The organism is Micrococcus sp. 63XJN7_6_ISO-PGPR-S23-444 (assembly GCF_058072765.1).
Genome location: NZ_CM176516.1, coordinates 2,364,286 through 2,420,240, shown reverse-complemented (window position 1 = coordinate 2,420,240; position 55,955 = coordinate 2,364,286). Strand labels below are relative to the sequence as shown.

Sequence of the window (55,955 nt, the reverse complement as noted above, 5' to 3'; positions counted from 1 at the left end):
CCTCAGCTGACAGGACGGATGGAGTCAGTGGGTGGGGTGGAGCGCCGGCCGCGTCACTGTACTGCCGCCCGTGACATCGGCGACCACATCGAGCAGTACTGTCAACGGCGGAAGTGGATGCTCGCTGCCCCGACATGCGACCCGCGACCCGGCGTTCCCTCCCAGCCGTTTCACGTGAAACTGAACGACCGGTGATCGGGGCTCACTAGATCGAGCCAGTACCATCAGCGACGCGGCAAGTCTGAACCTCTCAAGATATAGAGGACCCTGCGCACGCCGGCCTCGGGGTGCGACCCGCTGGTGGGCGAGCTTCCATGGATGAGCGCACGGTCGATTCTTCGAACGATACGTTTCACGTGAAACGAGCTTCGGGTGAAAGCGCCGTGCCGCGAGGTCACAATCCCAGGCGATCCAGGGAGCACACGATCCGTGCCGGGAGCGAGCTGACTGAGAATGGCGCAGGAATGTGGCACTGACTTGCGGGTGAGCGAGCACGTGGCCCACCCGAACTCATGTCGTACTTGGATGACAGACTCGTCCGTGTTTCACGTGAAACGCGGATGGTGAAGCAGCGTTCAATTCGTGAGCTGCGCGGGTGTGAGGAAGCACTGACGGCGAAGCGACGAGCAGGCCGAGCTCATCCGTTCGGCGATTCGAGTGTTCACATCACACCGAGGGGAAGTCGGACGAGTGCTTCGCTGCTGGTCCGCCATTGCGCGTCCGATGAAGCACATCATCATGCGGGTAGCCAGCGATCTGAGTACCGTCCGCACGGAGGGCTGATCGGCCCGGGAATACATGAAAAACAAACTGAACAACCGTGATTCTGATACCGCCCGCTCGTCGTCGCGGGCTCGCGTTTCATGTGAAACGAGTGAACCTCGAGAGGGAACATGAGGAGGTCTTGAGGATTGCAGCGGCACCCTTCCGAAGCGCCCCCACTCGGAGTGTTCCACGTGAAACACTCACGCTCGCGGCAGGTGCTGTCCGCGCGCCCGCATCCTGCCATCCGAGCCCAATGCGGACGTCTCACCCCAGAACCGAGGCCCGAACCTCGCCGCGCCCCTTGCACGTGTCAGGCCCTCGCGCGCCCCCCGGCGGTCAGGGCCAGAGCTCCTTGAGAAGTGTCTTCCCGCCGCCCGGGACCATCGAGACCAGGCCGCTCACCTACACTGATCGCAGACCCACTCACTGCAGGAGGACCCGTTGAAGACGAGCCGTCGAGGAGGCCTGGGGCGAGGCCTCGGCGCCCTGATCCAGAGCACTGTAGAAGCCCCGGAAGAGAACGCCGAGGCCTCCTCCCCGAGGGACTCTGCGGTGCCGGTGAAGAGCGGCCCGAAGGCTGCCGCGGCAGCGGAGGCAACCACGACATCGACGCGGAGCACCGCGACGACCGAGACGCCAGGGGAGTCCAACGAGCCCGCCCCGTCGGCCTCGCAGCGGAAGACCGCGGGCCGAACGACACAGGCCGGGAAATCAACGGCTGCGACTGGCCGGAACGCCACGTCCGCCACGAAGGCAGGGCCCACCTCGTCGAAGCGTGCCTCGCGACCCGCGCAGCGTCCCGTCGACGTGTTCTTCTCCGCAGACTCCGAGGATGCACCCGCGGCGCGGCCGACCAAGGGGCGTCCGGCCATGCCGACGGTGAAGGCGCCCAGCAAGCGTGCCACCTCCGCGACGTCGTCGAGGAAGGAACCGGCGGACTCGACCGCGGACCCCGTCGCGACCGAGGGGACCGTGTCCGCGGACATCGCGGTCCTGCGGGAGATCCCGGTGGGGGACATCCACCCCAACCCGCGGCAGCCGCGTGAGGTGTTCGACGAGGACCACATGGCGGAACTGGTCACCTCGATCCGCGAGGTCGGCATCCTGCAGCCGATCGTCGTGCGCGAGGTGGACGGCCCCACCCCCTACGAGCTGATCATGGGCGAGCGCCGGTGGCGCGCCACCCAGAAGGCGGGTCTGGACACCATCCCGGCGATCGTCCGCCAGACCCCGGACCAGGACCTCCTGCGGGACGCCCTGCTGGAGAACCTGCACCGCTCCCAGCTGAACCCGCTCGAAGAGGCCGCCGCCTACCAGCAGCTCATGGAGGACTTCGCCTGCACGCAGGAGGAGCTCTCCCAGCGCATCGGCCGCTCCCGTCCGCAGATCTCCAACACGCTGCGGCTGCTCAAGCTGCCGCCCCTCGTGCAGCGTCGCGTGGCCGCCGGCACGCTCTCGGCCGGCCATGCGCGTGCGCTGCTCGGTCTCACGGACCCGTCGGACATGGAGCGTCTGGCGCAGCGGATCCAGTCGGAGGGCTTGTCCGTCCGGGCCACGGAGGAGGCTGTCGCGCAACTGCAGGGCGGGCTCCGGCCGGGCCGCACGCCGCGGCGCAGCACGGACGACGCCCGCCACGAGCGCCTGGACCACTACGCCACCGCGCTCACCAGCCGCCTGGACACCGCCGTAAAGATCACCCTCGGCGCGCGCAAGGGCCGCATCGCCATCGACTTCACCACCGTGGAGGACCTGAACCGCATCATGGACCTCATTCAGGACGGCGAGGACGGCAAGGGGAAGGGCAAGAAGTCCTGATCCGGACCTCCCGCGGACGGCGTCCACGGGCACCCGCCGCTTGTCCTGAAGATCGACGCGCGACGGCCCCGCCACCCTCTCGGGTGGCGGGGCCGTCGTGGTGAGTGGGGGAGGGGCTCAGCCGAGCAGGGCCGAGAACTCCTTCTCCAGCGCGGCCTTGGGCTTGGCGCCCACGGACTCGACGACCTTCTCGCCGTTCTGGAAGCCCACGACGAGCGGGATGGAGGTGACGCCGTAGCGCGCGGCGATGGCCGGGTTCTCGTCCACGTTGAGCTTGGCGATCACGGCCTTGCCCTCGTGCTCCACGGCCATGTCCTCCAGGACGGGCCCGAGCATGCGGCACGGGCCGCACCACTCGGCCCAGAAGTCCACGAGGACGGGCAGCTCGGACTGGAGGACCTTCTGGTCGAAGTCGGCGTCGGTGACGGTGATGGTGCTCATGGCAGCCTCCTGGGGGTTGTTCTGTGTCTGACGGGGGTGGACAGGGGTGTTATCGACATGACTCATGACGCTCGGTCAGGGGTGATGAGTCAGTGGCTCATGCCGGAACCGCGTCCGACTCCGGGCCGGCCGGCGCGGCCTCCTCCACGTCGGCCACGGTCGCGAGGTAGTGCTCCACGTCCTGGGCGGCCACGCAGCCCGAGCCGGCGGCGGTGATGGCCTGGCGGTAGGTGTGGTCCGTGACGTCGCCGGCGGCGAAGACGCCCGGCTGGGAGGTCCGCGAGGACGGATGGTCGATGCGGATCGTGCCGTGCTCCGTGAGCTCCACCTGGCCCTGCACCAGGTCCGTGCGCGGGTCCTGGCCGATGGCCACGAACAGGCCGGTCACGTCCAGCGTGGACGCCTCGCCGGTGCGGGTGTCCCGCAGGCGGAGGGTGTTGACCTTGTCGTCACCCGTCACCTCCGTGACCTCGGTGTTCCAGCGGAACTCGATCTTCTCGTTCTCCATGGCCCGGTGGGCCATCACCTTGGAGGCGCGCAGCTCGTCCTTGCGGACCAGCACGGTCACCTTGGACGCGAACTTCGTGAGGAACAGGGCCTCCTCCATGGCGGAGTCGCCGCCGCCCACGACCGCGATCTCCTGCTCGCGGAAGAAGAAGCCGTCGCACGTGGCGCACCAGCTGACGCCGTGGCCGGAGAGGCGCTCCTCGCCGGGAACGCCGAGCTTCCGGTAGGCGGAGCCGGTCGTGAGGATGACCGCGTGGGTGCGCAGCTGGGTGCCGTCGCCGAGCGTGAGCACCTTGGGGTTCGACGTCAGGTCGGCCTGCACGACGTCGTCGTAGACCACCTCCGTGTTGAACCGGCGGGCCTGGGCCTCGAGGTTCGCCATCAGCTCGGGCCCCTGCACACCCTCCGGGAAGCCCGGGAAGTTCTCCACCTCGGTGGTGTTCATCAGCTCGCCGCCCGCGGTCACCGCCCCGGCCACGAGGACGGGGGAGAGGTCGGCGCGGGCGGTGTAGATCGCCGCGGTGTATCCGGCGGGGCCGGATCCGACGATCACGACGTTGTGGACGCTCTGGTCCTGGGCGGTGGGGGCCACGGGTTCCTCCAGTGGATCGGGGTGGTGGACGCTCCTCCAGGACAACGGCGGAGCCACGGGCGGGTATTCCGCGGTGCCGGGGCCGCGGTGCGACGACGTCCGGCGACGGCGGCCGGAAGGTCCGGCGCGCCGTCGCCCGGGCGCGGGGTCAGCGGACGGCGATCTCGCCGAGGCGCAGGCCGAACGGGAGGTCCGACGTCGTGCCCTCCAGCTGGGGCAGCGAGGTGAGGCTGACGATCACGTACTCGGCCTCGGCCTCGGTGCCCTCGAACGGCACGGGGATGGAGACGGTGTCCTGGTCGAAGGTGCCGTTGCCGATCTCCTTGGCGTTCGCGCCCTCGGGGGAGTCGGCGATGTAGGCGAACCAGGCGCCACCGGTGGCCCCCGTGCTCTGCAGGGTCACCTCGTTCACCTCGGTGCGCTCCTCGAGCTGGACCACGAGGTTCATGCTCTCCACATAGCCGCCGAAGTTCGGCCGTGCGTAGGCGAAGGTGCGCCACACGGTGGTGGGGTCGCCGTCGATGAGGTTGCTCAGGTCCGCGTCGTGCTCGGCCTCGTGCTCCGGCAGGTCCGGCACCGAGCGCAGGGCCTGGACGGGCTGCGGGGCGGCCGCGGCGCTCTCGCTGGACGGGGTGGGGGAGGGGCTGGTGCTCTCCGACGGCGACGGGGTGTCCGATGCGGACTCGGACGACGCAGACTCAGACTCGGACGACGCGGCCTGCGGGGCCGGCCCGCCGCGCAGGTTCTGGGCCAGCAGCACCCCGCCCACGACGAGTGCGGCCAGCAGGCCGAGCACGAGGAGCAGGGCCAGCGGACCGCCGCCGCGCGTGCGGCCGTTGCCGTCGCCCGGGTCGGCCACCGTGGCGCCGTCGTCGCCCCCGGTGGTGGCCGGGGCAGCTTCAGCATTCGGAGCCGCGGCGGCGGCCGTCGAACCGGCAGCCGCGGCACCCGCCGCCGTTGCGGCCCCGGCCGCGGCAGCCACCGGAGCGGCCGTGCCGCGCGACTCCTCACGGACGGTGGGCGCGGACTCGGCCACGATCGCTCGGCGGGGGACGGGGCGCTGGCGCCGCACCGGGATCGCCTCGGTGTCCGGGGCGACCGGCTCCGGCGCGTCGGTCTTCTCGGCCGCCACGGGCTCGACGGGCTCGGTGGGTGGCGTAGCCCCGTCGGCATCGGCGTCGGTCGTCTGCGCGGCGGCGGCCCCCGCCGCGACAGCCGGGAGTGCGGCGGTGCCCGCCTGGGCCTCGCGCTTCTCAGCTTCGCGCTCCGCGGCCTCGCGTTCCTGGGCCGCGCGCTTCTCAGCCTCGCGCCGCTCGGCCTCCCGGGCGCGCTCCTCCTCGGCACGACGGCGGGCCTCGGCCCGGCGCTCGAGCTCGCGGCGCTCGGCCTCCTCCCGCTCCGCGGCCAGCCGGGCCTGCTCGGCCTCCCGCTCGCGCGCGGCCCGCTCCTCAGCCTCCTGCTCCGCCTGGCGACGGGCGCGCTCGGCCTCGGCGCGGCGCTCCTCCTCGGCACGCTCCTCCGCCTCCCGACGTTCGCGTTCTGCGCGCTCGGCGGCCTCCTTGCGTTCCCGCTCGGCGCGCTCGGCAGCCTCCCGCTCCGCCCGCTCGCGCTCCTCCTGCTGCTTCCGGGTGGCGGCGTCCGCCGCGGCCAGGGCCGACGCCCCGGCGGCCGCCTTCGCCGCGGTGCCGTCGGAGGGTCGGACCCGCTCGGCGAGGCGCTCGGAGAGGCGGTTCAGGAACCCGGGACGACGCTGGGCCTCGTCCTCGTCCGCGCGGAGCCGCCGGTCGAGGTCGGTGTAGTACGCCTCGTCGTCGTCGTAGGCGTGGGGGTCCTGGGTCCGCGACTCGCCGAACAGCTCGGAGCCGAGGCTGTCCGTCTGGAACGGCTCCACGTGCAGCTCCTGCGGGTACGCCAGACCCAGCAGGACGTCCGGGTCGGGGTCCCCGCCGGCGATCAGGTACGTGCGGCCCTCGGACAGGCCCAGGTCGAGCACCTGCACGTCGTCGGTGCGCTCGCCCGTGGCCAGCTCCCGCGCGGACGAGGCCACCTGTGTGGCGTTCTCACGGGAGGCCACGAGCACGGTGACGCGGCGGTTGAGCACCTGGTCCGTGCCCAGGAACACCATGTCCTGGTCCGCGGACGTCACCACGTGCTGGGTGATGCGATAGCGGCCGCCCAGGACGGCGCCGACGGCGATGGGCTGGGGCACGGGCTCTTCTCCTGACGACGGGGTCGGAATCCGATGATACGTGGCGTGGCCGTCGCGGCCAGAGATCAGCCGACGCGCAGCAGACGACCCAGCGCCGGCACGCGGGCGACGAGCGGCCGGAGGGCGTCGTCCAGCTCGGGGAACCGCATGGCCCGCAGCACCATCAGGTACACCGGACCCATCGCCACGGCCGCCACCGCGCACGTGAGCAGCGCCGTCCCGATGGAGTTCCACGCGAACCCGCCGGTGTACCCGCCCAGCAGCCACACGACGACGACGCCCGCGGCCGCCGCGGCCAGCGCGGCCAGGCCGGTCTGGACGTGGGCACGCAGCACGGATGCGAGGCCGTAGTCCCCGAACCGGCGCACGGTGAGCACATGGGTCAGGACGAACTGGTACACGTACGAGACGGACGAGGCGACCGCGACCCACAGGGCCATGGACCACAGCGGCAGCAGCATCGCGCCCGCCCACGAGAGCAGCAGCATCAGGAGCGAGCCGCTGACCTGGACCACCATCGGCACCTTGGCGTCCTCGGCGGCGTAGAACACGCGCAGCAGGTAGAAGGAGCCCGAGCGGAACGGGATGGACAGCGCCAGCGCGAGCAGGACCGAGCCCACCGCGATGCCGGCCACCATCGCCGTCTCGGCCGTCGAGCCGAAGACGCGGCCCAGGGGGCCCGCCAGGACCACCACGCCGGCGAGGCAGAACATCAGCGGCACGGTGAACGCGCGCAGACCCTGCGCCGTCGTGCGCCGCACCGCGGACATGTCCTGGCGGCCCATGGCGCGGGCCAACCGGTTGAAGAGCACGGTGGCCAGGGAGAGCACGAACACCGAATGGGGCAGCACGGCCATCAGCATCGCCATGTTGTACGCGGCCACACCGGGGATGGCCGCCTGCGCCATCTCGGCGCTCCAGGTCTCCGTGCCGGGGATGCGCAGCTCGCCGCGGTCGCGGGCCTCCGTGGCGGAGGTGACGTACCGCTGGCACAGCAGGAGCACCACGTTCGTGGCGACCATCGTGATCAGGGTGTACCCGGCGATCCGGCCGGTGTCCCGCAGGCCGATGCCCTTCCAGCCGAACCGCGGGCGCAGACCCAGGCCGAGCCCGCGCAGCGGCAGGAAGAGGATCACGGCCTGCAGCACGACGCCCAGGGTGTGGCCGCCGGCCAGCACGACCGTCTGTGCGCTCGTCCACCCGGCGAGGTCGTCCCCGGCCCGGTACGCCCCGAACATGCCCAGGTACAGCACGATCGCGCCGATCGCGACGACGTTGTTCAGCACCGGCGCCCACATGTAGGCGCCGAAGCGCCCGTTGGCGTTGAGCACCTGCCCCACCAACGCGTACATGCCGTAGAAGAACACCTGGGGCAGACACCACAGGGCGAACACGGTGGCCATCTCGAGCTTCTCCGGCGACCAGCCGCGGGTCAGGGCCGTCATGAGCGGGGCCGCCGCCAGCATGACCACCACCGTGCCGGCGAGCATCACGAGCGTGCCGAGCGTCATCAGGCGGGAGGTGTAGTCCGCGCCCCGGTCGGCGTCGCGGGCGTGCTTGATCAGCTGCGGCACGAGCACGACGTTGAACACGCCGCCCACCAGGAGCAGGTAGATCACGTTCGGCAGGGAGTTGGCGATCTCGAAGATGTCGGCCATGTCCGCGGACAGGCCGATCGCCACCGTCACCAGCGTCGCACGGACGAGGCCCAGCACGCGGGAGAGGAGCGTGCCGGAGGCCATGATCGCGGTGGACCGGCCGGCGCGGCGCTCGCCCTCGGGGGTCTCGTCCGCGGGGTCCACGGCGGCCGGATCCGTGGCGGGGGCGGGGTCCGTCGTCGTCGGCTCCTCGTCGGCGACGCCGGCGTGGGCGGGGTCCTGCGCTCGGCGCGGGGCGGGTCTGCTGCTCAAGGGTCACCCAATCGTGGTCGGAAGGCCCCGTGCCGGGGGCGGTGGATCAGGGGCGGGGGCCCCGGGCACCGCCCGGGGGGAAGTGCTGGTCGACCACCTGGCGGGCCAGGTCGACGATCCGGCGCTCGTTGGCGAAGGAGAGGCGGCGCGCGACGTCCTCAAGGCGCACCCACGCGACGTCCACGGCCTCGTGGTCCGGGTCGTTCTCCGTGGTCAGCTCGCCGCCCGTGGCGCGCAGCAGGAAGTGGTGCACGGTCTTGTGGACGCGGTGCCGGGCGACCGTGAACCAGTAGTCGATCGCGCCGAGCGGCTCGAGGATGTGGCCGGCGATCCCGGTCTCCTCCTCCACCTCGCGCACGGCCGCCTGCCGGTGGTCCTCCTCGCCCTCGGGATGGCCCTTGGGCAGGCACCACTCGAGCCGGCCACCGCGGTTGTAGCGGGCGATCACGGCCACCTCGAGGCCGCCGTCGTGCTCGCGGACGATGACGCCGCCGGCGGAGACCTCCTCCACCGTGGGCAGGGAGGCGGCAGCGGCGGAACGGGGTCCCGCGGGGGCCGGGGTGACGGGGCGCAGAGGCGGCTGCGGCCGGCGACGCCACGCCCCCAGCGCGGAGGGCAGGGGGGCGCCCCGGTGCGCGGAGGGATCGGGGCGGGTCATGCCGTCAACTCTAGCCCGGCCCGCGCGGGCCCGTGCCGGGACCGTCTGGCACCCTTGTAGGCATCATGGATCTGACCACCGCCACCCACGCGCTGCCCCCCGGCTTCCCCGCGGACGCCACCCTGCCCGCCGTCGTCGTGGAGCTGGGGCGGAGGTTCGAGGCCGCCGGCCACGAGCTCTCCCTGGTGGGCGGCCCGGTCCGCGACCTCTTCCTGGGGCGGCCGTCGCTGGACCTGGACTTCACCACGGACGCCGACCCGGACGCGTCCGAGGCCGTCGGCGCCGGCTGGGCGGACGCCACGTGGGACGTGGGGCGGCGGTTCGGGACCATCGGCTTCCGCAAGGCCGGCTGGCAGCTCGAGGTCACCACCTATCGGGCCGAGCAGTACGACCCGGCCAGCCGCAAGCCGCAGGTGGCCTTCGGCGACAGCCTCGAGGACGACCTGCTGCGCCGCGACTTCACCGTCAACGCCATGGCCCTGCGCCTGCCCGCCCTCGAGCTCGTGGACCCCTTCGGCGGCATGCAGGACCTGCACGCCGGCGTGCTGCGCACCCCCGGCACCCCCGAGGACTCCTTCTCCGACGATCCGCTGCGCATGATGCGCGCCGCCCGGTTCGCCTCCCAGCTCGGCTTCGCCGTGGCCCCCGAGGTGGAGCAGGCCATGACCGCGATGGCCGAGCGGATCACGATCATCTCCGCCGAACGCGTCCGCGAGGAGCTCGTCAAGCTCGTGTGCGGTGCGCACCCGCGCGCCGGCCTCGACCTGCTCGTGCGCACCGGCCTGGCCGACCACGTCCTGCCCGAGCTGCCCGCCCTGCAGCTCGAGTCGGACGAGCACCACCGCCACAAGGACGTCTACGCCCACTCCCTGACCGTGCTGGAGCAGGCCATGGAGCTGGAGGGCGAGTACGCGCCGTCGACCCCCGACCCCGTGCTGCGCCTGGCGGCGCTGCTGCACGACGTCGGCAAGCCGGCCACGCGTCGCTTCGAGAAGGGCGGGGCCGTCACCTTCCGGCACCACGAGACCGTGGGCGCCAAGCTCGTCCGCAAGCGGCTGCGCGCCCTGAAGTTCGACAACGACACGATCAAGGCGGTGGCCCGTCTGGTGGAGCTGCACATGCGGTTCTACGGCTACGGCGACGCCGGCTGGACCGACTCCGCCGTCCGCCGGTACGCCCACGACGCCGGCGACCTGCTGCCCCGCCTGCACGCGCTGACCCGCTCGGACGTGACCACCCGCAACCGGCGCAAGGCCGAGCGGCTGGCCCACGCGTACGACGACCTCGAGCGGCGCATCGCCGAGATCGCCGAGGCCGAGGAGCTCGCGGCTGTGCGGCCGGACCTGGACGGGCAGCAGATCATGGCGCTGCTGGGGATCCGCCCGGGCCCGGTGGTGGGCCGGGCGTACACCCACCTGCTCGAGTGGCGCCTGGACGAGGGGCCGCATGAGCCGGCCGAGGCCGAGGCGGAGCTGCGGCGCTGGTGGGCCGAGCAGCCGGAGGCCCAGCAGGACTGAGGCGGCGCGGCGGATCTTCCACCCGTCGTCGGGCCGGGACCACACTGGCCGCATGGCTGAGAAGAAGACCGAGAAGAACGGCGCCCCCATGGGCCCCGGCACCTCCAGCATCAAGGACCCCGAGGTCTACGAGGCGCTGCGCCGCGAGGGCGCGAGCGAGGAGAAGGCCGCGCGGATCGCCAACGCGTCCGCCCGAGACGGCCGGGACGAGGTCGCCGAGCGCGGCGGCGAGGCCGGCTCCTACGAGGACTGGACCAAGGACGAGCTCGCGAAGCGGGCCCGCGAACTCGACATCGAGGGCCGCTCCACCATGACCAAGGACGAGCTCATCGAGGCGCTGCGCGACCACTGACCGGCGCCCGCACCCCCGCTTCCGGGGGCGGAAATCGGTGCTTTGGGAGTGGAATACCACCGGAAACCGCCCCCAACGCGGTGGGGCGGGTGGGGGATAGCCGGAGGCTTTGGCCCATCCAGGTCGGGATGGAATGATCGACCGCTGTGAGTTCCGACCAGCGCACCGCGTCCGTGCCCCGCCATGCCCTGTCGCCCGAGGACGGCGTGCCCGCCGTCAAGGTCGGCACGCGGGTCAGTCGCGGCCCCGGCCGGGTGACCGCCCTCGACGGGCTGCGGGGGATCGCGGTGCTCGCCGTGCTCGTCTTCCACGCCTGGCCCACGTTCCTGCGCGGCGGGTTCGTGGGCGTGGACATGTTCTTCGTGCTCTCCGGCTTCCTCATCACCACCGGCCTGGTCCGTGGTGTGGACGCGGGCCGGGGCGTGGCGCTGGGCACCTTCTGGATGAAGCGCGTCCGACGACTCATCCCGGCCATGCTGATGGCGCTCGTGGGCACCACCGCGCTCGCGTGGCTGGCGGTGGACGAGTTCCCCGCGGGCCTGGGTCGCCAATGGTTCGGCGCCCTGACCTACACCAGCAACTGGGTGATGATCCTCGAGGGCGGGGACTACTTCAACCGCGCCTCGCCGCCTCTGTTCGAGCACCTGTGGTCCCTGGCGATCGAGGAGCAGTTCTACATCCTCTGGCCCCTGCTCCTCTGGGGGCTGCTCCTGCTCACCTGGCCGCCGCGCAGCACGGTGAACTCGGGGCGGGTGGCGGACCGACGCCGCATCCTGGCGGTCGCGGTCGCGGCCGTGGCCTCCGCGGGGTGGATGGCCTGGGGCTCGTGGCACGGGTTCGAGCAGGCCCGCCTCTACTTCGGCACGGACACCCACGCCTTCGGCCTGCTGTTCGGCGCGTGCGTGGCGATCGGCCTGGCCCATGTGCCCCGGCCCGAGCACGGCGGCCCCGAGCCGCGGACCTCGGCCACGCGGGTGGCTGTCGCGTGGGGCGCCGTCGCGGTGCTCGCGGCGGGCTTCGCCCTGGTCGACGGCGGCCACGCGAGCACGTACCGCGGGGTGCTGGCGGGCCTGTCCGCCGTCGTCGCGTTCATCGTCTGGCACGTGGTGCAGGGCGACCGGCGCGACTCGCTCTCTCGCGCGCTGGGCAACGGGTTCCTGCGCTGGTGGGGGCGCCGCTCCTACGCCGCGTACCTGTGGCACTGGCCGCTGCTCGTGATCATGCGCGTGATGGTGCCCGTGGACGCCCCCGGGTGGGTCGAGCCCGTGGCCGCGGGAGCGATCCTGCTGCTGACCGCCCTGCTCGCCGACCTGAGCACCCGGCTGATCGAGGAGCCCATCCTCCACGAGGGGTTCAGGGGTGCCTTCGGTCGCTGGGGCGCGGCCGCGCGGCGGGCGTTCACGGGCGGGGCCGGGCCGATCGGCCGGCTCGCGGCCGCCGCCACGGCGCTGGGGCTCGTGGCCGTCCCCGCGGCGGCCGTGGCCGCCGTGGTGCACTCGCCCGCGCAGACCCAGCTCGAGCAGGACATCGCCCAGGCGGAGGAGTCCCTCAAGGCCGCCCAGGCGGCGCAGCAGGCGGCCCGCGAGTCCCGGGCGGCGGAGCAGTCGAAGCGGGCCGAGGCGTCGGCCTCGGCCTCGCCCGGCTCGGCCGCCCCCGGGGACGCGGAGGGCTCCGCCGGTGCGACGTCCTCGCCCGGGTCGTCCGCCGAGCCGTCCGGGCTCGGGCTCGGCGACCCGGCCGTCACGCGCCCCACGTACTCCCAGGAGCAGCTCACCGCGGCCCTGCCGCCGTCCGAGCTCGGCCCGGACGTCACCCTGATCGGCGACTCCGTCTCGCTCTCGGCCGCGCCCACGCTCCTGGAGCAGCTGCCGGGGATGCTGCTGGAGGCGGAGGTGGGCTACCAGATCTGGGACGCCGCGGACGAGATCGAGAAGCTCAAGGCGGACGGCCAGCTGAGCGACGTCGTCGTGGTGGCCCTGGGCGCCAACGGCACCACCCATCGGGGTGACTGGGAGAAGATCCTGGCGGCCGTCGGCGAGGACCGGCTGCTCGTGCTCGTGGTGCCGCACGGCCCGATGGACTGGATCGCGGACGTGCAGGTGCAGATGGAGGCGCAGGCCAAGGCCCACCCGGACCGGATCGTCCTGGCGGACTGGGACGCCGCGGCGAAGCAGCACGTCACGGACTTCTCCGCCGACGGCGTGCACCCCCGCGCCGACGGCCAGGCCATATACGCCCAGCTCGTCCGGCTCACCATCGAGGACCGGCTCGGCGCGCGGCGCTGAGCGCGGTGGCCGGGGCGGCACGCGCCCCACGACGACGCCGGCCCGTCACCTCCACGGGGAAGGTGACGGGCCGGCGTCGTGCGCGGTCCGCGGGGACCGGGCGGGTCAGCGCTCGATGTCGCCGCGGATGAAGGCCTCCACGAGCTCGTGCGCCGCGTCGTCGTTGTGCTGCACGGGCGGGGACTTCATGAAGTAGGACGAGGCCGAGAGGATCGGCCCGCCGATGCCGCGGTCCAGGGCGATCTTCGCGGCGCGCACGGCGTCGATGATCACGCCGGCCGAGTTGGGGGAGTCCCACACCTCGAGCTTGTACTCGAGCGAGACGGGGGCGTCGCCGAAGTTGCGGCCCTCGAGGCGCACGAACGCCCACTTGCGGTCGTCGAGCCAGGCCACGTAGTCGGACGGGCCGATGTGCACGTCCTTCTCGCCCAGCTGCGCGGAGGTGTTGGAGGTGACGGCCTGCGTCTTGGAGATCTTCTTGGACTCCAGGCGCTCGCGCTCGAGCATGTTCTTGAAGTCCATGTTGCCGCCCACGTTGAGCTGGTAGGTGCGGTCCAGGGTGACGCCGCGGTCCTCGAACAGCTTGGCCATCACGCGGTGGGTGATGGTGGCGCCGATCTGGGACTTGATGTCGTCGCCCACGATCGGCACGCCCGCGGCGGTGAACTTCTCGGCCCACTCCGGGGTGCCGGCGATGAACACGGGCAGGGCGTTCACGAACGCGACGCCGGCGTCGATCGCGGCCTGGGCGTAGTGCTCGGTGGCCCGCTGCGAGCCGACGGGCAGGTAGCAGACCAGCACGTCCGCCTTCGCGTCGCGGAGGGCCTGCGCCACGTCCACGGGCTCGGCGTCCGACTCCTCGATGGTCTCGGCGTAGTACTTGCCGAGGCCGTCCAGGGTGGGGCCGCGCTGGACGGTGACGTCCGCGTGGGGCACGTCCGCGATCTTGATGGTGTTGTTCTCGGAGGCGGTGATGGCATCGGACAGGTCGAGGCCGACCTTCTTCGCGTCCACGTCGAACGCGGCCACGAACTCGAGGTCGGACACGTGGTAGTCGCCGAACTGCACGTGCATCAGGCCTGGGACCGTGTCCGTGGCCTTCGCCTCGCGGTAGTACTCCACACCCTGGATGAGGGATGTTGCGCAGTTGCCCACGCCGGCGATGGCGACGCGGATGGGATTGGTGGCCACGGTCTGGTTCTCTCCTCGACTGTCCGGAACGGGTGCGGGCACGCGGGGCGCGCACAGGGGGCCCACACCGTTCGGCGGGGCGCTCACCCGGGGATCAACCACGCCAGTCTACGACCGACGACGGCGGCCCCGCCCGTCCGGTGTCCGGGCGGCTTCCTAGGATGGGGGCATGAGACCGGCCCCCGCGCACGCCGCGACCCCCAGCGAGCCGCCCACTCACGCCGCGGACGGCGCCCCGAGCGACGCCGTGACCGCCCCGGGCGCCCCCGCCGGGCGTTCCGCTGACAGCGCACCGTCCGGGGCCCTGCCCGCCCCCGGTGAGCGCGGCGGCCGCTTCCAGCTCGCCGGCGGCCTCGCGGCGAACGGCCCCGGACGGGGGACCGGCTCCTGGGCCGGGCCCGTGGCGCTGACGGCGCTGCTGGTGGCTCTGGCCGCCGTCGTGACCGTGCTGCAGAAGTCGCCGTGCCTGCTGCACGGCTGGGGCGCCCCGGACGTCTACTACGCGGGCTGCTACTCGGACTGGGCCGCGCTCTACGGCGGGCGCGGGTTCGCGGCGGACCCGTGGGCGCCGTTCCGGGCGGGCTCCACGTTCGAGTACCCCGTGCTGATGTCCGTCGTGGGCTCGGTGGCGGCCTGGATCACGCAGGCGCTGCCGTTCTCGCCGGAGCAGGGCACGGTGGTGTTCTGGCTCGTGAACTTCGGGTTCGTGGTGGTGCTGTGGGCCGTCGTCGCGGTGCTGACCGTCCGGATGGCGGGGCGTCGGTGGATGGACGGGCTCATGGTGGCCGTGGCCCCGGGGATCGTGCTGGCCGGCACCATCAACTGGGACCTGTGGGCCGTGGCCCTGCTGGCGTGCGGCATGTACGCGTGGTCGCGCGGCCGGTCCCTGACGGCGGGGGTGCTGTTCGGCCTCGGCGCGGCCATGAAGCTGTATCCGCTGCTGATCCTGGGGCCGCTGCTGATCCTGGCGGTGCGCTCGCGGCGGTGGCGGCCGTTCCTGCTCGCGGCCGGGGGCACGGTGGCGGCGTGGGCGGCGGTCAACGTGCCGCTCATGGTCGTGAACTTCCAGGCGTGGTCCGTGTTCTTCACCTTCTCCGGCGAGCGCGGGCCGGGCCTGTCCAGCGTGTGGCACGCGTGGGACGTGACCGCCGCGCAGGCCGGGTGGGCGTTCGTGCCGGAGGACTCCCTGACCCTGCTGGCCTACGGCACCTTCGCGGTGTGCTGCCTCGGGATCTTCGTGCTCGGCGTGCGGGTGCGGCACACCCCGCGGCTGGCCCAGCTGACGTTCCTGGTGGTGGCGGCGTTCGTGCTCACCAACAAGGTGTACTCACCGCAGTTCGTGGTCTGGCTGATCCCGCTCCTGGCGCTCGCCCTGCCGCGCTGGCGGGACTTCTGGGTGTGGCAGACGGTGGAGGCGCTGCACTTCTTCGCCGTGTGGATGTACCTGGCCAAGGGGGTGGCCGAGACCCCGCCGCAGCACTCCATGGACGACTCCGTCTACGTGGCCGCGATCCTCGCCCACATGCTCGCGGTGCTGTGGCTGTGCGGGCGCGTCGTGTGGGAGATGCTGCACCCGGCCGAGGACCTCGTGAAGCGCGACCACGGCGGCCACCCGGACACCGACCCGCTCGCCGGCGCGTACGCCGCGGACGCCGGCCCGGCCCGGGGTCGCTCAGACCGGCCGGCCGCGGTTCAGGCGTAGTCCCAGCGGTGGATCGGGCAGTCCGGGGACGACGGCGGCGCGCTCGTCCCCGCCTCGGCGGCGCCGTCCTCGCGGGGCGGCGGCGGACAGACGCACTGCGCCCCGGAGGCGGCCGTGGCCGCCTTCATCTGCTCGCGCCAGATCACGTGGGGGTCGGTGGCCGGGTCCGCGGCCGGGCCACGGTGCGCCGGACGCGCGGCGCCGTCGTCGTGGGCGGGGGTGCGGGCCGCGTCCCCGTCCCGGGTGAAGCCCATCCGCACGATGGCCCAGCCGCCCACGGTCCACGCCACCAGGAGGAAGACCCCCACGGCGACGGCGATCATGATGTCCACGGCGGGCTCCTCCTGCGCTGACGGGGCGGGCGATGCAGCGGGCCCGCCTCCGGGCCAGGGTAGCCGGACGGGGTGACGGGGCGCGGTACGGTCGGGGCATGACCCCCGTGACCCGTGACACCGTCGCCGAGATGCCCGCCCACCTGCGGGACCTGGCCGAGTTCGTGACCGCCTCGCCCTCCAGCTACCACGCCGCGGAGGAGGTCGCACGCCGTCTGGAGGCCGTCGGCTTCACCCGGCTGGACGAGACGGTCGACTTCCCGTCGGCCCCGGGCGGCTATGTGGTGGTGCGCGACGGCGCGGCGGTGGCCTGGATCGTGCCGACGGGCGCCGGGGCGCTGGGCCGGGCCGCGGGCGCTGAGCCGCGCGTGGCCGGGCCGGACGAGGCGGGGCAGAGCGCCGGCGTCGTGCCGGTGTTCCGCGTGCTCGGCGCACACACGGACTCGCCGGGGTTCAAGCTCAAGCCGAACCCGGCCACCGTGACGGCCGACGGCTGGGTGCAGGCCGGCGTCGAGGTGTACGGCGGCCCGCTGCTGAACTCGTGGCTGGACCGTGAGCTGCGGTTCGCCGGGCGTCTCGCCCTCGACGACGGCACGCAGGTGCTCGCCGCGACCGGGCCCGTGGGGCGCATCCCGCAGCTGGCCATCCACCTGGACCGCGAGGTCAACGAGGGGCTGACGCTGAAGCGGCAGCGGCACACGAACCCCGTCGTGGGGGCGCTCGCCCCGCGCGGCGAGGGCGAGGTCGACGGTCTGGCCGCCCGCGTGCCCGGTGACGTGCTGACCGCGCTCGCGGCCGCCGCCGGCGTGGACCCGGCCGCGGTGCGCGGGCACGACGTCGTGGTGGCCGACGCCCAGGCGCCCGGACTCTTCGGGCTGGCGGGCGAGTTCTTCGCGTCGGGCCGGCTGGACAACCTGAGCTCGGTGCACGCGGGCCTCGTGGCGCTCGAGGAGCTGGCGCGCGAGCACGGTGGCGCCGAGGGGGCGATCGCGTACGAGGGGACCGTCGCGGGCGGGGTGGCCGGTGAGGCGGCCGGCGCCCCGGTGATCCCGCTGCTCGCCGCGTTCGACCACGAGGAGCTGGGGTCGGCGTCGCGGTCCGGGGCGGCCGGGCCGCTGCTCGAGGAGGTCATGGGGCGCGTGCTCGAGGCGCTCGGCGTGGCCGGGCAGGGCCGGGCGCGGGCGATCGCGGGGTCCTGGCTGCTGTCCGCGGACGCCGGCCACCTGGTGCACCCGAACTACGCCGAGCGGCACGATCCCGTGAACCACCCGCGCGTGAACCACGGCCCGCTGCTGAAGATCAACGCCAACCAGCGCTACGCCACCGACGCGGGGGGAGAGGCCGCGTTCGCCCGTTGGTGCGGCGTGGCGGGGGTGCCGTTCCAGGAGTTCGTCTCCCACAACGACGTCCCCTGCGGCTCCACCATCGGCCCGATCTCGGCGACCCGCCTGGGCATCCGGACCGTGGACGTGGGCCTGGGCCTGCTGTCCATGCACTCGGCGCGCGAGATGTGCGGCGTGCGGGACGTGGAGCACCTGACGGCGGCCGTGCGGGAGTTCTTCCGCGGAGTGTGAGGCGCGGCGGGGGATGACGGCCGCCACGAACGGCGTGCGCGGGGCTGCGTCAGCCGGCGGGGCGGGGGGTCAGCCTTACATAGGTGCCGACATTGTCCAAGGTCATGCCGTTCACGACGGCGGAGGCACGGCCGTTGACCATCACGCCGGTGAGGGTCGTGCTGCAGTTGCTGTACCACCCGATGCTCGGCAGGGTGATGGTGCCTGAGACGGGGGCGGGTACCGGGGGGGAGAGCTTGCTGACGTAGCGGTAGTACTGGATTCCATTGTTGGTGTACACGGCCGGCGTGGTGCCGGAGACCTCACGGGTGGGGGCGCTCCAGGACGGTGTAGCGCTGCTCCAGGTGAAGGTGGTGGGGTTCCTCCCAGTCTCCATCGCATCCACCATGTCCTTCTGCACCAGGACGGAGGCGGTCACATTCGTCACCGTGGAGCCGGCTTGCACATTGACGATCCGGTAGTAGGTATTGACGTTGTCCGTAGTGACGCTCAAGCGGGTCGGATTCGTGAGCAGGGTCGAGGCGCAGGGCGACACCTCCGGCTCGGTCCAGGGCACCCCGGGGGCGAGGGTCAGCTGGAACACGCGGTCGATCCGCGGGGGAGGGCTGGCCGCCTCGGCGGGGGCAGCGGCGGCGGCGACGACGGTCGGCACCGCCCACGCGAGGCTGCTGGCGACTCGGCGGCGGGAGGGGGCGGACCGGGGCAGCGTGGGCGCTGCCGGCGTGGACTCTGACATGGGATGCTCCGAAACGTGAGAGGGGTGTGACACAGGATGTGTGTCCTCCTTCCAAGGTACGTCGTCGTCGACCGAGGGCAAGCCCCGGCCACCCCACGGCCCCCTAGGGGTGGCACCTCATCTGCGGAGGCGCAGTGCTGGTATTCTTGACGGGATCCCCTGCGTGCCGCCGAAGAGTGCGGATGCATGCGTAAGGGGAGAACGCAGAACCTCCTGCCGCGGAGAGACCGCGGCCGCAAGCCCAGAGGAGGTGGGTTCGCATGCGTGCTTATGAGCTGATGGTGCTGATCGACCCTGAGGTCGACGAGCGCACCGTGGAGCCGACCCTGAAGAAGTACCTCGAGGTCGTCACGAACGCCGGCGGCACCGTCGACAACATCGACGTGTGGGGTCGCCGCAAGACCGCCTACGAGATCCAGAAGAAGTCCGAGGCCATCTACGTGGTCGTCAACTTCCAGTCGGAGCCGGCCGCCACCCAGGAGCTGGACCGTCTGCTGAACCTCAACGAGACGATCCTGCGCACCAAGATCATCCGTCCGGAGGAGCAGAAGATCACCGCTGAGTGATCCTCGTACCGTGTCCGGAGGGTCTGAGAGCATCGGATCAGTCCCCGACGCCCCCACCGGAACCCCGCTGAGCAGTCCCGGATCCCCGGATCCGGTCACTGACCGGCAGAACCCCCGAAGACAGGAGTGACCATGGCAGGCGAGACCGTCATCACCGTGGTCGGCAACCTCACCGCCGACCCAGAGCTGCGCTTCACCCCGAACGGCGCGGCCGTCGCGAACTTCACCGTCGCGTCCACGCCCCGCACGTTCGACCGCCAGACCAACGAGTGGAAGGACGGCGAAGCGCTGTTCCTGCGCTGCTCGGTCTGGCGCGAGGCCGCGGAGAACGTGGCGGAGTCGCTGACCAAGGGCATGCGCGTGATCGTGCAGGGCCGCCTCAGGGCGCGCTCCTACGACGACCGGGACGGCAACCGTCGCACCAGCTGGGAGCTGGACGTGGACGAGGTCGGCCCGGCGCTGCGGTTCGCCACGGCCAAGGTCACCCGCGCCCAGCGCGGCGGTGGCGGCGGCGGTGGCTTCGGCGGCGGTCAGCAGGGGGGCGGCTTCGGCGGCGCCCCGGCCGGCGGCGGCTTCGGGGGGAACAGCGACGGCGGCTTCGGCGGCGCCCAGCAGGGCGGCGGCTGGGGCGGCCAGCAGCAGGGCGGCGGCCAGGCCGCACCGCAGGACCCCTGGTCCGGCGGCGGTGGCGGCGGATGGGACACCCCGTCCTCCAACGAGCCCCCGTTCTGATCCTGCACTGACCGGGCGCGGCCCCCACGGCCGCGACGGACACGGAACACCACGGACCTCTCCGTCCGGGCGCACCTCGCCCGGAGGGCCGCCCCCCGGTGGCCCATCCCACCCGCGACCCGGCACCGCCGGGCCGCACTGCACACGGCCCCGTGCCCGGCACGGGACGCCGCGTGATCCCATCCCGCAGAACCGTTCTGCGGGCTCCAGAGAACTCTGAAGGAGCACCACGATGGCGAAGGCTGAACTCCGCAAGCCCAAACCGAAGTCCAACCCGCTCAAGGCCGCCAAGATCACCGAGATCGACTACAAGGACGTGGCCCTGCTGCGCAAGTTCATCTCCGACCGCGGGAAGATCCGTGCCCGTCGCGTGACCGGCGTGACCGTCCAGGAGCAGCGCAAGATCGCCCAGGCCGTCAAGAACGCCCGCGAGGTGGCCCTGCTGCCCTACGCCGGCGCCGGCCGCGGCTGATCGAGCGAGCGAAGGAAGGAACACCCAGATGGCAAAGCTCATCCTGACCCAGGAAGTGGCCGGTCTCGGCACCTCCGGTGACGTGGTCGAGGTCAAGAACGGGTACGCCCGCAACTACCTGCTCCCGCGCGGTTTCGCCACCGTGTGGACCAAGGGCGGGGAGAAGCAGGTCGAGTCCCTGCAGAAGGCCCGCGCGGCCCGCGCCGTGGCGAACCTGGAGGACGCGCAGGCCCAGGCCGCGCAGCTCCAGTCCGCCACCGTGAAGCTCGAGCGCACCGCCGGTGCGGAGGGTCGCCTGTTCGGCGCCGTCCAGACCGCCGACGTCGCCGAGGCGATCGAGGCCGCCGGCCTCGGCTCCGTGGACAAGCGCTCGATCACCCTGCCGGCGCACATCAAGTCCGTGGGCAACCACGAGGCCCAGGTCCGCCTGCACGAGGACGTCATCGCGACCGTCCAGTTGCAGGTCGTGGCCGCCAAGGCCAAGAAGTGATCAACCGCTTCTGAGCCCGTCGCGCCCGCGACGCGCACCCGAGGCCCCGGTCCGCTCTTCACGAGCGGGCCGGGGCCTCGTGCCGTGGGGGAACATGGAGATCATGCCCTCCGCCCCACCGCCCTCCGACCCCGCCGGCTCGACGGCGGCCCCGCGCCCGCCCCTGTGGACGCGCCCGTTCATCCTCGTCAGCGCCACCTACCTGTTCGTGGCGATGATCTTCTACACGCTCATGACCGCGATGGCGCTCTACGCCGTCACGTCCTTCGGCGCGTCGGACGCGGAGGCCGGCGTCGTGGTGGGGGCGTTCGTGCTGGGCGCGGTCCTCACCCGCATGACGACGACGCCCGCCACCTTCGCGTGGGGGCGGCGGCGGGTCCTGCTCGTCGCCTTGGCCTGCTACGTCCTCACGACGGCGGCGTACCTCTGGGCGGACTCCCTGGCCACGCTGACCGCGGTCCGGCTGCTCAACGGCATGTGCTTCGGCGCGGCCGGCACCGTGCTGGCCACGGCCGTGCAGCGGATCGTCCCGCCCGTGCGCCGCTCCGAGGGCACCGGCTGGTTCTCCACGTCCATGACGCTCGCGGGCGCCGTCGGGCCGATGGTGGCGCTGCAGCTGAGCACGGCCCTCGGCTACGACGCCCTGTTCCGGGCGTGCATCGGCTTCACGGGCATGGCCCTGCTGATCGCCCTGTTCCTGCGCGTGCCCGAGCCGCCGCTGACGGGCCGGTTCCGGCTGCACCGGGCGGACGTGTTCTCCGCGGAGGTGGCGCCGGCGGCGGGCGTGGCCCTGGCCTCCGGGTTCATGTACGGCGGCATCCTCGCGTTCATGGCCACGTTCGCGCAGCAGCAGGGCTACCCGGCGATGGTGCCGAGCCTGTTCTTCCTGCTCTTCGCCGCGGGCACCATCGTGGGCCGCGCCGTCCTGGGTGTGCTGCACGACCGGCACGGGGACAACGCCGTCGTCTACCCGATCCTCGCGGGCATGGCCGTCTCCTACGCGGTGCTGGCGCTGTGGCGGGAGCCGGCGGGCATGCTCGTGGCCGGCGCCCTGCTGGGGCTGACCTACGGGCCCGTGGTGAGCGTGTTCCAGACCATCGCGATCAAGGTGGTCCGGCCCACCGAGATCGGCGTCGCCACGGGCACGTTCTTCCTGCTCCTGGACCTCGGCACCGGCCTCGGCCCCATGGTGCTCGGCGCGGTGGTGGCCGCCGTCGGGATCCCGGTGATGTACCTGCTCTCCGGCGGCGTCGGGGTGGCGCTGCTGCTCTACTACCGGCTCGTGCACGGCGGCCGGGCCATCGCCCGGCGCCCGTCCCCGGCCTGAGCGGGGCGGCTCCGGCGCGCGGCCAACGCCCCGCGGCTGCTCATGCGTCCCATCCTCCGATGTGCACGAGGGCGTCGCCGCGGTGCACCAGGGGTGCCTCGGTGCGGCCGATGACCACGCCGGTCAGCTCGGCCTTCACGTGCGCGAGGCGGCGGCCGAACGAGTTGTAGAGCGCGCCGATCCGGTCCCCGGCGCTCACGCGTTCGCCGAGGGAGACGTCCAGGTGCACGAGGCCGTCCGCGCGGGCGCGCACCCACGTGGACTGCCACACCAGGTAGGGGGCGTCCTGCTCACCGTCGACGACGTCGGGGTGCACGGCCTCGGTGTCCTCGCCGGTGGCGTCGGTCGCCTCGGGCACGTCCGTGGTCCGCTCCTCGGGGACCTCGCCGGGCAGCGGGCCTGGGGCGTCGACGACGGCGTCCGGCCCGGGCTCGGTGAGCCCGACGTCCGCGGGGTCCACCATGTCCAGGGCGGCGAGCACACGCAGGACCCCGTCCACGCCGGGGGCGATCGCGTACTCGTCGAACCGCCAGGCCTCGCCGGCCTCGTAGAGCAGCACACGCGCGCCGGTCTCGCGGGCCGCGGCGCGCAGGGAGCCGTCCCGCAGGCGGGCGTGGAAGAGCACGGGGGCGCCGAACGCCTCGGCGAGCGCGCGGGTCTGGGGGTCCTCCAGGTCGCACCGGATCTGCGGCAGGTTGGAGCGGCGGTCCGCGCCGGTGTGCAGGTCGATGCCCACGGTGCAGCGGCCGATCACCTCGGTCATCATCAGGTGCGCGATGCGCGATGCCAGGGAGCCCCGGGCGGAGCCGGGGAAGGAGCGGTTCAGGTCGCGGCGGTCCGGCAGGTAGCGGTCCCCGGCCATCACGCCGAGCACGTTGACGATGGGCACGGCCAGCAGGGTGCCGCGCAGGTGCGTGGGCTGCAGGCGCTCCAGGACGCGGCGGACGATCTCGACGCCGGCCACCTCGTCCCCGTGGATCGCGGCGGAGACCCACACGGTGGGCCCGTCCTCGCGGCCGTGCAGCACGTGCACGGGCAGGGTGACGTCCGCGCCCGTGACGAGCTGGGAGATCGGCAGGGACAGCTCGCGGCGGCGGCCGGCCGGCACCTCGACCCCGCCGAACGCGAAGGGGGCGCGGGCGGGGCGACGGCTCACGCGCGTCCCCGGTTCCGGCGGCGCACGCCGCGCGGCGGCTGTCCGCCCACGTACGAGGCGGCGGGGTCCACGAGGAGGCCGCCGGCGGCCAGCGCGGTGCGCCCCACGAGCATGCGGAAGCCCATCTCGTCCCGGTGGGTCAGGGTCACCTCCGCCTCGATCGTCCGGCCGGCCAGGGTCAGCGGCATCACGACGACGACGCGCTCCTGCGCCTCGCCGTTCGAGGAGCGGACCGTGCGCAGATCGGCCACCGGCAGCTCGGCCGTCCGCGCGTCCGCCGCCGAGGTCTGCCACGGGTGCACCTCGAACCGGACCCACGCGGCGCCGTCGCGGGTGAACCGCTCGATGCCGAAGGCGTGGAGCGCCGAGGTGCGGGCGCCGGTGTCGATCTTGGCCTTGATCCAGGGGGTGTGGGCGGCGGGCAGGCCGACCCATTCGCGCCAGCCCACCAGCCCCGGGCGAGCGGCGCCGTCGTCGGTGCAGGGCACGCCGTGGGGGGCCGGGGCCGTGTGCTTAGATTCAGACACGCCCCTCATCCTCCCAGGAAAGCGGTCATGAAGCTCGCCATCCTCTCCCGTTCCCTGCGCGCCTACTCGACGCAGCGCCTCAAGACCGCGGCGCTCGAGCGCGGCCACCAGGTGAAGGTCCTGGACACCCTGCGCTTCGGCATCGACCTCAGCTCGGACGAGCCCGATCTGATGTTCCGCGGCCGCCCCCTCTCCGGCTACGACGCCGTGCTGCCGCGCATCGGCAACTCGGTGACCTACTTCGGCACCGCCGTGGTGCGCCAGTTCGAGCAGATGGACGTCTACACGCCCAACACGGCCGCCGGGATCATGAACTCGCGGGACAAGCTGCGGGCCACGCAGATCCTCTCCCGCCACGAGATCGACATGCCCGCCACCGTGTTCGTGCGCAACCGCGGCGAGGTCTCCACGGCGATCGACATGGTGGGCGGGGCGCCCGTGGTGATCAAGCTGCTCGAGGGCACCCAGGGCATCGGGGTGATCCTGGCGCCGACCAAGAAGGTGGCCGAGGCGATCATCGAGACGCTGCACGGCACCAACCAGCAGGTGCTCATCCAGCGGTTCGTGGAGGAGTCCAAGGGCACGGACATCCGCGCGCTCGTGGTGGGGGACCGCGTGGTGGCCGCGATGCGCCGCCGGGCCCAGGGGGACGAGTTCCGCTCCAACGTGCACCGCGGCGGCACCGTGGAGCGCGTCGAGCTCTCGCCCGAGTACGCGGAGACCGCCGTGCGGGCGGCCCACATCATGGGCCTGCGCGTGGCCGGCGTGGACATGCTCGAGGGCGAGCACGGCCCGCTGGTCATGGAGGTGAACTCCTCCCCGGGGCTGCAGGGCATCGAGGCCGCCACGGACCTGGACGTGGCCGGCGCGATCATCGACTACGTCGCGGACCAGGCCGGCTTCCCGGACATCGACGTGCGCCAGCGCCTGGCCGTGTCCACCGGGTACGGGGTCGGTGAGATCACCGTGCACGCCGGCTCCGGCTGGGTGGGCCAGTCCATCGAGGACTCCGGGCTGCTGGCGAAGGACCTGCAGGTGCTCACCCTGCACCGCGGCACCTCCGTGTTCCCCAACCCCGCGGACAGCAAGGTCCTCGAGGAGGGCGACCGGCTGCTCTGCTTCGGCAAGACCGAGAACATGCGCGCCCTCATCCCCGCCCGCGCCCGCCGCCCCAAGCGCGTGCGGAAGCTGCCGGCCACCCCGATCCTCGCCTCCGTCGCCGAGGAGGCCCCGGCGCCCGAGGCGCCCGCCGACGACGCCTGAGCCCGGGCGCGAGGCTCAGCGGGCCGGGGCGAACGCGCCGATGCCCGTGAGGTGCCGGCCGAGCGTGAGCTGGTGGACCTCGTCCGTGCCCTCGTAGGTGCGCACGGACTCGAGGTTGTTCGCGTGCCGCAGCGGCGAGTGCTCCAGGGTGATGCCGTTGCCGCCGAGCATCTCGCGGGCCTCCCGCGCGATGCCGATGGCCACGCGGCAGTTGTCCAGCTTGCCCGCCGAGATCATGGCGGGGGTGAGCGGGCCGGCGTCCTTGGCGCGGCCGATCTGGTGCGCCAGCAGGTAGCCCTTGCCGATGGCCACGGCCATGTCCGAGAGCTTGGCCTGCGTCAGCTGGTGGGAGGCCAGCGGCACCCCGAACTGCTGCCGCTCCATCGCATAGTCGAGGACGGCGTCGAAGGAGTCGCGGGCCGCGCCCATCGCGCCCCAGATGATCCCGTAGCGGGCCTCGTTGAGGCACTGGAAGGGGCCCCTGAGCCCGACGGCGGAGTCGGCCGGCAGCATCGCGGAGGCGGGCAGACGCACGCCGTCGAGGTGGATCTCGCACTGCACCGAGGCCCGCATGGACAGCTTCTGGGTGATCGCCTCGGCACGGAAACCGGGGGTGTCCGTGGGGACCACGAAGCCGCGCACCCCGCGCCCGTCGCCGGGCTCGCCGGTCTGCGCCCAGATGATCGCGACGTCGGCCAGGGTGGCCAGCCCGATCCACCGCTTGACCCCGTCGAGCACCCAGTCGCCGCCGGGCTCCTGGCGGGCCGTCGTCGTCATGGAGGCCGGGTCCGAGCCGGCGCCCGGCTCGGTGAGGCCGAAGCAGCCGACCGCCTCGCCGGTGGTCATGCGCGGCAGCCACTGCGCCTTCTGCTCCTCGGAGCCGTGCTTGTGGATCGCGCCCATCGCGAGCGAGCCCTGCACGGAGACGAAGGTGCGCAGGCCGGAGTCGCCGGCCTCGAGCTCCTGGGCGGCGAGGCCGTACTCCACCGCCGAGCGGCCGGGCATGCCGTGGCCCTCGTAGGGCATGCCGAGCACGCCGAGGCGGCCCAGCTCGGGGACGATCTCGCGCGGGAACACGGCGTCGTCGTACCAGCGGGCGATGTGCGGGCGGATGTGCTCGTCCACGAAGCCGCGCACCTGCAGCGCGACGGCCTTCTCCTCGGCGGAGAACAGGGAGTCCAGGCCGACGACGTCGGCGCGGCCGAGGAACGAGTCGGCTTCGGCGTGGAACGGGGTGGTCATGGCGGGGGTCCTCTCTGCGGGGTGGTCAGCGGGTGTCGAGCCAGGTGTTGACGGCCGCCGTGTCCGCGCCGAGCGCGGGCGGCGCGTGGTGCGGGTGCGCGACGGGCGGGTCCCACTGCACCGGGTGGCGGAACTGCCGGCCGGCGGGGGCGCCGGAGCGGTCCTGGACCTCGACGGTCGGCTCGAGGCCGAGGGACTCGGCCAGCTCGACGCCCTCGGCGACGGTGGACACGAGGCCGACCGGGAGTCGCTCGGCCTGCAGCACGTCCCGCCAGTGGGCGGCCGTCTCGGCCGAGAGCGCGTCCTCCAGGGCGGTGCGCAGCTCCTCGCGGTGCTCGACCCGGTCCGTGTTCGTGGTGAAGCGCGGGTCCTCGGCGAGCTCGGGGACGCCGAGGGCCGCGGCGAAGGTGCGGAACTGCGCGTCGTTGCCGATGGCGACGGCGAGCGGCGCGTCCCGGCACGCCAGCAGCTGATAGGGGGCGATCGAGGGGTGGTCGTTGCCCATCCGCCGCGGGACGACGCCGGCGCCGAGCCATGCCTGGCCCTGGTTGGCGAGCGCCCCCTGCAGCGAGGAGAGCAGGTTCAGTCGCAGGTGGGCGCCCTCCCCGGTGCGCTCGCGGCGCAGCAGGGCCGCGAGCACGCCGGCGGTGAGGTCCTTGGCCGTGAGCACGTCCACCAGGGCGACGCCCGCCTTCATCGGGGCGTCCGGTTCGCCGGTGATGCTCATGAGCCCGCCCGCGGCCTGGACGATGAAGTCGTAGCCGGGCAGGTCCCGGCCCTCGCGGTCGCCGAAGCCGGAGACGGCGGCATAGACCACGGACGGGTTCTCCCGCGCGACCTCGTCGTAGCCCAGGCCGAGGCGCTCCATGGTGCCGGGCTTGAGGTTGTGGACCACGACGTCGGCCCGGGCGGCCAGGGCGGCGGCCCGCCGCTGGTCCTCGGGGTCCTTCAGGTCCCAGCCGACCGACTCCTTGTTGCGGTTCACGGACTCGAAGTAGGTGGCGCCCGTCGCCGAGCGGGGCGGGGCCCAGCCGCGGGTGTCGTCGCCGCGCTCGGGGTGCTCCACCTTGATGACGCGGGCCCCGAGGTCCGCCAGCGTCATGGTGGCGAGCGGGCCGGCGAGGACGCGGGAGAAGTCGGCGACGAGGACGCCGTCGAGCGGGAGCGAGGCCGGGGAGGGGGCGGTGGTGGCCGGGGGCACGGCGGACTCCTCACTGTGGCGGACGACACGATGATGCATCCCACCCAAGCACCGTGCTTTCATTCCGTCCAATGACTCTTGGGCGGCCCACTGATGCGCGGGAGTCATCGGTGCGGGGCGGCCCGGGGCGGCCGGGAGAGGTGGGCACGGGGAGGACCCGGGGCCGCGCGCAGACGCTGTCAACTTCGCCGTCCCCAGATCCGGGCACCTTGTCCACAGGAGTTGTCCACAGATGTGGAGAGTGTGGATGACGGTGTGGATAGGCGTGTACCAGACCGTGTAATAAGGGTGCAAACGAGGCTGCTGTCAAGTTGGATCGATGGGGCCGAAAGGGGGGTGGAGAAACTTCCTCCACAGCCCTGGGGATCGCATCGTCCCAGGTCAGAGCGGGATTATGGGAGCGGTCGAGCGGTTGTCCCCAGCGTGGTCCTCAGGCGATCCACGCGACACGCCGCCGAATCCACACGTTGTCCACAAGGCCTGTGGGAAACGCGGTTGCCCAGCCTCCACGGCGCGCGTAGTGTCGCGTGGTATCCCCAACGCGAGGGCGGGTATTGGCCGCAGGTGACCACTGACAGGCGCGCATCCGCTCGGACCGTCGCCCCGGGGACCGTCGCACCGTCCGCCTGCAGGAGGGTGCGGCGGCACGGGCGGTGACAACAGAGGAATCAGAGCCGGGAAGACCGGCGAGGGCCGCCGTCGTGCGGGCTGTGGGAAGGGAGTCTCCGGACGTTGACTGAGAACTACGGAGACTCGGGCTCCTACGACGGCGGCCGTTCCTCTGAACGCTTCCTGCCGCCCCAGGACCTTGAGGCGGAGCGCTCGGTGCTGGGCGGCATGATGCTCTCCAAGGACGCGATCGCGGACGTGGTGGAGCTGCTGCGCGGCCACGACTTCTACCGGCCCAGCCACGAGATGATCTACGAGGCGATCATCGACCTCTACGGCCGTGGTGAGCCCGCAGATGCCGTCACCGTGGCGGACCTGCTGAACAAGCGCCAGGAGCTCAGCCGCGTGGGCGGCCCCGCCGTGCTGCACGAGCTGATCCAGTCCGTGCCCACCGCCGCCAACGCGAGCTTCTACGCGGAGATCGTGGCGGAGAAGGCCGTCCTGCGGCGCCTCGTCACCGCCGGCACCAAGATCACCCAGCTGGGGTATCAGGGCGACGGCGAGGTCGAGGAGATCGTCAACGAGGCGCAGTCCGAGATCTACAAGGTGGCGGAGAACCGCCAGTCCGAGGACTACGTGCGCCTCGCGGAGATCATGGAGCACGCCGTCGACGAGATCGAGGCGGCCGGCAACCAGGGGGAGGGCCTGACGGGCGTCCCCACCGACTTCTACGACTTCGACGAGCTGACGCAGGGCCTGCACGGCGGCCAGATGATCGTGATCGCGGCGCGCCCCGCCGTCGGCAAGTCCACGCTCGCGCTCGACTTCGCGCGGGCCGCGGCCATCCACCACAACATGGCGACGGTGTTCTTCTCATTAGAGATGGGGAAGAACGAGATCGCGATGAGGCTTCTGAGTGCCGAGGCGACGATCGCCCTGCAGGACCTGCGCAAGGGCACCATCCGGGACGACCAGTGGTCCAAGATCGCCGCGACCGTGGGGCGGCTGAACGAGGCGCCGTTCTTCATCGACGACTCCCCGAACATGACCATGATGGAGATCCGCGCCAAGTGCCGGCGGCTCAAGCAGAAGAACAACCTCAAGATGGTGGTGCTGGACTACCTGCAGCTCATGAGCTCGGGCAAGAAGGTGGAGTCCCGTCAGCAGGAGGTGGCCGAGTTCTCCCGTGCCCTCAAGCTGCTGGCCAAGGAGCTCGACGTGCCGGTGATCGCGCTGAGCCAGTTGAACCGTGGCAGTGAGCAGAGAACGGACAAGCGGCCGCAGGTGTCCGACCTGCGCGAGTCCGGCTCGATCGAGCAGGACGCGGACATGGTGATCCTGCTGCACCGCGAGGACGTGTACGACAAGGAGTCCCCGCGCGCCGGTGAGGCGGACCTGATCGTGGCCAAGCACCGCAACGGGCCCACGAAGACCATTGTGGTGGGGTTCCAGGGGCACTATTCGCGGTTCTCGAACCTGGCGAGTGATGCGGGTGGGGCCGGGGGGTTCTGAGAGATGCCCCATACTGACACTCTCACTTACACTTTGTCACTATGAAATGGTCCTCTGACGATCTGCTTGCCACTCTGGAGGCTCTACGTGTGCGGCGCGGCGACACCACCAACGTGGAGGTCAAGCGCGCCGCCGGGGGAGTGCCCCAGCTCGCCGAGACCCTCTGCGCCTTCGCCAACATGCCAGAGGGCGGCACCATCATTCTTGGAGTCGATGAGGCGAGAGGCGCTTTTAACGTCACAGGGGTGGCTGACGTGGCCCTCCTGGAGGCCGGTGTCGCAGCCCAGGCACGTGAAGGAGTGACGCCGAGCCCTCAGATCATCCCGCAGACCTTGCAGTTGGACGAGCGACAGGTGTTGCTCATCCACGTCGTGCCGCTGAGGACGGCGGACAAGCCGGCAACGGTGCAGGGCGTCGCCTATCTGCGCCAGTCCGACGGCGACTACCGGATGCATGAGCACGAGCTGCGGATGTTGGAGGTCGCCAAGCTCCATGCGGACGAGCGGGTTGACTACGAGTTGAAGGTGGCCACCGGCCTCGGCGAGCAGGACCTCGTTTCCTCGCTGGTGGACGAGTATGTCGCGGCTGTCCGCCGGAAGAACCGGCGGCTCCGAGACCGTACCAGCGAGGAGATCCTGCGGCAGACGAGCGTCCTGACGAGTTCTGGTGAACCCACGCTCGCGGGTCTCTATGCTCTCGGAGACTTTCCACAGGGACGTTTCCCGGGCCTGACGGTCACGGCTGCCGTCCAGCTCCCCGGCGGTGAGGGGCAGCCGCGCAACCGGAACCTTGAGGACTTTGTGGGGCCACTGCCGGACCTGCTGAGAGACCTGATGGCCTGGGTCAGTGACAACATCGACACTGTGCGGCGGTATCGCCGGGACGGCCACATGGAAGAGGTGGCGGAGCTGCCGCTCACTGCCGTGCGTGAGCTGCTGGCCAACGCCCTCGTCCACCGCGATCTCGGGCCCAGCACTCTGGGGATGGGGAAGGGCATCCAGGTCCGTCTCACGCCGAGGAGCCTCTTCATCCAGAATCCCGGCGGTCTGCAGGGGCTGTCATTGACACAGCTTCAGAGTGACGACCATGCTCAGGCTGCTGTCAATCAGCGTCTCTATCAGTTCGCCAAGAAACTCACGACGTCGGACGGGGCCTCGCTCATCGAAGGTGAAGGTGGAGGAATCCGAGAGGTGTTCCGTGCAGCAGAACGACAGGGCCTGCCACGGCCCCAGCTCATTGACACTGGAGTGCAGTTCAAGGCCATTCTGTGGCGTGCCGCGGACAGGAACGCTCGCGCCGGCGCCGAGGATGCGAAGGGTGCCTCCGCGGTGGAGACGGCAGTGCCGCGGGCCGTTCCAGCGAGCACCAGCCCCACCCGTCACGAGCATGCCGTGCTGGCTGCTCTGGTGAGGATGCCCGACGGAGCAACGTTGCGTGCCCTGACGAGCGTGACAGGTTTGACCGATCGCCAGGTGCGGTACGCGCTTCGGCTCCCCCTGGATGAAGGGATCGTGGTGATGGACGGGGGCCAGGGAAATCGCCAGACTGCCTACCGCCTCATGAGTGACAGTCGGCGGCCTTGACTCACATTTCAGGTCGCGGGCCCGGAAGCCAGCGCGTGTGTGGGTACTCCGTGAACTCTTCATGGACCATCGCAGGCTCCCGCGCGAAGACCATCTTGAGGGGAAGTTCTTGGTCCCCGATCGGTGCCTTCTCGACTTTCAGTGTCCGGCTGACCCCGTTGACGGCCACCTCCACCTCGACGCTGTAGGTGTAGACGCCCTCAGTCAGGAAGCTCAACAGGAGATCGATATCCAGGTGCGTCGCGTCGGAGAGGCGGTAGGGAACCGGCGCTTCCTTCTGCGGGAGGTCGAAGTCGCTCACATGCTTGGCGGCGAATCTGTTCGTGGCCCGCCCTTCGTGGCCGAGGGCTGCCACAAACCGAGCAGGCACCCGCTCGCCTGCGCCCAGACCGTCGCTGACGTCGTAGGGCGTGTTGCTAAAGGATAGTAGTCAGCCAATGCAGTGTCGCGGCGAGGCAGAGCCCGGCGTGATAGTTCCGGGCGTACTTGTCCGAGCGCATCGCGATCCCTCGCCACTGCTTGAGCCGGTTGAAGCACCGCTCTACGACGTTGCGTCCCCGGTAGCGCTGGCGCTGGTCTTCACCGAAGTCGATCGGTCTTCCTGGGCGGCGGCGCCGGTGCGTGATCTGATCGGCCCGCTCGGGGATCGTGGCCGCGATGCCATGCCGGCGCAGCCAGGCCGGTCAAGTCCCTGGAAGTGGTGTAGCCGTCTTCGAGGTTGTAGGGGGCTTGTACCTGTCAGGTCTGCAGGGTCGGCATCACCTCCGTGCTCATCACGGTCTCTTGCTCCGTGGTCAGGGGCTCACGGCACCGGGCGAGCAGTTCCAGGCCGAGATACCGGCGGCCTTCGGCCCACTCATCGGTCTGCTCGGCCAACACAGCCCCGACCAGACGCACCACGGCATCCCGGTTCGGGAAGATCCCCACCGAGTCCGTGCGGCGCCGGATCTCCCGGTTCAGCCGCTCGGCAGGGTTGTTCGACCAGATCTGGGACCACACGTCCCTCGGGAACGAGGTGAACGCGAGGATGTCCTCTCGTGCTGCATCGAGGTGCCCAGCCACCGCGGGCAACCTGTCCTGCACGTAGTCCAACAGGCGCTCGAACTGGGCCTGCACGGCCGGCCCGTCGGGCTGGTCATACACGCTGTGCAGCATGGCCTTCACCGCCGGCCACATGCTCTTCGGGGTCACGGCCATCAGATTCGCCGCGTAATGGGTGCGGCAGCGTTGCCACACGGCCCCGGGCAGGTTCGCCGCCACTGCTTCCACGAGGCCGCGATGGGAGTCCGAGGTCACCAGTGCCACCCCGGCCAGCCCCCGGGCCACCAGATCCGCGAAGAACTCGTTCCACCCCGCCCCGGACTCCGTGGTGGCCACCCTCAGCCCGAGGACCTCGCGGCGCCCGTCCGCGTTGACCCCGGTGGCGACCATGGCCACCGCGTTGACCACACGCCCGCCCTCACGCACCTTCATGGTCAGGGCGTCGGCGGCGAGGAACACGAACGGGCCGGCCTCGCCCAGAGGCCGGTGGCGGAAAGCCTCGATGTGCTCGTCCAACTCCTGTGCCATCCGGCTGACCTGGGACTTCGAGAGCGAGTCGATGCCCAGCTGCCGTACGAGCTTGTCCATGCGCCGGGTCGAGACCCCGGCCAGGTAGCAGTCCGCGACCACGGTGATCAGTGCGGACTCGGCCCGTTTGCGGCGCTCGAGCAGCCATTCGGGGAAGTACGTGCCGGCCCGGAGTTTGGGGATGGCCACATCGATCGTGCCGGCGCGGGTGTCCAGGGGTCGGTGGCGGTAGCCGTTGCGCTGCGCTGTCCGATGTTCGGAGGGCTTGCCGTACTCGGCCCCGCAGACCGCGTCAGCGTCGGCGGAGAGCAGTGCGTTGATCACGGTCTGCAGCAGGTGGCGCAACAGATCGGGAGAGGCCTCCCCGAGAGCTTCGCGCAGCAGCCGTTCAGGGTCGACAATATGAGGAGCGGTCATCGTGGTGATGTCCTTTCGAGAGTGCTGTGGAAGGTTCGCTCGAAGGCTCCCACGGTGACCGCGTCCGTCTCGAAGATGGTCGTGGCCACCGGGGAGGGTTACACCACTATCCGGGACTCAACTCAGGCGGTCGGGATCCGCAAGGATCCGTGCCCGGGCCAGTTCGATCCGTTCCGGCGCAACGACGACGTCCGCGTCTCGGAAGTCTGCCGAAATCCAGGCCGCCTGCTCCTCCTGGCTCACGATCGCATCCAGGGCGGAGTTGCCCAGCGGCTGGGACATCAATGTGCGGTTCCGAAGCAGGACGCCCTCATTCCGCAGGCCCGTGATGATCTCCTGCTCCACTCGGTCCAGGTCGGCCCGGTCCACGGAGGTGAGGCGCACGGCCACGATGTCCTTGTAGCGACGTCGGTGGGTCGCCAGGCGACTGATCGGGTGGACGCTCTGGCCCACGTACTCCGAACCGTCCGCGAACTCGAGCACGTAGACGCCCGGCCCGGGGTCGGAGCCGAACATCACGGAGGGGGCCAGACCGGCCGGCATGTCCCACCGGCGGAAGGTTCGTGAGGAGGAGCGCATCGGTTCATCATGCCGTGGTCTGAGATGATCGGCCGGACGCAAGCGAGGGAGTGGCGATGAGCGCATGGGTGGTCCGCGCGGGACAGCGGGGGGAGAACGAGCACTGGAACATCGAGCACGGGCGCGTGAGCGTGGGCTGGCCCGAGGTCGGTGACCTCTCACCCGCCACATCCCGGGAGGACGTCCGCCGTCGCGTGGAGGAGGCCTACCCCGGCGACGGCGCTGCCCGCTGGGCCAATTACACCGACCAGCTCTGGGCGTTCCGGGACTCCATCCGCCCGGGTGACCTCGTCATCCTGCCGCTGAAGACCAAGCCCGGCTACGTGCAGTTCGGACGCGTCACCGGTGCGTACGCCCACGACGCGGCCGAGGCTGGCTGGCACCGCAGCCACTCCCTGCCGGTGGACTGGCTGGGGGAGCCGGTCTCCAAGACCGTGGTGGGCCAGGACCTCGTCCACACCCTCAATGGCAGCCTCACCGTGTTCCAGCCGAGCCGGAACGACGCCGAACGCCGACTCGAGGCCATCGCTCGAGGAAAGCCCGACCCCGGGTTCACAGAGGGGCTGCCCCGTCCGGTGGCGACCCCCGCCGACCACACCACTACCGAGGTGACGGACCCCGAGACAGCACCGACCGTCGTCGCCATCCGAGACCGTATCCGCGCCCATGTGGCCGGGGAGTTCCGCGAGCACGAGCTGACCCACCTGGTCGCGGAGATCCTCACGGTGCTCGGCTTTAGGTGTGAAGTCTCGCCACCCGGGCCCGACGGCGGCGTGGACATCATCGCGGGCACCGGACCCTTGGGGCTGGACGCGCCGACGCTAATCGTGGAGGTGAAGTCCGAGCCGACCCCGATCGGTTCCCGGGTGCTGCGGGGGCTGCACTCTGCGATGACACAGCACCGGGCGGATCAGGCGCTCCTCGTGGCCTGGGGTGGGGTGACTCGACCCGCAGAGCTGGAGTTCAAACGCGACCGTACGACTATGCGCATCTGGGACGCCGACGCGCTGCTCGATCAGCTCTTCCTCACCTACGACCGGCTGCCGGCCTCCACGCGGGCGCGGATCCCGCTGCAGCAGGTGTGGGTGCTGGAGGACGAGGGGTGACGGCGCCCGAGGTGCTGGTGGCCGAGGCGCGGGAGGCGCTGCTGAACGGGCCGGTGTTCCGAGTGGAGCGGGCTGAGACCGCGCCTGGTGGCGTCAAGGCCGTCACAGCGGACGGTGTGGAGTTTCCGAAGGGGCGCGGTCTGTACGCGATCTCCGAGGTGACGCCGTCGTGCGGGCATCGACGAACGGCCGGCCCTCCCGGCCTGTTGGGGGGGCTGGGAGCATCGGAGCGATCAACTCCCACGGGGCGTCGGAGAGCATCTCGAACCGGGACACGTCTTCGAGGAGGCCAGCCGACCCCTGGATTCATTGTCAGACACGGCGCAGGCCTCAGTACGCCTTGGCCTCCATCCAGGCGAGCACATCGAAGACGCGGAGGGTGGTCACCTCGGCGGGGAGGGCCGCCGCGCACCGGTAGGACTCGAGGCGCTGCCAAATAGTCCGCTCCTGGGCGGAGAACTCCGCATGGAGCAGTGCCCGGCCCACGTAACCGTCCTTTCGGGTCTCATGGAAGACGGTCCGGCGCAGGTCGGAGTCGATGATCGGGAAGAGACGCGGCCGTTTGCGCGCAAGAAGCTTGGAAGCGATGGGCGGACCCACGTCAGCGAGGCCTTCCAGCGCTTCGTAGAGCGCATACACCGGTGCCATGTCCTTGCCGGACGGGTCCGGGTCGACGTCGATGAAGTCGCGGTCCGGACCGACGGCCTCCAGTAGCCCAGCGAAGCGCTCCCTCTGGGTGATGAGCAGATGCACGACCGCATGACCCGGCACTGGCGTGTTCAGCAGGGCGGCGGAGGCGACGTCGTCGGAGGTGAACACGTTCGCAGACGCTGCGCGCGTCCCGCTCGGGTCGAACCCGTCCCATTGGCTTCCGATGAACTTCCGGGACTTGAAATAGAGCTGGAGCAGGTCAACGGCGCGCTCCGTTTGATCCGAGGCAACCGTGCGGGGCAGGTGCAGCTGGGGTGCGGTCATGGCTTCCTCTTCCACTAGAAGGCGTCACGGTGATTGTGGCTGAGGGCTCATCGCAGCGGAAGGGTGATCAGGGGGCCTCGGCAGAATGGGGTCCCATGGAGTCCACCCAGCCCGTCCCCGAGCCCTTCGTCCTGACCCTCGGGGCCGTCCTAGCAGCTGCCGGCCTCGACCCGCAGGACGTCCTGGCCATCCGCCACACCTACAAGGAGTCGGGGCTTCCGTCGCGGGCCGCAGCCACGCCGGAGCGCGTGCTCGCCTACACGCGGGAGCAGCACCACGTGGGGAAGTTCCCGAAGGAGCCCGCCCGCCACTGGCTGATCTTCATGGGAGAGGGCGGGCGTCGTTCTCGCCTCACCGCCGTGTACGAGAACCGCGGGGAGGCCGTGGCTGAGCGCACGGAGCGGCACCGGTACTACGACGTTGCGCCGGTGCCGCTGCTGGCCTCCCTCGAGGAGCGCCTGGTGGTGGAGTGGTCCGCAGATCCCGTGAACTGGGCCAAGCGCGGCCCCCTGGCGGCGCGGTTCCCCGTCCTGGAGATCGCCGACCCCACCACCGAGGCGTTCCCCGGCTTCGACCACGTGCTGCTCAGCTACGGGGACCTGCAGTCAATGGTGGCCGAGACCCGCTACGCAGGCTGGCGCACTGCCCTGCAGGCCGTACGCGGGATCTACCTGATCGCCGACGAGACCGCGGGCCAGTGCTACGTCGGCAAGGCCGACGGTGAGCGTGGTGTGCTCGGCCGGTGGGAGGCCTACGCCCGTGACGGGCATGGCGGGAACGTCGCCCTCCGGGATGCCCTGGAGCTCGATCCCACCCAGCCGGAGCGGTACACGTTCAGCCTGTTGCGCGTGTTCGGCTCCGATACCCCGCAGGCCCAGGTCGACGCCGCGGAGAAGCACTACAAGGACGCGCTGATGACGCGCCGGTTCGGGCTGAACCGGAACTGAACGGACGTCGTAGTCCTGGGGGAGTGGGCGAAGGTCAGACGGGGGATGGAATGCCCGCGCCGAGCCTCGGGGAAGAGGACAAGCGCGCCATCCCGGCACTGCAGCCATCGCTGAATTCCTCGAATATGACTGCCCGCGAGCACACGGGGCATCTGCAAGCCGCCCGCATTGATGTCGTCGCGCGGGCCGACGTCGTCGAGGAGTGCGGGTCAGGTCTGATGGGCGTGAACGGCCCACCCGGGACCGGCAAGACGACGATGCTCAGGGACATCCTGGCGTCCAACGTCGTCGAACGAGCACACCGAATGTCGGCGTGTGAGAACCCATTCGACGCCCTCACCGAACGCACCCATGAGTGGACCGGCGAGGGCAGGATGCGACGACGGGCGCGCGAACTCCGGCCCGAGGTGGCCGGCCTCGAAAAGGTGGTGGCCTCGGTGAACAACGCGGACGAGGAGAACCTCTCCGAGGAGATTCCACATCGGAGCGCCACCAAGGACGGCCGACACGTGGATGCGGACTACTTCGCCTGCCTGGCCACCGCCGCCTTGGGCGGAAGCGGCGGGGGAAGAGGACGCCCTGGGTGAGGACAGCTTGACGTCGGAGCAGCCGGGCACCTCGGGCCTGGCCACTGCGCCGATGGCAACGGCACCGACTCCGCCCCGCTCCGCGCGCAGGCGGCCGACGAGGGGGTAGTGCTGCTCGGGGTCCTTCTGGAGGGCCCGGACCGGCCCGGGGCGCACGGGGCGCACGGGGCCGGCCGGACCGACCTACGGACCGGACGGCTCAGCCCTGGGCCGACTCGACGTCCTCGTCGACCCAGTCGCGGGAGCGTTCCACGGCCTTCTTCCACAGCCGCAGGGCGCGCTCAACCTCCTCCTCGTCCGTGGTGGGCTCCCAGCGCTTGTCCTCTTCCCAGTTGGCCACGAGCTCGTCCTGGGACGCCCAGAACCCCACCGCCAGGCCTGCGGCGTAGGCGGCGCCGAGAGCGGTGGTCTCGATGACCTTGGGGCGCACGACGGGCACGCGCAGCAGGTCCGCCTGGAACTGCATGAGCAGCTCGTTGGCGACCATGCCACCGTCGACCTTCAGTTCGGTCAGGTCCACGCCGGAGTCCGCGTTCATGGCGTCCAGGACCTCGCGGCTCTGGAAGGCGGTGGCCTCGAGCGCCGCGCGGGCGATGTGCCCCTTGTTGACGTAACGGGTCATGCCCACCATGGCGCCGCGGGCCGCGGCGTCCCAGTGCGGGGCGAAGAGGCCGGAGAACGCGGGGACGAAGTACACGCCGCCGTTGTCCTCCACGCCGGCGGCCAGGGTCTCGACCTCCGGGGCGCTGGCGATCATCCCGAGGTTGTCACGCAGCCACTGGATCAGCGAGCCGGTGACGGCGATCGAGCCCTCCAGCGCGTACACCGGCTTCTGGTCGCCAATGCGGTACGCCACCGTGGTGAGCAGGCCGTTGTCCGAGTGCACCGGCTCCTCGCCGGTGTTGATCAGCATGAAGTTGCCGGTGCCGTACGTGTTCTTGGCCTGGCCGACCTCGAAGCACGCCTGGCCGAAGGTCGCCGCGTGCTGGTCGCCCAGGATGCCGGTGATCGGCGTCTCGCGCAGCAGCTGCTGGCCGGATACGGTGCCCACCTCGGCGGAGGAGCTGACGATCTCCGGAAGCATGGACATCGGGATGCCCATGTCCGCGCAGATCTCCTCGTTCCAGTCGAGGGTGTCCAGGTTCATCAGCATGGTGCGGGAGGCGTTGGTGACGTCGGTGACGTGCCGGCCGCCCTCCCCGCCGCCGGTGAGATTCCACACGAGCCACGAGTCCGTGGTGCCGAAGATGAGGTCGCCGTTCTCGGCGGCCTCCCGGGCACCGTCCACGTTCTCCAGAATCCAGGCCACCTTGGGGCCGGAGAAGTACGTGGCCAGGGGCAGCCCGACGCGCTCCTTGTAGCGGTCCGCGCCGACGTCGCCGGCCAGGCGCTCGCAGAGGTGGTCGGTGCGGGTGTCCTGCCACACGATGGCGTTGTACACCGGCTTGCCGGTGTTGCGGTCCCACACCACGGTGGTCTCACGCTGGTTCGTGATGCCCACGGCGGCGACGTCGTGTCGGGTCACCTCGGCGCGGGCCAGGGCCTCGCCGATGACCTCGCGGGTGTTCGTCCAGATCTCCACCGGGTCGTGCTCCACCCAGCCGGCGCGCGGGAAGATCTGCTCGTGTTCGCGCTGACCAGTGGACACGATGGCCCCACTGTGGTCGAAGAGGATCGCGCGCGTGGACGTGGTGCCCTGGTCGATGGCCATCACGTAGCGGGGGGTGGTCATGTCCTACTCCTTCGGAGGTGGTCACGGGGGTGTGGGGGTGGCGGGCACGTTCCCGCAGGGGAACGTGCCCGCCGGGGTTGGACGGGCAGACCGCTCAGACGAACAGAGGCGCGGCGAGGCCGGCCAGGACGGCGCCGACGAGCGGGCCGACGATCGGCACCCACGCGTAGCCCCAGTCCGAGCCGCCCTTGTGCCGGATCGGCGCGACGGCGTGGAACAGGCGGGGGCCCAGGTCGCGCGCCGGGTTGATGGCGTACCCCGTGGGGCCGCCCAGGCTCGCGCCGATCGCGACGACGAGCAGGGCCACCGCGAGCGGGCCGAGCCCGGAGGGGGTGGAGCCGAAGAGCAGGATCACGAACACCAGGACGAACGTGGCGATCACCTCGGTGACCATGTTCCACAGCGGGTTGCGGATCTCGGGGCCTGTGGCGAAGGTGCCCAGGATCGCCCCCTGGTCCGTCTCCGCCTGGTAGTGGTCGCGGTAGGCCAGCCAGGCCAGGGCCGCGCCGAGGAAGGCGCCGATCAGCTGCGCCGCGAAGTACGCGAGCGTGGTGCCGAGGGTCACGGCGATGCCGGGGGCGTACTCCTCGGCGCCGCTGACGAGCAGGCCGACGGTCACGGCGGGGTTCAGGTGCGCACCGGTCGCGGCAGCGACGTAGACGCCCGCGAAGACGCCCAGCCCCCAGCCGAAGCTGATGAGCAGCCAGCCTCCGCCGTTGCCCTTGGTCTTCGTCAGGACGACGTTGGCGACGACGCCGACGCCGAGCAGCAGGAGGATCGCCGTGCCGGCGATCTCATGCAGGAAGATCGTGCCCATGGACGGGCTCCTTTCAGTGGACGGGGGCGGCGTCGGCGGCCGCGAGCGCGGCGGCGGCGGTGACGTCGTCGTGGGCGGTCTCGCCGCGGAGGCGGGCGGCGACGAGGTCCTTGTACGCCCGGATCTCACCGGCGATGCGCTCTTCATCCCAGCCCAGCTCGGGGCCCACGAGGGACGCGATCTCCTCGGCCGCCGCGACGCCGCGGTCGCGGACCTCGGTTGACAGGCGCGTGCGGCGCTCGATGACGTCGTCCAGGTGGACGACGCCCTCGGCTCGGGCCGCGTAGACGATCTCGGCGCGCAGGTAGCGCGGCGCCTCGGCGAGAGGGACGCTCAGGGACGGGTCGCCGTCGATCAGGTCGAGCACATGGCGCAGGACGGTGCCGTAACGGAACAGGAGCCGGTCCACGCGGGCCTCGTCCAGGCCGTAGTCGGCGGCGATGCGGTCCGCCTCCGCCTCGATCTCCGAGTAGCCGAGGCCGCCGAGCACGGGGATGCGCTCGGTGAGGCTGGGACGGGTCGGGTGGGTCTTGCGCACCACGAAGTCCACGACGTCCTCGGCCATGGCCCGGTACGTGGTCCACTTGCCGCCGGCCACGGCGGTGAGGCCGGGGGCCACCTCGGTGACGGTGTGCTCACGGGAGATCTTGGTGGAGCCGCCGTCGGATCCGGTGACCGGCTGCAGGAGCGGGCGCAGGCCGGCGTACGTGGCGATCACGTCGTCACGCGTGAGGTCCTCCTTCAGCACCGCGTTGGCGTGCTCGAGGATGTAGTCGATGTCGTCCGCGGTGGTGGCCGGATGGGCCACGTCCTCCGCCCACGGGGTGTCCGTGGTGCCGATCACCCAGTACTCGTCCCACGGGATGAGGAACAGCACGGACTTCTCCGTCTTGGTGATCACGCCGGTGGCGGCGTCGGCGCGGATGCGGTCGCGCGGGACGGTGATGTGGGCGCCCTTGGAGGCGAGCACCTCGAGGCCGCCGTCGGCCCCGGCCAGCTCCTGCTGCTCCTGGGTCCACACGCCCCCGGCCAGGATGACGGCGCGCGCGTGCACGTCGAACTCCTCGCCGGAGGTCTCCTCGCGGACACGCACGCCCTGCACACGGCCGTCGTCGCCGCGCAGGTAGCCGGTGACGGCGGTGTAGTTGGCGGCCACGGCGCCGTGGTCCACGGCGGATCGCACGAGCATCATGGCCAGGCGGGCGTCGTCGAACTGGGCGTCGGCGTACTCCACCGCGCCGACGATCTTCTCGTCGTCGAGGGAGGGGAAGGTCGCGGCCATGGAGCGGCGGCTGAGATGGCGGTGCGCGCCCATCGCGCGGCGGCGGCCGAGCGACTGCATGGCGTCGTACATGGTGACGCCGGCGCCGATGAAGCCGCGGTCGATCACCTTGTGGAAGAACGGGAAGACGAAGCGCAGGGGACGCACCAGGTGGGGCGCGGTCTGGGTGAGCAGCAGGTCGCGCTCCCGCAGCGCCTCGTACACCAGCTTGACGTCCAGCATCTCGAGGTAGCGCAGGCCACCGTGCATGAGGCGGGAGGAGCGGGACGAGGTCCCGGAGGCCCAGTCGCGGGCCTCGACGATGCCCACGTCGAGGCCGCGGGTGGCCGCGTCGAACGCGGCGCCCACGCCGGTGGAGCCGCCGCCCACGACCAGGATGTCGAGGGGGGCCTCCGGGCTGGTGGCCCGGAGGCGGGCGAGGTGGTCCTCCCGCGTGGCGGCGGAGAGGGGGACGGTTCGCAGGGTCGGCATGGGGGGTTGCTCCTTTATCAGTGGAGGCACAGTGTAGTGGCGTGGCTCACGATACCCAGTATCAGCACGAGCCGAGGTCCATGATGTCACTCCCGGGCCGCGGGTATGCACGCGTCGGGTACGGTCTCGCGGAACCCGAGCCGCTCGAACAGCGGCACGTCGGCGCGCGTGGAGGTGGCTCGTCCCACACGCTCCTCGGGCTGTGGCACCTCACCCTGTTCCGCTGGAACGAGGGCGGAGCGCCTCGGGTGACGCGTGCCCTCGGGTGAGGCCCCGCCCCTACACTCCGACCATGGACATCACCGTCGGCGCCGTCGGCCGCGCCTCGCTCTCGGACTGGGAGCAGGAATGCTGCGGTGACTCGATCGCCGTGGGGGAAGTCCACGAGCTGATCCTGCTGCCCTCCCGGGGAGTGAGTCAGGCTGGGCCCCTGGCCTCTGCAGGCTGGGTCGTCACCCATCACGACGACGGCAGCCCCGCCGGGTCGATCCCGTTGCGTCGTGTGCGGGCCGTGGTGAGGGCGGCACACGAGGTGTGGCCCTCGGGGCGGCTCGCCGAGATCGACCGCGTCCCCGGCCACGCTGACCTGACGATCCTTGAGCCAGAGGAGGCCACCGGCCTCGGCTTGGGGGAGGTCGTCTACGTCGGCGCCTACGAGCCGGTGCTCCCCGAGACTCCCCGCCCTGACGAGTGGCTTCTCGACCTGGAGATCCTCGAGGACCTCGGTCCGCACACCTGGTGAGCCTCGCGAGTCCACCCCCTCACGGTCTCGAGCTGCATGGGGTGAGCGTAGAAGTCCGTTCGTCGTCATAGATGGCCCCTCACCCCCCGGTCGCTCGCGAGCATCGCGTAGACGAGGGTGTCCGTCCACTCGCCCTTGCTCCACAGGTCCTGCCGGTGGTGTGCCTCTCGACGCATCCCGAGCATCTCGGCCAGTCGGGCGGACGCCGTGTTGCGGGCATCCATCTGTGCCACCACCCGGTGCAGGCCAGACGTCTCGAACCCCAGGTCCAGCAGCGCAGCCGCGGCCTCCCGGGCGAAGCCTTGACCGGCATGCCGCGGATCCAGTGCCCAGCCGATCTCCGCGACACCGCGCTCGCGGTCCGTCAGCCACAGGATCACGTCACCCACGGGGACGCCCGCGTGCTCCACCACCAGGGACACCGCCCCGGACGGGCCGCCGAGGTCGTCCCACGTGATCCGCTTGGCCAGCTTCGCCCGCGCGGTCGCCTCGTCCCAGGGCTCGTCCAGCAGGTGGCGCACCACCTCGGGCTGCATGTACATCTCCTGCAACCAGCCGAAGTCGTCCTCCCGGTGCGGCCGCAGCGTCAGCCGCGCGGTGGGCAACGGCCAGTCAGGGGCGCGGCCGCCCGCAGCCGCGCCCTCCTTGCGCCCCGCCGGAGGCGGGGCGTCGACGTCGGCGGGGACCGGCGTCGTCGTGCCGGACGCCCAGTCCTGGCGCAACATTGCGTAGGCCACGGACGCGAGCGGCTCGCCGCCGTCCACGGGCCAGCCGCGCCGGTAGTGCGCCTCCTTGACCCAGCCGGCCCGGCGGAAGGTGCGCAGCATGGGGACGTTGTCCTCGCGGGTCTGGCCCTCGAAGCGGTCCACCGCGGGCATCGTCTCGAAGACGTGCCGGGTGAGCGCGGTGAGGATCTGCGCGCCGAGCCCGCGCCCGCGGAACCGCTCCGCCACGCGCAGGTCGAACAAGGGGGTGGGGTCCGTGAGGTCCTCCAGGCGCACCACGCCGACGCGGCCGTGCTCGGGATGCTCGATCCAGAAGGTGCGGTGGTCCTCATCCTCCCAGGCGCCGCCATCGACGGCCTTCTCCGCCTCCGGCCGGGTGACGCGCGGGCGCGTGTGGAACGGCCACGCGTTCTCGGTGAGCAGGGCGACGAGCGCGTCCCGGTCGGCGCCTGCCGGGTCGAGCGGAGTGAAGGTGACGTCCATGGGGCCGAGAGTAGGGGAGGGGACGTCACCGCCGCCCGTTGCCGTGACCCCATGGCCACGCCCCTCCTCGACCTCGCGGCGCACCGCGCGAGGAAGCCCGGGACGCGCAGGCCGAGATCGGCTGGACCATAGCCCAGGCCCACGCCGGCCGGGGCCGCGCCACCGAGCTGGCCTGTGCCCTGTTGGACCTCGCCTTCGCAGGCCTCGGCGTCCGACCCGTGGAGGCTCACGCCTTCGCGGACAACGCGCCCATCCTGCGCGTGATGGAGAAGGTCGGCCTGCGCCACGAGGGCACCTTCAAGGAGGAGTCACTGCACCGCACCCGCGGCTGGGTGGACGGCGTCACTTACGCGATGCTCGCCTCGGAGCATCGGGCCCGGGGCAGACGGCTTTCCACCTCACGACGCCCAGAAGTACGCAACTCTCTAGACATAACGTTGCGTAAGGTGGCGGCATGAGCAACGATCCGCGCCCGACCCCGTGGGCCGTCGGCTGGGAAGAGCGCCCCTGGGCCGCGGGCCCGGATGACGCCGGGCTGCGCTCCCGCAGCGCTCGCGTGCGCGCCTCGGGCCCGTATCGAGCCGCGCTCCCGGCCCGCATCGCCCGACTCGGGCTCGACCTGCCCTCTGATCTGGCGACCGAGGTCGAGGAGGCGACGGCCGCCGTCGTGCGCTTCGATGCTGAGATCAGCCACGCCCTCCCGGGGCTCACCGGCGAGATCGCCCCGATCGACGCGGTGCTCCTGCGCACTGAGTCCGCGTCCTCCTCGCAGATCGAGCACATCACCGCGGGCGCGCGAGCCCTCGCCCTGGCGACTCTCGGCGAACGCACCCGCCCGAACGCAACGCTCGTGGCGGCGAACGTGAGGGCCATGGGCGCTGCTTCCCGGCTGGCCGCCGACCTCGACGAGCCCGCCCTGCTGGCCGCCCATCGTGCCCTCATGGACGGTCAGGAGCATGCCCGGCCGGGCGCCTACCGCGATGCGCAGGGGTGGATCGGGGGCGGGGTGCCCACGCCGCACACGGCGCAGTTCGTCCCGCCCCACCCGGAGCGCCTGCGTGCCGGGATGGACGATCTCTTCGCCTACCTGCGACGCACGGACGTGCCCGCCCTCGTGCAGGCCGCCATCGCGCACGCCCAGTTCGAGACCATCCACCCGTTCGCGGACGGCAACGGCCGCACCGGGCGCGTCCTCGTGCACGCCGTGTTGCATCGGGCCGGCGCGATCACCCGTATGGGGGTGCCCCTCTCCGCGGGACTCCTCACGGACACGGCCGGATACTTCGACGCCCTCACCGCCTACCGCGACGGCGACCCCGCGCCCATCGTGCGCCGCTTCGCGCAGGCCGCCCTGGCCGCCGTCGGCAACGGCCGAGAGCTCGTCGCGGACCTGGACGAGGCCCTGACCGGCTGGCGCGAGCGGCTCACCGCCCGGCGGGACGCGGCGGTCTGGCGGGCGCTCGCGGTGATCATCGCGCAACCCGCCGTGACCGTGGACCACCTGGCCCAGGTGCTGGGTGTCTCGCGCCCGGCCGCCCAGCGGGCCGTGGACCAGCTTGTCGAGGCCGGCGCTCTGCAGGCCGCGTCCGCTCAGCGTCGGAACCGGGTGTGGCTGGCCACCGAGGTGCTCGCCTGTCTGGACGAGTTCGCCGCGCGTGCGGGCCGGCGGGGTTGACCGGGTGTGGACTACCGGGCTGACCAGCCTCATGCCGCGTGTAGTGTCCCGGCCATCCGGGCGGGCGTCGGGTTGCGGGCGTCCATCTGCGCCACCACCCGGTGCAGGCCGTACGTCTCGAACCCCAGGTCCAGCTGGGACACCGATCCGGCAGGGCCGGCGAGGCCGTCCTCCCGGTGCGGGCGCAGCGTCAGCCGCGCGGTGCGCAACGGCCAGTCAGGGGCGGGGCCGCCCGCAACCGCGCCCTCCCCGCGCACCCCTGACCGGCACAGAACTCGGCTGACAGCCGCTCCGCAGGCCCGCTTCGACAGGTGCCGGCACCTTGTACCCCTCCCCACCCGGACCTCTTCCGAGTCCGACACAATGCATACATCCATGCATGCATCTGATTATTCTGGCCCGCATGACTCCACTCTCCGACCCCTTATGGGGCAGTCGTGCCACGGCTGCCGGCCGCCTGGCCCACGACGTCGCCTGGCGCATCGTCCGCGGTGAGATCGCCGCGGGGGAGATGCTCACCGAGGTCCAGCTCTCCACGGAGGCCGGCATCTCCCGGACGCCGGCCCGGGAGGCCCTCCTCCAGCTCGAGCGCTGGGGCCTGGTGCGGCTCCTCCCCAAGAAGGGCGCGGCCGTGCAGGCTCTCACGCCGCAGAGCGTGGCCGACCTCACGGCCCTGCGCGGCCTCCTCGAGTCCACCGCCCTCGCCACGGTCGCCGCGCGGCCCGACGCCGTCGGGCCCCTCGTCGCCACGCTCACCGCCAACCTGGAGCAGCAGCGCGCCGCCCTGGACGCCGGCGACCTCGCGGCGTTCTCCGCGCTAGACGTGCGGTTCCACCGGGACGTGATCGCCACGTGCGGCAACGCCGCCTTCGACGAGGTCGTGCGCACCTTCGCCCCCCGCCTGGCCCGCCTCATCCACGCCGCCACCGGCGGATCCGTCGACGCCGCCCGCCGCCTCCTCGATGGGCACGCCGAGATCTGCGCTCAGCTGGCCGCCGGGCGCGCCGCAGACGCCCAGCGCGCCCTGCAGGCGCACCTCGACGCCGCGGGGAGCGGCGTCGTCCCCGGCCTGCCGCCCGTGGGCCCGTCCGAGGCAGGTGAACCCCGATGATCGAGGGCCTGCTGATCCTGCTGCTCTGCCAGCTGGCGGGCACGCTCGTGGCCGACACGCTGCACCTGCCGATCCCCGGGGCCGTGCTGGGCATGCTCCTGCTGCTCGGCCTGCTCGCGTGGCGCCGGCCGGCCGAGGACGCGCCGGTGATGGCGGCGAGCCATCACCTGCTCCAGCACCTGCCGCTGCTGTTCGTCCCGGCGGGCGTCGGCGTCGTCGCGGTGCTGGGCCTCATCGGGGAACACCGGGCGCTGATGCTGGTCGGCTTCGTGGTGCCCTGGCTGCTGGGGCTGGTGGTTACCGCCGGCGTCGCGGCCCCGCTCGCCCGCCGCCTCACGGACAAGGAGGACGCACAATGAACGCTGCCGAACTCACCGACTCCCTCGCCGAGGCCTGGGACGCGCTCCTGCACACACCGCTGTTCGGCATCGCGCTGACCCTCGCCGTCGCCGTGCTCTCCCGCCGCCTGTGGCTCGCCGCCCGGCAGACCGCCCTGCTCACGCCCGTGCTCGTGACGATCGTGCTGGTGGCCGCGTTCCTGGCCCTGACCGGCATCGACTACGAGACCTACATGATCGGCGGCAGCTACCTCACCTTCTTGCTGGGCCCCGCCACGGTGGCCCTCGCCGTCCCCCTGTACCGGGCCGGCCCTGACATCCGGAAGCTGCTGCTGCCGGTCGCCGTCGGGGTCACCGTCGGCTCGCTGACCGCCATGGTGAGCGCCGTGCTGATCGTGCGGCTGATGGGCGGGGACGCCGCGCTGGCCGCCACGTTCGCCCCCAAGTCCGCGACGACGCCGATCGCCATGGCGGTGGCCGACGCCGGCGGCGGGATCGTCTCCCTTGCCGCCGTGCTCCCCGTGCTCACCGGCGTGCTCGGCGCCGTGCTCGCTCCCTGGGTGCTCGACCGGCTGCGCGTGCGCGACCCCCGCGTGCGCGGCCTGGCCATCGGCGTGAGCTCCCACGGCATCGGCACCGCCCGCGCCCTCGCCGAGGGGCCGAAGACCGGTGCGTTCTCCGCCCTCGCCATGGCCTGCTCCGGCGTGCTCACCGCCCTGCTGGCCCCGCTCGTGCTGGCGATGACGGGGTGAGGGGCCGGGCGGCCGCCCCCGGCCGGGCAGCCGCCTCGACCCGCTCCAGCCGCGGCGGCCTCCTTACCTTGTCCGCCCCGCCTGCCACCCTGGTCCTCTTCCTTCCCCGCGGGCCGCCCGCCGGCCCTCGCAGGCGCGGTGACGCGGCCCGGTCCTGCGAACGAGAGGACCCCACCCATGATGGGCCCGTCCCACGCGGCCACCGGCGCCGCGGCCTGGCTGGCGCTCACGCACTGGCAGTCGCCGATCGCCGTGCTGCACCTGCCCGCCGAACTCCAGCTGCTCGGCGCCGTGACCACCGCCGGCGCGGCCATGATCAGCGACTGGGACCACCCCCGGGCCACCGTCGTCCACGCCCTGCCGCCCGTGACCGAGTGGCTGAGCCGCGGCATCCGCCACGTGGCCGGCGGGCATCGGCGCGGCACACACTCGCTGGTGGGGATCGCGGCGTTCACCGCGCTGTCGGTCGCCGCCGCGGCCATTCAGGTGCCGGTGGCCGGGCTCACCTACGGCGTCGGTCAGGGCGTCATCGCCGCGTTCCTCGTGGCGGTCGCCGCCACGGCGCTGCGCCTGCTGCCGCGGGGCGGGCGGGTGTCCGCGTGGGCGCTGGGCGTCGTCGCCGCGGTGCTGGGCACCGTCCTGGGGGACGGGCTGTGGTGGATCCCCGCGTCCGTGGCGATCGGGGTGACCGTGCACATCCTCGGCGACGCCCTCACCAACAACGGCGTGGCCCTGCTCTGGCCCCTCCGGCCGGACCCGCCCTGCCGCCTCTGGTGCTGGCAGCCGGGCGGGCGGTTCCGGCTCCCCCTGCTCGGCACCACCGGGTCCTGGCGGGAATGGGCGTTCGTCTCCGTGCTGACCGCGTTCACCGTCGTGCGCGCCGTGCACCTGGCCCCGCCCGCGGCCCGCGGGGTGGCCGGGCTGCTGGGAGCGGGGGCCCCGTCATGACGCGATCCGCCGACCGTCCGCGTCCTCGCCACCGGCGGCACGATCGCCCGCGTCGCAGAAGACGAAGTGCGCGTCCAGCGCCGAGAGCGCGTGGTCCCACCCGACCCGCTCCTGCTCGAGCCGCACGTCGCCCTCGGCACGCAGCCGCTCCAGCGCGCGCGCCTCGTCCGAGGTCAGCGTGGCCAGCGCGCCACGGAAGGGCGTGGGATCCGGGACGCACAGGTCGCGGAACGCCTCGAGGGTCCGGACGTCCATGAGCACGCTGCGCAGCTGCGGCAGGCGGGTGCGGTACCGGTGGAGGATCGCGAAGCCGTGGGAGTCCAGGTCGCCCCAGTAGTGCAGCTCCGCGCCCCGCAGCCACGGCAGCACTGTTGCCGCGGTGTCGAAGCCCCGGCCCCACACGGCGACGGCGCCCGGGGCGTCCGGCAGACACAGCAGCGTCTCGCTGTTCTCCACCACGAGCACGCGCGCGGGCGCGATCGGCCACGCGGCGGCCTGCTCCAGCGGGACCTCCAGATCACGCAGTCCCTCCGGGCGCAGGGCCGGATCGAGGATGCGGACGCGCACCGTCGGGTGGGCGTCGACGATCCCGAGACCGCCCTCCTGTGGCGCGTGCAGCGCTTCCAGCAGGGTGCGGTGCGCCCCGAACCACTTCGAGTCGACCCCGCGGATCGGCAGCTGACGCGGCCGCAGGCCCTGCACGGGCGTGGTCCGCAGCCACTCCAGCACCGCGACCACGCGCAGGAAGTCCGGCTCGCTCAGGTCGGTGAGGCGCTGCGCGTGGCGCCGCAGTGCCGCGGCGAGTGTCAGCTCGCGGGGGTCGGCGGCGGCCTCGCCGTCGTCGTCCTGTGTCTGCGGGGCTGACCCCGCCCCACCCGCAGCCGACGGGCCCGACCCGCCCCACGCCTCGGCCAGCCGCCGCATCGCTGCGACGCGCTCCGCGAAGACCCGCTGCTCCCGCGCCTCGCGCCCGCCGACCCACGCCACGAGCGCGTCCGGGGTGACCGCGTGGACGCGTACGGGCACCTGTTGCCGCCCGACGCTGCGCCAGCTGCGCTCGGCCCACTCCACCCGGATGCCCGCGGGCAGGGTGGCGGCCCGCCAGCCCCGTGCCCAGGACTGCGCGGCCTGCGGGTCGGCGAGGACGACCTGCTCCGTGGGCGGCTTGAGCGGCAGCGACCACGCGGGGGTGGGCACCTCGCCGAGGGTCCACCCGCGATGCGACCGGGCCAGGGCCCGACGCGCCAGCTCGCGCGCCGCCTCCGGAGCCACCATCGGCCAGGCCCCCGTCCCATCCCGGCCCCGTCCCGTCGCCCCGCTCACTTCTCCTCGTCCTCCCACATCACCTCGGCGATCTGGGTGAGCCGCCGCGTCGGGTTCTCCACCGTGGTGATGCCGCCGACGTAGGGGGCGATGGTCTGCAGGAGCTTCTGAGGGGTGGCGAGCACCATCTGGAAGCCGAACTCCACGAACACGTCCATGGCCATGCGCGTGTAGCGGGCGTCGGCCTTGTCGAACGCCTCATCCAGGATCACCGTCCCGTACCGCGGGCGCGGGTCCTCGGGGGCGGCCAGCTGGTAGCGCAGAGCCGCGGCGAGGCAGAAGACCACGAGCTTCTGCTGCTGCCCGCCGGACATCGCGGCGCCCGAGTCGTACGTGGCGTGGACGGCGCCGGCGTCGTCGACCTCCTGCGCGAGGAAGGTGACGTGCTCGCGCGTGTCCAGGCACTGCTGCCGCCACACCCGGTCCACGTGGTCCGAGGAGGCGAGGCGGTCCATGATCCCGGCCAGCGCGGTGTAGCGCCGCTCGGCATCGTCGAGGGAGTCGTCGGCCCACGCGTTCTCCGCCACGGCGGAGAGGTCGCGGAGGAACTGCTGCGCCGCCTCGGGACGACGCACGCGCACACGCAGGTGCAGGAACCGCCCCTCGTCGAAGGGGGAGCGCCGCAGCGCCGAGTTGATGGGGTCCACGCGGTCCTCGATCTCCCCGGGCGCGGTGCTGATGGCCCGGTGGAGCTCGCCGAAGAGCACGGAGGAGCGCTCGTGCAGGATCTGGTGGAACCGGTCCTCGTGCTCGGGCAGCCCCTGCTCCACGATGCGCTCGAGGATCGCCAGGTACGTGCCGCGGTCCTCGACGCCGGGCGAGGCGTCCGCGGCCGCCACCGCCCACTGGCGGGAGAACTGCGTGGTGAGCACGGTGCAGCGCTCCCCCGCCTGCGCACCCGCGGAACGCGCGCGTTCGGCCAGCGCGCTCACGTCCCGGCGCACGAGGTCGGCGCTCTCCGTCAGGGCGGAACGCGTGGCGGAGCGGCGCACGGCCCGGAAGCGGGCGTCGAGCTCGGCGGTGAGCTCCGCTGGGAGCGGCTCGCGGCCGGTGCTCTCCGCCTCGAGCTCTCGCGCCTCCTGGGTGAGCTCGGCTCGGCGGCGCTCGGCCTGGGCGGCGGCCAGTCGGGCCTCGTCAGCGGCCTGGCGGGCGGTCCGGAGGTCCTGCTGGGCGGCCTCGTCCCTGCGACGGGCGGCCTGCAGATCGCCGCTGGCGGCGCTGAGCTCATCCGCCTGCGCCCGGAGGTCCGCGATCCGGCGCTCCAGTGCCGCGTGGTCCACGTCCGTCCACGGGGTCTCGAGCACGCTGCGCAGAGTGGCGCGGCGCCGGCGCTCCGCATCGGCCCGCTCCTGGGCCCGCTGGACCTCGCCCTCGACGACGGCGAACGCCGCCTGGCGCGCGGCGCGCTCCTCGACCAGCACCTCCAGCTTCGCCGCCGGATCGCCGAGGACCCAACGGGAGCGGTCATCCACGCGGAACCGGTCGTCCTTCTCGTACCGCGTGGCGGAGAGCTTCACCTGGCCGGCCGCCGTCACGGCCCGCTCGTGCCGCGCGAGCTCGGCGGCCGTACTGACACACGCCAGGTCGAACCGCTCGGAGAGGCGGGCCTGGAGCCAGTCGTGGAACACGCCCTGCTTCACCGTCACCTTGTGCACGAGGGAGTCCTGACTGCTCGCGGGCCGGATGGCGGCCCGCGTCGGCCTGACCTCCTCGAACCGCAGTCGCACGCCCAGGTGGCGCCGGTCGATCCAGGTCCGGGCCGCCGAGAGCAGCCGCGTGGGGATCAGCAGGGTCAGCGAGAGCGGGGCGAGCACGCGCTCGATCGCGCCGGTCCACTCCTGATGGCGCGCGTCGACGTCGAGCAGCTCGGCCACGAAGGGCACCGCGTCCGTCCGCACGCCCAGGTGCTCCGCCAGGTCCTCCCGGACCGACGCCAGGTGCCGGGGCACGGTGCTGCCGCGGCGGCGCAGGGCCGTGATGTCCGCCTCGAGCTCGCGCACCGCCTCCCGCAGGCGGCTGAGCTCGGTCAGCTGGGCGTGGCTCGGCCCCGGGTGCTCGGGCGGCGCCTCCAGGTCCGCGGCGATGGCCGCCTGGAGCTCGCCGAACTCGACGGCGGTACTCGGCTCCGCGTCCACGTCCGCCGCGCGGAGGCGGTTCGCCAGGACGGCGCGCCGAGCCAGACGCTCCCGGTGCTGCTCCCGTGCCGCGTCGATCTGCCGTCCGAGCTCCGCGACGCGGTCCCCGCCCACGCTGGCGAGCGCGATCAGGGCGTGCTGGCGCCGCTGCTCCGCGCGCTCCTGCTCGGCGTCGGCCTCGGTGCGCGCCGCGTGAAGGCCCGCGAGCGAGGCCTGCACCTCCTCGAGCGCCCGCCGGATCTCCGCCAGGAACCTGGCCTGGTGGTAGGGGTGGATGGCGGCCTCGAGGCGGCGCAGCCTGGACTCCTCGGCGACGGCGGCCTCGTACTCCTGTGCGGCCGTGCGCACCTCGAGCAGGTGGTCCCGCTGCCGGCGCAGGTCCACGACGCGCTCGTACGCGGTGCGCAGCGCGCCGAACTCCTCGACCGCGCGGTCCGCCATGGCGAACGTCGGCGGCCGCTCCAGCATGTGGTTGCGGAACAGCTGGTCCAGCGAGTCCAGCCCCTTGGCGGACTGGGTCCGGTGCAGCAGGTGCAGCGCGGCGTCGTCGCGGATGCCGAACACCGAGCGCAGGCGCGCGTAGAACGGGCCGTGACCGCCGTTCGTGGTGACGACGGCCTGCGGCCAGCGTGCCTGCACACGGCGGGTCCTGATGCCGTCGTCGATCAGCGTCTGCAGTTCGGCCAGGTCCACGGCAGAGCGCTCGAGCAGGCACAGGTCCTTCATGTCGGCCCGGGACATCGCGGTGCCGCGCAGGAAGAACTGTCGGCACAGCGAGACGACGCCGCCCGCGCCGTCGCGATACGTGAGGACGACGCCGGCCCACGTGGCCCCGGGGCGCAGGTACGCGGAGACCACGCGGTCCTCGTCCTCGTCCTGCCGGCGGGTCCACGCGCCGCGCACGTAGGAGACCAGGCCGCGCGTGGCCGTCCGCTCCGCCCCGCCCTGCGCGGCCTGGTTGAAGCGCAGCCACTTGTCCGGGGTGAGGACGGCGGCGATCGCGTCCAGGATCGAGGACTTGCCCGAGCCCGAGGGCCCCGTGATCAGGTGCCCGCGGCGCGAGACGGGGAAGCGGTGGATGCGACCGTCCATGGTGCCCCAGTTGGCGATCTGGACCTCCTCGAGGCGCCACTGGCGGATGTCCGCTGTGTCGCGGCCGGGGAACTCGATGCCGAGGTCGAACGTGTCCTGCTCCTGCGCGGGATGAGGTGCGGTCATCGGTCGTCCTCCTGGGTCGTGACATCCGCGTCGTCGTCGTTCTGCCCCGCCGCGATCTCGCGGTACAGCTCGGTGAACGCCCGGGCCTCCTCCGGGCCGATCATCACCTTGAGCACCGGCGAGACCTCGGCGCGGTCGTCCTCCAGCTGCTGGAGGACGGAGAAGCTGTTGAGCATCTTGGTCCACGAGCTGTTCAGTCGGCGCGCCCACCCGGAGTCGTCACCCTGCTGGTACACGGCCAGCTGCTCGAAGACCTCGTCCCGGCCCACGATCACGCGGCGTTCGCCGGCCGCCGTCAGCAGGTGCTGGCGCAGGACCAGGAGCATCGCGGTGTCCAGGAACGTCATGGACTTGGAGCGCAGGGCGGCCGGCACCGCGATCTCGTCCGTCGCGACCCTGCGTGTGAACGCGAACTCGTCATGCTGGTCGATCACCACGTCGAGGAACAGGTCGTGCAGCCGCGAGCGGATGGCGGCCTCGTCGGCGATCAGGGCCTGCCACAGCTGGGGGCGACGGCGGCCGGAGAGGTACGGACCCTGGAGGAGTTCGAGCAGTGCGCGTCGTGACTGCTCTCCGAGCGTGCCGAGATCGCCCTCCCACAGCGTGGGCGCGGCGCCGGCGGTATGCGCAGCGTCCGTGGCGGGCGGAGTCGCCGCGTCGTCGGAATCCGGGGTCATCAGGGGAGCCTTTCGGTGAAGCGGTGGCGGATCACGTGCGCGGAGTGCATCCCGGCGGCGGCGGGCCAGCGGAGGAGGTCGACGGCGTCGGGGTCCACTTGGCCGTGCTGCGCGGCGAGGGAGAGGAGTCCGACGACGCTCGCCACCCCCTGCGTGGCGGGGTGCAGCTCGAGGACGTCGGCGACCGTGGCCGAGGCCGGCGCGCCGTCCTTCCCCTCGAGGGTGCGGTTCACGTTCTCGCGCAGTTCCGTGAAGTCGATCTCCGTCTCACGGGCGAGCGCACGCAGGGCGGCCATGTCCACCGTGGCCACGGCGGCGTCCTCGAGGGCAGGACCGACGTCGAACTCGCGGGGATCGTGCAGGGAGATCTCCCCGACGGAGCGCAGGGACATGCCGGTGAGGTCCAGGTCCCGCCCCGTCTGCCGGTAGGGACGCGTGGCCGGGGCGGCGTCGGCGGCGGCGCTGAGCGCCTCCCGGAGGGCCACGTGCAGACGGCGGTCCCGGTGGTACTCCTGGGAGAGGACGTAGCGGCGCAGGCCGCGGGCGAACTCCGTGAGCGTGTCCTGCACGGCGGACGAGCCGTCCTGCAGGGTGCGTGCGAGGCCACGCACCGCACGCCGCGTGGCGGGCGGCAGATCCGCGGCGAAGTCGCGCTCGAGGACGGCCCGGATGTCGGCCTGGAACGCCGCGGACATCGCGGGGTCCCGCACCATGCGGGAGAACGCGGCGAAGGTCTGGCCCTCGTCCGAGGACTCGATGAGGTCCACGCCGCGGAACACGTTCTCCAGGACGTCGCCGGGAAGCCCCTCGTCCGTGAGGATGCGACGCCGCAGCTCCTGATTGAGCTCCCCGAACCGTGCCCGGACCCGGGCGAAGTCCACGGGGAGGTCGGCCGCCTGGGTGAGCACGTCGTCGAGCCGCTCCACCGCGCGTCGCTCATCCAGCACGGTGTCCTCACCGGAGGCGATGCGCTCGATGCGCTCCGCCAGGGCCTGCTGCTCAGCCCGCAGGGCGGCCAGCCGGCGGGAGGTGTCCGGGTCGGTCTCGAGGGCCAGCTGATGGAGCGCGGTGAGGAGGGAGACGAGGCGGGACTCGGTGACGCTCGCGCGCGGTGCGAGGAGCTGCTCGACGACGCGGAGCCCCTGCCGCGCGGCCGGCGTCAGCTCGTAGACCTCCTCGCGGGCCTCGTCCGCGATGCGCCGCTCGAGCAGTCCCGCCTGCCGCCAGTCCTCGCAGTACGCCTTGGCTGTCCGCCCCGAGAGGTCCAGGTGGTCCCGCAGGGTGTCGAGCTCGGCGTCGAGGGCGTCATGCAGCTCGTGCGTGGGCAGGCTCGCGTTCGGGGCGCCCAGATGGGTGGCGAGGACGCCGGCCACGAGGGGCAGGGAGTCCATGCGCAGCATGCGCAGGGCGACGTCGTCCTGCACGAGGCGGTGGACCCGGAGCGCCTGGGCGAGAGAGGACATGGGACCAGTGTTCCAGGTGGGTGTCAGTCCAGGTCGTTCGCCGGCAGCCTCACTCCCACGGCACGGGCGTCGTCGTGCCGTTCTCCCAGTCCTGGCGGAGCATCGCATAGGCCACGGAGGCCACCGGCTCCCCACCCTCCACGGGCCAGCCCCGCCGGTAGTGGGCCTCCTTGACCCAGCCGGCCCGCTGGAAGGTGCGGAGCATCGGCGAGTTGTCCTCGCGGGTCTGGCCCTCGAACCGGTCGACGTCCGGCATCGTCTCGAACACGTGACGGGTCAGCGCGGTGAGGATCTCGACGCCGAGGCCTCGGCCGCGGAACCGCTCGGCCACGCGCAGGTCGAAGAGGGGAGTGGGGTCGGTGAGGTCCTCGAGGCGCACGACGCCGACGCGACCGTGCACGTCGTGCTCGATCCAGAAGGTGCGGTTGTCCTCGTCGCCCCAGCCGCCGTCGTCGATGGCCGCGTCGACCTGCTCCCGGCTGGGGTGCGGGCGCATGTGGAACGGCCACGCGTTCCCGGTGAGGAGGGCGATGAGCGCCTCGCGGTCCGGGCCGGCGGGGTCCAGCAGGGTGAGGGTGGTGGTCATCACTGCATCGTAGAGGAGAGCACCCGGGACG

General features: G+C 72.1%; 49 protein-coding genes and 3 pseudogenes. 24 read left to right on the top strand and 28 right to left on the bottom strand.

What is annotated here, in order from left to right; genetic code table 11:
• Positions 1-1,206: 1,206 nt before the first annotated feature.
• On the top strand, positions 1,207-2,580 hold the full coding sequence (locus tag AC3RJ9_RS11155) for a ParB/RepB/Spo0J family partition protein (protein WP_081097781.1): 1,374 nt from the start codon (positions 1,207-1,209) through the stop codon (positions 2,578-2,580).
• Between the two features lie 117 nt (positions 2,581-2,697).
• Here the strand turns inward: AC3RJ9_RS11155 and trxA are convergent, their stop codons facing one another.
• The 5 genes from trxA to AC3RJ9_RS11130 form a co-directional block, all read right to left on the bottom strand.
• On the bottom strand, positions 2,698-3,087 hold the full coding sequence (trxA, locus tag AC3RJ9_RS11150; RefSeq protein WP_002857810.1) for a thioredoxin: 390 nt from the start codon (positions 3,085-3,087) through the stop codon (positions 2,698-2,700).
• A 31-nt stretch (positions 3,088-3,118) separates the two neighbouring features.
• Entirely contained in the window at positions 3,119-4,120 is a 1,002-nt protein-coding gene (gene trxB / locus AC3RJ9_RS11145; protein WP_036337321.1) for a thioredoxin-disulfide reductase, read from the bottom strand.
• Positions 4,121-4,268: 148 nt separating this feature from the next.
• Complete coding sequence (locus AC3RJ9_RS11140) at positions 4,269-6,329, bottom strand: hypothetical protein (protein WP_044659948.1); 2,061 nt, start codon at positions 6,327-6,329, stop codon at positions 4,269-4,271.
• A gap of 65 nt (positions 6,330-6,394) precedes the next feature.
• Complete coding sequence (gene murJ, locus AC3RJ9_RS11135) at positions 6,395-8,239, bottom strand: murein biosynthesis integral membrane protein MurJ (RefSeq protein WP_036384459.1); 1,845 nt, start codon at positions 8,237-8,239, stop codon at positions 6,395-6,397.
• A gap of 46 nt (positions 8,240-8,285) precedes the next feature.
• A complete protein-coding gene (locus AC3RJ9_RS11130; protein ID WP_041102508.1) occupies positions 8,286-8,897 on the bottom strand; it encodes an NUDIX hydrolase in 612 nt (203 codons plus the stop codon).
• A 65-nt stretch (positions 8,898-8,962) separates the two neighbouring features.
• Between AC3RJ9_RS11130 and AC3RJ9_RS11125 the strand changes: the two genes are divergently transcribed.
• The 3 genes from AC3RJ9_RS11125 (at position 8,963) to AC3RJ9_RS11115 (ending at position 13,051) form a co-directional block, all read left to right on the top strand.
• Positions 8,963-10,414: a CCA tRNA nucleotidyltransferase gene (locus tag AC3RJ9_RS11125; RefSeq protein WP_101965677.1), complete on the top strand. Its 1,452-nt coding sequence runs from the start codon at positions 8,963-8,965 to the stop codon at positions 10,412-10,414.
• 52 nt (positions 10,415-10,466) lie between these two features.
• Positions 10,467-10,766 carry a DUF7218 family protein gene (locus AC3RJ9_RS11120; RefSeq protein ID WP_070708933.1) on the top strand — a complete coding sequence of 100 codons (300 nt, stop codon included), beginning with the start codon at positions 10,467-10,469 and terminating at the stop codon, positions 10,764-10,766.
• A gap of 146 nt (positions 10,767-10,912) precedes the next feature.
• Positions 10,913-13,051, top strand: a complete 2,139-nt coding sequence (locus AC3RJ9_RS11115; RefSeq protein ID WP_342344688.1) for an acyltransferase family protein — start codon at positions 10,913-10,915, stop codon at positions 13,049-13,051.
• Between the two features lie 105 nt (positions 13,052-13,156).
• Here AC3RJ9_RS11115 and AC3RJ9_RS11110 read toward each other — a convergent pair whose 3' ends face one another.
• Positions 13,157-14,242 (bottom strand): inositol-3-phosphate synthase, encoded by a 1,086-nt coding sequence (locus AC3RJ9_RS11110; protein ID WP_206452053.1) that lies wholly within the window; start codon positions 14,240-14,242, stop codon positions 13,157-13,159.
• 169 nt (positions 14,243-14,411) lie between these two features.
• Between AC3RJ9_RS11110 and AC3RJ9_RS11105 the strand changes: the two genes are divergently transcribed.
• Positions 14,412-15,944 (top strand): glycosyltransferase family 87 protein, encoded by a 1,533-nt coding sequence (locus AC3RJ9_RS11105; protein WP_206495802.1) that lies wholly within the window; start codon positions 14,412-14,414, stop codon positions 15,942-15,944.
• Here the strand turns inward: AC3RJ9_RS11105 and AC3RJ9_RS11100 are convergent.
• Positions 15,935-16,267 (bottom strand): hypothetical protein, encoded by a 333-nt coding sequence (locus tag AC3RJ9_RS11100; protein WP_230282499.1) that lies wholly within the window; start codon positions 16,265-16,267, stop codon positions 15,935-15,937. The two genes, AC3RJ9_RS11105 and AC3RJ9_RS11100, sit on opposite strands and share 10 nt — an antisense overlap.
• 107 nt (positions 16,268-16,374) lie before the next feature.
• Here AC3RJ9_RS11100 and AC3RJ9_RS11095 point away from each other — a divergent pair, with 107 nt between their 5' ends.
• The gene (locus AC3RJ9_RS11095) at positions 16,375-17,850 is read left to right on the top strand and encodes a M18 family aminopeptidase (RefSeq protein WP_206495801.1); all 1,476 of its coding nucleotides are present in this window, start codon (positions 16,375-16,377) and stop codon (positions 17,848-17,850) included.
• Between the two features lie 49 nt (positions 17,851-17,899).
• Here the strand turns inward: AC3RJ9_RS11095 and AC3RJ9_RS11090 are convergent, their stop codons facing one another.
• On the bottom strand, positions 17,900-18,586 hold the full coding sequence (locus AC3RJ9_RS11090; protein ID WP_206495800.1) for a hypothetical protein: 687 nt from the start codon (positions 18,584-18,586) through the stop codon (positions 17,900-17,902).
• Between the two features lie 260 nt (positions 18,587-18,846).
• Between AC3RJ9_RS11090 and rpsF the strand changes: the two genes are divergently transcribed.
• The 5 genes from rpsF (at position 18,847) to AC3RJ9_RS11065 (ending at position 22,173) form a co-directional block, all read left to right on the top strand.
• Positions 18,847-19,152: a 30S ribosomal protein S6 gene (rpsF, locus tag AC3RJ9_RS11085; protein ID WP_002857790.1), complete on the top strand. Its 306-nt coding sequence runs from the start codon at positions 18,847-18,849 to the stop codon at positions 19,150-19,152.
• Positions 19,153-19,284: 132 nt separating this feature from the next.
• Entirely contained in the window at positions 19,285-19,884 is a 600-nt protein-coding gene (locus AC3RJ9_RS11080) for a single-stranded DNA-binding protein (RefSeq protein ID WP_049145057.1), read from the top strand.
• Between the two features lie 232 nt (positions 19,885-20,116).
• On the top strand, positions 20,117-20,356 hold the full coding sequence (gene rpsR / locus AC3RJ9_RS11075; RefSeq protein WP_002857788.1) for a 30S ribosomal protein S18: 240 nt from the start codon (positions 20,117-20,119) through the stop codon (positions 20,354-20,356).
• Positions 20,357-20,384: 28 nt separating this feature from the next.
• On the top strand, positions 20,385-20,846 hold the full coding sequence (gene rplI / locus AC3RJ9_RS11070; protein ID WP_002857787.1) for a 50S ribosomal protein L9: 462 nt from the start codon (positions 20,385-20,387) through the stop codon (positions 20,844-20,846).
• Between the two features lie 103 nt (positions 20,847-20,949).
• Positions 20,950-22,173, top strand: a complete 1,224-nt coding sequence (locus AC3RJ9_RS11065) for an MFS transporter (RefSeq protein WP_239074468.1) — start codon at positions 20,950-20,952, stop codon at positions 22,171-22,173.
• Between the two features lie 40 nt (positions 22,174-22,213).
• Here AC3RJ9_RS11065 and AC3RJ9_RS11060 read toward each other — a convergent pair whose 3' ends face one another.
• Both AC3RJ9_RS11060 and AC3RJ9_RS11055 read right to left on the bottom strand, forming a co-directional pair.
• Complete coding sequence (locus AC3RJ9_RS11060) at positions 22,214-23,329, bottom strand: succinylglutamate desuccinylase/aspartoacylase family protein (protein WP_206495799.1); 1,116 nt, start codon at positions 23,327-23,329, stop codon at positions 22,214-22,216.
• Positions 23,326-23,856 carry an ATP-dependent zinc protease family protein gene (locus tag AC3RJ9_RS11055; RefSeq protein WP_101965686.1) on the bottom strand — a complete coding sequence of 177 codons (531 nt, stop codon included), beginning with the start codon at positions 23,854-23,856 and terminating at the stop codon, positions 23,326-23,328. Before AC3RJ9_RS11055 ends, AC3RJ9_RS11060 begins: the two co-directional genes overlap by 4 nt.
• Before the next feature lie 27 nt (positions 23,857-23,883).
• On the opposite strand from AC3RJ9_RS11055, the gene rimK reads away from it, so the two are divergent.
• The gene (gene rimK, locus AC3RJ9_RS11050; RefSeq protein WP_152744243.1) at positions 23,884-25,119 is read left to right on the top strand and encodes a 30S ribosomal protein S6--L-glutamate ligase; all 1,236 of its coding nucleotides are present in this window, start codon (positions 23,884-23,886) and stop codon (positions 25,117-25,119) included.
• 15 nt (positions 25,120-25,134) lie between these two features.
• Here rimK and AC3RJ9_RS11045 read toward each other — a convergent pair whose 3' ends face one another.
• Together AC3RJ9_RS11045 and AC3RJ9_RS11040 are read right to left on the bottom strand one after the other, a co-directional pair.
• Positions 25,135-26,361 carry an acyl-CoA dehydrogenase family protein gene (locus AC3RJ9_RS11045; protein WP_069941711.1) on the bottom strand — a complete coding sequence of 409 codons (1,227 nt, stop codon included), beginning with the start codon at positions 26,359-26,361 and terminating at the stop codon, positions 25,135-25,137.
• Positions 26,362-26,386: 25 nt separating this feature from the next.
• Positions 26,387-27,562: a CaiB/BaiF CoA transferase family protein gene (locus tag AC3RJ9_RS11040; protein ID WP_036314380.1), complete on the bottom strand. Its 1,176-nt coding sequence runs from the start codon at positions 27,560-27,562 to the stop codon at positions 26,387-26,389.
• A gap of 732 nt (positions 27,563-28,294) precedes the next feature.
• Here AC3RJ9_RS11040 and dnaB point away from each other — a divergent pair.
• Positions 28,295-29,683, top strand: coding sequence for a replicative DNA helicase (gene dnaB / locus AC3RJ9_RS11035; RefSeq protein WP_069941712.1), 1,389 nt, complete (start codon positions 28,295-28,297; stop codon positions 29,681-29,683).
• Positions 29,684-29,724: 41 nt separating this feature from the next.
• Positions 29,725-31,266, top strand: coding sequence for an RNA/DNA-binding domain-containing protein (locus AC3RJ9_RS11030; protein WP_069941713.1), 1,542 nt, complete (start codon positions 29,725-29,727; stop codon positions 31,264-31,266).
• 1 nt (position 31,267) lies between these two features.
• Here AC3RJ9_RS11030 and AC3RJ9_RS11025 read toward each other — a convergent pair whose 3' ends face one another.
• The 4 genes and pseudogenes from AC3RJ9_RS11025 to AC3RJ9_RS11010 all read right to left on the bottom strand — a co-directional run bounded on the left by AC3RJ9_RS11025 (position 31,268) and on the right by AC3RJ9_RS11010 (position 33,831).
• Entirely contained in the window at positions 31,268-31,621 is a 354-nt protein-coding gene (locus tag AC3RJ9_RS11025; protein WP_152744365.1) for a hypothetical protein, read from the bottom strand.
• Between the two features lie 61 nt (positions 31,622-31,682).
• Positions 31,683-31,829: pseudogene (locus AC3RJ9_RS11020) on the bottom strand (IS5/IS1182 family transposase); the annotation flags it as partial.
• 175 nt (positions 31,830-32,004) lie between these two features.
• On the bottom strand, positions 32,005-33,252 hold the full coding sequence (locus tag AC3RJ9_RS11015; protein ID WP_145930907.1) for an IS256 family transposase: 1,248 nt from the start codon (positions 33,250-33,252) through the stop codon (positions 32,005-32,007).
• Between the two features lie 117 nt (positions 33,253-33,369).
• Positions 33,370-33,831: a GIY-YIG nuclease family protein gene (locus tag AC3RJ9_RS11010; RefSeq protein ID WP_152744155.1), complete on the bottom strand. Its 462-nt coding sequence runs from the start codon at positions 33,829-33,831 to the stop codon at positions 33,370-33,372.
• 56 nt (positions 33,832-33,887) lie between these two features.
• Between AC3RJ9_RS11010 and AC3RJ9_RS11005 the strand changes: the two genes are divergently transcribed.
• Positions 33,888-34,937, top strand: a complete 1,050-nt coding sequence (locus AC3RJ9_RS11005) for a restriction endonuclease (RefSeq protein ID WP_152744154.1) — start codon at positions 33,888-33,890, stop codon at positions 34,935-34,937.
• Between the two features lie 168 nt (positions 34,938-35,105).
• On the opposite strand, the pseudogene AC3RJ9_RS11000 reads toward AC3RJ9_RS11005, so the two are convergent.
• Positions 35,106-35,213: pseudogene (locus AC3RJ9_RS11000) on the bottom strand (IS5/IS1182 family transposase); the annotation flags it as partial.
• A gap of 54 nt (positions 35,214-35,267) precedes the next feature.
• Complete coding sequence (locus AC3RJ9_RS10995; protein ID WP_152744153.1) at positions 35,268-35,912, bottom strand: DUF6308 family protein; 645 nt, start codon at positions 35,910-35,912, stop codon at positions 35,268-35,270.
• Positions 35,913-36,007: 95 nt separating this feature from the next.
• Between AC3RJ9_RS10995 and AC3RJ9_RS10990 the strand changes: the two genes are divergently transcribed.
• Together AC3RJ9_RS10990 and AC3RJ9_RS10985 are read left to right on the top strand one after the other, a co-directional pair.
• The gene (locus AC3RJ9_RS10990) at positions 36,008-36,859 is read left to right on the top strand and encodes a GIY-YIG nuclease family protein (RefSeq protein WP_152744152.1); all 852 of its coding nucleotides are present in this window, start codon (positions 36,008-36,010) and stop codon (positions 36,857-36,859) included.
• 50 nt (positions 36,860-36,909) lie between these two features.
• Positions 36,910-37,446: a hypothetical protein gene (locus AC3RJ9_RS10985; RefSeq protein WP_158184091.1), complete on the top strand. Its 537-nt coding sequence runs from the start codon at positions 36,910-36,912 to the stop codon at positions 37,444-37,446.
• 199 nt (positions 37,447-37,645) lie between these two features.
• Here AC3RJ9_RS10985 and glpK read toward each other — a convergent pair whose 3' ends face one another.
• From glpK to AC3RJ9_RS10970, 3 genes are all read right to left on the bottom strand, one after another.
• On the bottom strand, positions 37,646-39,178 hold the full coding sequence (glpK, locus tag AC3RJ9_RS10980; protein ID WP_152744150.1) for a glycerol kinase GlpK: 1,533 nt from the start codon (positions 39,176-39,178) through the stop codon (positions 37,646-37,648).
• 94 nt (positions 39,179-39,272) lie between these two features.
• Complete coding sequence (locus tag AC3RJ9_RS10975; RefSeq protein ID WP_010079813.1) at positions 39,273-39,995, bottom strand: MIP/aquaporin family protein; 723 nt, start codon at positions 39,993-39,995, stop codon at positions 39,273-39,275.
• 13 nt (positions 39,996-40,008) lie between these two features.
• Positions 40,009-41,748: a glycerol-3-phosphate dehydrogenase/oxidase gene (locus tag AC3RJ9_RS10970; RefSeq protein WP_158184090.1), complete on the bottom strand. Its 1,740-nt coding sequence runs from the start codon at positions 41,746-41,748 to the stop codon at positions 40,009-40,011.
• A gap of 292 nt (positions 41,749-42,040) precedes the next feature.
• On the opposite strand from AC3RJ9_RS10970, the gene AC3RJ9_RS10965 reads away from it, so the two are divergent.
• Complete coding sequence (locus AC3RJ9_RS10965) at positions 42,041-42,490, top strand: hypothetical protein (RefSeq protein ID WP_043275869.1); 450 nt, start codon at positions 42,041-42,043, stop codon at positions 42,488-42,490.
• A gap of 65 nt (positions 42,491-42,555) precedes the next feature.
• On the opposite strand, the gene AC3RJ9_RS10960 is transcribed toward AC3RJ9_RS10965, so the two are convergent.
• A complete protein-coding gene (locus tag AC3RJ9_RS10960; RefSeq protein ID WP_095346736.1) occupies positions 42,556-43,698 on the bottom strand; it encodes a GNAT family N-acetyltransferase in 1,143 nt (380 codons plus the stop codon).
• A 110-nt stretch (positions 43,699-43,808) separates the two neighbouring features.
• Between AC3RJ9_RS10960 and AC3RJ9_RS10955 the strand changes: the two are divergent.
• Both AC3RJ9_RS10955 and AC3RJ9_RS10950 read left to right on the top strand, forming a co-directional pair.
• A pseudogene (locus AC3RJ9_RS10955) lies at positions 43,809-44,156 on the top strand (GNAT family N-acetyltransferase); the annotation flags it as partial.
• Positions 44,153-45,373 (top strand): Fic family protein, encoded by a 1,221-nt coding sequence (locus AC3RJ9_RS10950; protein ID WP_095346737.1) that lies wholly within the window; start codon positions 44,153-44,155, stop codon positions 45,371-45,373. The pseudogene AC3RJ9_RS10955 and the gene AC3RJ9_RS10950, both read left to right, overlap by 4 nt.
• 29 nt (positions 45,374-45,402) lie before the next feature.
• Here AC3RJ9_RS10950 and AC3RJ9_RS10945 read toward each other — a convergent pair whose 3' ends face one another.
• Positions 45,403-45,582 carry a hypothetical protein gene (locus tag AC3RJ9_RS10945; RefSeq protein WP_236649631.1) on the bottom strand — a complete coding sequence of 60 codons (180 nt, stop codon included), beginning with the start codon at positions 45,580-45,582 and terminating at the stop codon, positions 45,403-45,405.
• Between the two features lie 194 nt (positions 45,583-45,776).
• Here AC3RJ9_RS10945 and AC3RJ9_RS10940 point away from each other — a divergent pair, with 194 nt between their 5' ends.
• From AC3RJ9_RS10940 to AC3RJ9_RS10925, 4 genes are all read left to right on the top strand, one after another.
• Positions 45,777-46,484, top strand: coding sequence for a GntR family transcriptional regulator (locus AC3RJ9_RS10940; protein WP_041104849.1), 708 nt, complete (start codon positions 45,777-45,779; stop codon positions 46,482-46,484).
• Positions 46,481-46,843, top strand: coding sequence for a CidA/LrgA family protein (locus AC3RJ9_RS10935; protein ID WP_095346741.1), 363 nt, complete (start codon positions 46,481-46,483; stop codon positions 46,841-46,843). The genes AC3RJ9_RS10940 and AC3RJ9_RS10935 overlap by 4 nt, the downstream gene beginning before the upstream one ends.
• Positions 46,840-47,574: an LrgB family protein gene (locus AC3RJ9_RS10930; RefSeq protein ID WP_095346743.1), complete on the top strand. Its 735-nt coding sequence runs from the start codon at positions 46,840-46,842 to the stop codon at positions 47,572-47,574. The genes AC3RJ9_RS10935 and AC3RJ9_RS10930 overlap by 4 nt, the downstream gene beginning before the upstream one ends.
• 177 nt (positions 47,575-47,751) lie before the next feature.
• Complete coding sequence (locus tag AC3RJ9_RS10925; RefSeq protein ID WP_095346745.1) at positions 47,752-48,522, top strand: metal-dependent hydrolase; 771 nt, start codon at positions 47,752-47,754, stop codon at positions 48,520-48,522.
• On the opposite strand, the gene AC3RJ9_RS10920 is transcribed toward AC3RJ9_RS10925, so the two are convergent.
• Genes AC3RJ9_RS10920 through AC3RJ9_RS10900 form a run of 5 tightly spaced genes read right to left on the bottom strand, consistent with a single transcriptional unit; the run spans position 48,517 to position 55,924 of the window.
• A complete protein-coding gene (locus tag AC3RJ9_RS10920) occupies positions 48,517-49,797 on the bottom strand; it encodes a Wadjet anti-phage system protein JetD domain-containing protein (RefSeq protein ID WP_010079826.1) in 1,281 nt (426 codons plus the stop codon). The two genes, AC3RJ9_RS10925 and AC3RJ9_RS10920, sit on opposite strands and share 6 nt — an antisense overlap.
• Before the next feature lie 44 nt (positions 49,798-49,841).
• Positions 49,842-53,198 carry an ATP-binding protein gene (locus AC3RJ9_RS10915; RefSeq protein WP_095346746.1) on the bottom strand — a complete coding sequence of 1,119 codons (3,357 nt, stop codon included), beginning with the start codon at positions 53,196-53,198 and terminating at the stop codon, positions 49,842-49,844.
• Positions 53,195-53,875, bottom strand: coding sequence for a DUF4194 domain-containing protein (locus tag AC3RJ9_RS10910; protein WP_010079828.1), 681 nt, complete (start codon positions 53,873-53,875; stop codon positions 53,195-53,197). The genes AC3RJ9_RS10915 and AC3RJ9_RS10910 overlap by 4 nt, the downstream gene beginning before the upstream one ends.
• On the bottom strand, positions 53,875-55,338 hold the full coding sequence (locus AC3RJ9_RS10905) for a DUF3375 domain-containing protein (protein WP_095346748.1): 1,464 nt from the start codon (positions 55,336-55,338) through the stop codon (positions 53,875-53,877). The genes AC3RJ9_RS10910 and AC3RJ9_RS10905 overlap by 1 nt, the downstream gene beginning before the upstream one ends.
• 49 nt (positions 55,339-55,387) lie before the next feature.
• Entirely contained in the window at positions 55,388-55,924 is a 537-nt protein-coding gene (locus AC3RJ9_RS10900) for a GNAT family N-acetyltransferase (RefSeq protein ID WP_010079830.1), read from the bottom strand.
• Positions 55,925-55,955: the final 31 nt, after the last annotated feature.

Bases quoted from the DNA above. Each gene is read 5' to 3' on its own strand.
- AC3RJ9_RS11125 (WP_101965677.1), top strand. From the start codon at position 8,963: ATGGATCTGACCACCGCCACCCACGCGCTGCCCCCCGGCTTCCCCGCG.
- AC3RJ9_RS11065 (WP_239074468.1), top strand. From the start codon at position 20,950: ATGCCCTCCGCCCCACCGCCCTCCGACCCCGCCGGCTCGACGGCGGCC.
- AC3RJ9_RS11090 (WP_206495800.1), bottom strand. From the start codon at position 18,586: ATGTCAGAGTCCACGCCGGCAGCGCCCACGCTGCCCCGGTCCGCCCCC.
- AC3RJ9_RS10990 (WP_152744152.1), top strand. From the start codon at position 36,008: ATGGAGTCCACCCAGCCCGTCCCCGAGCCCTTCGTCCTGACCCTCGGG.
- AC3RJ9_RS11100 (WP_230282499.1), bottom strand. From the start codon at position 16,267: ATGATCGCCGTCGCCGTGGGGGTCTTCCTCCTGGTGGCGTGGACCGTG.
- AC3RJ9_RS10905 (WP_095346748.1), bottom strand. From the start codon at position 55,338: ATGTCCTCTCTCGCCCAGGCGCTCCGGGTCCACCGCCTCGTGCAGGAC.
- AC3RJ9_RS10920 (WP_010079826.1), bottom strand. From the start codon at position 49,797: ATGGTGGCTCCGGAGGCGGCGCGCGAGCTGGCGCGTCGGGCCCTGGCC.
- rpsF (WP_002857790.1), top strand. From the start codon at position 18,847: ATGCGTGCTTATGAGCTGATGGTGCTGATCGACCCTGAGGTCGACGAG.
- AC3RJ9_RS11130 (WP_041102508.1), bottom strand. From the start codon at position 8,897: ATGACCCGCCCCGATCCCTCCGCGCACCGGGGCGCCCCCCTGCCCTCC.
- AC3RJ9_RS10935 (WP_095346741.1), top strand. From the start codon at position 46,481: ATGATCGAGGGCCTGCTGATCCTGCTGCTCTGCCAGCTGGCGGGCACG.
- AC3RJ9_RS11015 (WP_145930907.1), bottom strand. From the start codon at position 33,252: ATGACCGCTCCTCATATTGTCGACCCTGAACGGCTGCTGCGCGAAGCT.
- AC3RJ9_RS10960 (WP_095346736.1), bottom strand. From the start codon at position 43,698: ATGGACGTCACCTTCACTCCGCTCGACCCGGCAGGCGCCGACCGGGAC.
- rpsR (WP_002857788.1), top strand. From the start codon at position 20,117: ATGGCGAAGGCTGAACTCCGCAAGCCCAAACCGAAGTCCAACCCGCTC.
- AC3RJ9_RS10985 (WP_158184091.1), top strand. From the start codon at position 36,910: ATGCCCGCGCCGAGCCTCGGGGAAGAGGACAAGCGCGCCATCCCGGCA.
- AC3RJ9_RS10970 (WP_158184090.1), bottom strand. From the start codon at position 41,748: ATGCCGACCCTGCGAACCGTCCCCCTCTCCGCCGCCACGCGGGAGGAC.
- rplI (WP_002857787.1), top strand. From the start codon at position 20,385: ATGGCAAAGCTCATCCTGACCCAGGAAGTGGCCGGTCTCGGCACCTCC.
- AC3RJ9_RS11120 (WP_070708933.1), top strand. From the start codon at position 10,467: ATGGCTGAGAAGAAGACCGAGAAGAACGGCGCCCCCATGGGCCCCGGC.
- AC3RJ9_RS10930 (WP_095346743.1), top strand. From the start codon at position 46,840: ATGAACGCTGCCGAACTCACCGACTCCCTCGCCGAGGCCTGGGACGCG.
- AC3RJ9_RS11005 (WP_152744154.1), top strand. From the start codon at position 33,888: ATGAGCGCATGGGTGGTCCGCGCGGGACAGCGGGGGGAGAACGAGCAC.
- AC3RJ9_RS10975 (WP_010079813.1), bottom strand. From the start codon at position 39,995: ATGGGCACGATCTTCCTGCATGAGATCGCCGGCACGGCGATCCTCCTG.
- AC3RJ9_RS10910 (WP_010079828.1), bottom strand. From the start codon at position 53,875: ATGACCCCGGATTCCGACGACGCGGCGACTCCGCCCGCCACGGACGCT.
- AC3RJ9_RS10995 (WP_152744153.1), bottom strand. From the start codon at position 35,912: ATGACCGCACCCCAGCTGCACCTGCCCCGCACGGTTGCCTCGGATCAA.
- AC3RJ9_RS10925 (WP_095346745.1), top strand. From the start codon at position 47,752: ATGATGGGCCCGTCCCACGCGGCCACCGGCGCCGCGGCCTGGCTGGCG.
- AC3RJ9_RS11080 (WP_049145057.1), top strand. From the start codon at position 19,285: ATGGCAGGCGAGACCGTCATCACCGTGGTCGGCAACCTCACCGCCGAC.
- glpK (WP_152744150.1), bottom strand. From the start codon at position 39,178: ATGACCACCCCCCGCTACGTGATGGCCATCGACCAGGGCACCACGTCC.
- rimK (WP_152744243.1), top strand. From the start codon at position 23,884: ATGAAGCTCGCCATCCTCTCCCGTTCCCTGCGCGCCTACTCGACGCAG.
- AC3RJ9_RS10965 (WP_043275869.1), top strand. From the start codon at position 42,041: ATGGACATCACCGTCGGCGCCGTCGGCCGCGCCTCGCTCTCGGACTGG.
- AC3RJ9_RS11010 (WP_152744155.1), bottom strand. From the start codon at position 33,831: ATGCGCTCCTCCTCACGAACCTTCCGCCGGTGGGACATGCCGGCCGGT.
- AC3RJ9_RS11095 (WP_206495801.1), top strand. From the start codon at position 16,375: ATGACCCCCGTGACCCGTGACACCGTCGCCGAGATGCCCGCCCACCTG.
- trxA (WP_002857810.1), bottom strand. From the start codon at position 3,087: ATGAGTCATGTCGATAACACCCCTGTCCACCCCCGTCAGACACAGAAC.
- AC3RJ9_RS11105 (WP_206495802.1), top strand. From the start codon at position 14,412: ATGAGACCGGCCCCCGCGCACGCCGCGACCCCCAGCGAGCCGCCCACT.
- AC3RJ9_RS10950 (WP_095346737.1), top strand. From the start codon at position 44,153: ATGAGCAACGATCCGCGCCCGACCCCGTGGGCCGTCGGCTGGGAAGAG.
- AC3RJ9_RS11045 (WP_069941711.1), bottom strand. From the start codon at position 26,361: ATGACCACCCCGTTCCACGCCGAAGCCGACTCGTTCCTCGGCCGCGCC.
- AC3RJ9_RS10915 (WP_095346746.1), bottom strand. From the start codon at position 53,198: ATGACCGCACCTCATCCCGCGCAGGAGCAGGACACGTTCGACCTCGGC.
- AC3RJ9_RS10900 (WP_010079830.1), bottom strand. From the start codon at position 55,924: ATGACCACCACCCTCACCCTGCTGGACCCCGCCGGCCCGGACCGCGAG.
- AC3RJ9_RS11030 (WP_069941713.1), top strand. From the start codon at position 29,725: ATGAAATGGTCCTCTGACGATCTGCTTGCCACTCTGGAGGCTCTACGT.
- AC3RJ9_RS10940 (WP_041104849.1), top strand. From the start codon at position 45,777: ATGACTCCACTCTCCGACCCCTTATGGGGCAGTCGTGCCACGGCTGCC.